The 54994-nt window shown below is 63.3% G+C and carries 54 protein-coding genes, 3 tRNA genes, 1 other RNA gene and 1 riboswitch; of the genes, 30 read left to right on the top strand and 28 right to left on the bottom strand.

The features are described from left to right. Positions 1 to 150: 150 nt before the first annotated feature. Positions 151 to 705 carry a GNAT family N-acetyltransferase gene (locus D0T21_RS13125; protein ID WP_116989430.1) on the bottom strand — a complete coding sequence of 185 codons (555 nt, stop codon included), beginning with the start codon at positions 703 to 705 and terminating at the stop codon, positions 151 to 153. A 44-nt stretch (positions 706 to 749) separates the two neighbouring features. After that, a complete protein-coding gene (locus tag D0T21_RS13120) occupies positions 750 to 2402 on the bottom strand; it encodes a methyl-accepting chemotaxis protein (RefSeq protein WP_116989431.1) in 1653 nt (550 codons plus the stop codon). Positions 2403 to 2604: 202 nt separating this feature from the next. On the opposite strand from D0T21_RS13120, the gene D0T21_RS13115 reads away from it, so the two are divergent. Next, positions 2605 to 3810: a DUF418 domain-containing protein gene (locus D0T21_RS13115; RefSeq protein ID WP_116989432.1), complete on the top strand. Its 1206-nt coding sequence runs from the start codon at positions 2605 to 2607 to the stop codon at positions 3808 to 3810. 32 nt (positions 3811 to 3842) lie between these two features. On the opposite strand, the gene D0T21_RS13110 is transcribed toward D0T21_RS13115, so the two are convergent. Together D0T21_RS13110 and D0T21_RS13105 are read right to left on the bottom strand one after the other, a co-directional pair. Then, a complete protein-coding gene (locus D0T21_RS13110; RefSeq protein WP_116989433.1) occupies positions 3843 to 4439 on the bottom strand; it encodes a YigZ family protein in 597 nt (198 codons plus the stop codon). A 75-nt stretch (positions 4440 to 4514) separates the two neighbouring features. Next, on the bottom strand, positions 4515 to 4829 hold the full coding sequence (locus D0T21_RS13105; protein WP_116989434.1) for a TM2 domain-containing protein: 315 nt from the start codon (positions 4827 to 4829) through the stop codon (positions 4515 to 4517). Between the two features lie 138 nt (positions 4830 to 4967). Here D0T21_RS13105 and D0T21_RS13100 point away from each other — a divergent pair, with 138 nt between their 5' ends. The 4 genes from D0T21_RS13100 (at position 4968) to D0T21_RS13085 (ending at position 9960) form a co-directional block, all read left to right on the top strand. After that, positions 4968 to 6950 carry a helicase-related protein gene (locus tag D0T21_RS13100; protein ID WP_116989435.1) on the top strand — a complete coding sequence of 661 codons (1983 nt, stop codon included), beginning with the start codon at positions 4968 to 4970 and terminating at the stop codon, positions 6948 to 6950. After that, the gene (locus D0T21_RS13095) at positions 6950 to 8068 is read left to right on the top strand and encodes a DUF418 domain-containing protein (protein WP_116989436.1); all 1119 of its coding nucleotides are present in this window, start codon (positions 6950 to 6952) and stop codon (positions 8066 to 8068) included. The genes D0T21_RS13100 and D0T21_RS13095 overlap by 1 nt, the downstream gene beginning before the upstream one ends. Before the next feature lie 54 nt (positions 8069 to 8122). Continuing rightward, a complete protein-coding gene (locus tag D0T21_RS13090) occupies positions 8123 to 8683 on the top strand; it encodes a hypothetical protein (protein ID WP_147328101.1) in 561 nt (186 codons plus the stop codon). Positions 8684 to 8835: 152 nt separating this feature from the next. Continuing rightward, positions 8836 to 9960 (top strand): acyltransferase, encoded by a 1125-nt coding sequence (locus tag D0T21_RS13085; RefSeq protein WP_116989438.1) that lies wholly within the window; start codon positions 8836 to 8838, stop codon positions 9958 to 9960. Between the two features lies 1 nt (position 9961). Here D0T21_RS13085 and D0T21_RS13080 read toward each other — a convergent pair whose 3' ends face one another. Then, positions 9962 to 10864, bottom strand: coding sequence for a winged helix-turn-helix domain-containing protein (locus D0T21_RS13080; protein ID WP_116989439.1), 903 nt, complete (start codon positions 10862 to 10864; stop codon positions 9962 to 9964). Between the two features lie 157 nt (positions 10865 to 11021). Between D0T21_RS13080 and D0T21_RS13075 the strand changes: the two genes are divergently transcribed. Further along, positions 11022 to 11585 (top strand): YceI family protein, encoded by a 564-nt coding sequence (locus tag D0T21_RS13075; RefSeq protein ID WP_116989440.1) that lies wholly within the window; start codon positions 11022 to 11024, stop codon positions 11583 to 11585. Between the two features lie 94 nt (positions 11586 to 11679). Here the strand turns inward: D0T21_RS13075 and D0T21_RS13070 are convergent, their stop codons facing one another. From D0T21_RS13070 to D0T21_RS13050, 5 genes are all read right to left on the bottom strand, one after another. Beyond that, a complete protein-coding gene (locus D0T21_RS13070; protein ID WP_116990032.1) occupies positions 11680 to 13782 on the bottom strand; it encodes a TonB-dependent siderophore receptor in 2103 nt (700 codons plus the stop codon). A 182-nt stretch (positions 13783 to 13964) separates the two neighbouring features. Next, positions 13965 to 14732 (bottom strand): ABC transporter substrate-binding protein, encoded by a 768-nt coding sequence (locus tag D0T21_RS13065; protein WP_116989441.1) that lies wholly within the window; start codon positions 14730 to 14732, stop codon positions 13965 to 13967. Between the two features lie 103 nt (positions 14733 to 14835). Next, on the bottom strand, positions 14836 to 15303 hold the full coding sequence (locus D0T21_RS13060; protein WP_229211461.1) for a RidA family protein: 468 nt from the start codon (positions 15301 to 15303) through the stop codon (positions 14836 to 14838). 103 nt (positions 15304 to 15406) lie between these two features. After that, a complete protein-coding gene (locus tag D0T21_RS32065; protein ID WP_158568006.1) occupies positions 15407 to 15688 on the bottom strand; it encodes a hypothetical protein in 282 nt (93 codons plus the stop codon). Between the two features lie 207 nt (positions 15689 to 15895). Then, a tRNA-Lys gene (locus D0T21_RS13050) sits at positions 15896 to 15971 on the bottom strand. Positions 15972 to 16115: 144 nt separating this feature from the next. Here D0T21_RS13050 and D0T21_RS13045 point away from each other — a divergent pair. Continuing rightward, positions 16116 to 16388, top strand: coding sequence for a DUF6447 family protein (locus tag D0T21_RS13045; protein WP_199538438.1), 273 nt, complete (start codon positions 16116 to 16118; stop codon positions 16386 to 16388). Positions 16389 to 16499: 111 nt separating this feature from the next. Here D0T21_RS13045 and D0T21_RS13040 read toward each other — a convergent pair. From D0T21_RS13040 to D0T21_RS12995, 10 genes are all read right to left on the bottom strand, one after another. Then, positions 16500 to 16575: transfer RNA gene (locus D0T21_RS13040), tRNA-Lys, on the bottom strand. Positions 16576 to 16604: 29 nt separating this feature from the next. After that, a tRNA-Lys gene (locus D0T21_RS13035) sits at positions 16605 to 16680 on the bottom strand. 57 nt (positions 16681 to 16737) lie between these two features. Beyond that, positions 16738 to 17493 (bottom strand): tol-pal system protein YbgF, encoded by a 756-nt coding sequence (ybgF, locus tag D0T21_RS13030; protein ID WP_116989442.1) that lies wholly within the window; start codon positions 17491 to 17493, stop codon positions 16738 to 16740. A gap of 106 nt (positions 17494 to 17599) precedes the next feature. Beyond that, complete coding sequence (gene pal / locus D0T21_RS13025) at positions 17600 to 18130, bottom strand: peptidoglycan-associated lipoprotein Pal (protein ID WP_116989443.1); 531 nt, start codon at positions 18128 to 18130, stop codon at positions 17600 to 17602. A gap of 30 nt (positions 18131 to 18160) precedes the next feature. Next, positions 18161 to 19435: a Tol-Pal system beta propeller repeat protein TolB gene (gene tolB, locus D0T21_RS13020; RefSeq protein WP_116989444.1), complete on the bottom strand. Its 1275-nt coding sequence runs from the start codon at positions 19433 to 19435 to the stop codon at positions 18161 to 18163. Continuing rightward, positions 19435 to 20352, bottom strand: a complete 918-nt coding sequence (gene tolA / locus D0T21_RS13015; RefSeq protein WP_116989445.1) for a cell envelope integrity protein TolA — start codon at positions 20350 to 20352, stop codon at positions 19435 to 19437. Before tolA ends, tolB begins: the two co-directional genes overlap by 1 nt. A gap of 15 nt (positions 20353 to 20367) precedes the next feature. Next, positions 20368 to 20805: an ExbD/TolR family protein gene (locus D0T21_RS13010; RefSeq protein WP_116989446.1), complete on the bottom strand. Its 438-nt coding sequence runs from the start codon at positions 20803 to 20805 to the stop codon at positions 20368 to 20370. 15 nt (positions 20806 to 20820) lie between these two features. Then, a complete protein-coding gene (tolQ, locus tag D0T21_RS13005) occupies positions 20821 to 21513 on the bottom strand; it encodes a protein TolQ (RefSeq protein ID WP_116989447.1) in 693 nt (230 codons plus the stop codon). An 8-nt stretch (positions 21514 to 21521) separates the two neighbouring features. Then, on the bottom strand, positions 21522 to 21935 hold the full coding sequence (gene ybgC, locus D0T21_RS13000; protein WP_116989448.1) for a tol-pal system-associated acyl-CoA thioesterase: 414 nt from the start codon (positions 21933 to 21935) through the stop codon (positions 21522 to 21524). 226 nt (positions 21936 to 22161) lie between these two features. Next, a complete protein-coding gene (locus D0T21_RS12995) occupies positions 22162 to 22911 on the bottom strand; it encodes an SDR family oxidoreductase (RefSeq protein WP_116989449.1) in 750 nt (249 codons plus the stop codon). A gap of 152 nt (positions 22912 to 23063) precedes the next feature. Further along, positions 23064 to 23189: riboswitch (ZMP/ZTP riboswitch) on the top strand. Between the two features lie 98 nt (positions 23190 to 23287). On the opposite strand from D0T21_RS12995, the gene glyA reads away from it, so the two are divergent. The 17 genes from glyA (at position 23288) to D0T21_RS12910 (ending at position 37461) form a co-directional block, all read left to right on the top strand. After that, a complete protein-coding gene (gene glyA, locus D0T21_RS12990) occupies positions 23288 to 24535 on the top strand; it encodes a serine hydroxymethyltransferase (RefSeq protein ID WP_116989450.1) in 1248 nt (415 codons plus the stop codon). Between the two features lie 56 nt (positions 24536 to 24591). Further along, positions 24592 to 25062, top strand: a complete 471-nt coding sequence (gene nrdR, locus D0T21_RS12985) for a transcriptional regulator NrdR (RefSeq protein ID WP_116989451.1) — start codon at positions 24592 to 24594, stop codon at positions 25060 to 25062. 116 nt (positions 25063 to 25178) lie between these two features. Next, complete coding sequence (gene pilV, locus D0T21_RS12980) at positions 25179 to 25733, top strand: type IV pilus modification protein PilV (RefSeq protein WP_229211460.1); 555 nt, start codon at positions 25179 to 25181, stop codon at positions 25731 to 25733. After that, positions 25730 to 26671 carry a PilW family protein gene (locus D0T21_RS12975; RefSeq protein ID WP_116989452.1) on the top strand — a complete coding sequence of 314 codons (942 nt, stop codon included), beginning with the start codon at positions 25730 to 25732 and terminating at the stop codon, positions 26669 to 26671. The genes pilV and D0T21_RS12975 overlap by 4 nt, the downstream gene beginning before the upstream one ends. A gap of 3 nt (positions 26672 to 26674) precedes the next feature. Continuing rightward, entirely contained in the window at positions 26675 to 27181 is a 507-nt protein-coding gene (locus D0T21_RS12970) for a PilX N-terminal domain-containing pilus assembly protein (protein ID WP_116989453.1), read from the top strand. A 9-nt stretch (positions 27182 to 27190) separates the two neighbouring features. Next, the gene (locus D0T21_RS12965; protein WP_116989454.1) at positions 27191 to 29359 is read left to right on the top strand and encodes a pilus assembly protein; all 2169 of its coding nucleotides are present in this window, start codon (positions 27191 to 27193) and stop codon (positions 29357 to 29359) included. Beyond that, on the top strand, positions 29356 to 29811 hold the full coding sequence (locus tag D0T21_RS12960) for a type IV pilin protein (protein ID WP_199538439.1): 456 nt from the start codon (positions 29356 to 29358) through the stop codon (positions 29809 to 29811). The genes D0T21_RS12965 and D0T21_RS12960 overlap by 4 nt, the downstream gene beginning before the upstream one ends. A gap of 10 nt (positions 29812 to 29821) precedes the next feature. Continuing rightward, a complete protein-coding gene (locus D0T21_RS12955; RefSeq protein WP_116989455.1) occupies positions 29822 to 30379 on the top strand; it encodes a GspH/FimT family pseudopilin in 558 nt (185 codons plus the stop codon). 7 nt (positions 30380 to 30386) lie between these two features. Then, complete coding sequence (gene ribD / locus D0T21_RS12950; RefSeq protein ID WP_116989456.1) at positions 30387 to 31484, top strand: bifunctional diaminohydroxyphosphoribosylaminopyrimidine deaminase/5-amino-6-(5-phosphoribosylamino)uracil reductase RibD; 1098 nt, start codon at positions 30387 to 30389, stop codon at positions 31482 to 31484. A 10-nt stretch (positions 31485 to 31494) separates the two neighbouring features. After that, complete coding sequence (locus D0T21_RS12945; RefSeq protein WP_116989457.1) at positions 31495 to 32130, top strand: riboflavin synthase; 636 nt, start codon at positions 31495 to 31497, stop codon at positions 32128 to 32130. Positions 32131 to 32217: 87 nt separating this feature from the next. After that, positions 32218 to 32895, top strand: a complete 678-nt coding sequence (locus D0T21_RS12940) for a cupin domain-containing protein (protein WP_116989458.1) — start codon at positions 32218 to 32220, stop codon at positions 32893 to 32895. Further along, a complete protein-coding gene (locus D0T21_RS12935) occupies positions 32896 to 33480 on the top strand; it encodes a TetR/AcrR family transcriptional regulator (protein ID WP_116989459.1) in 585 nt (194 codons plus the stop codon). It abuts the gene before it with no gap. Positions 33481 to 33568: 88 nt separating this feature from the next. Next, positions 33569 to 34339: an SDR family NAD(P)-dependent oxidoreductase gene (locus D0T21_RS12930; RefSeq protein WP_116989460.1), complete on the top strand. Its 771-nt coding sequence runs from the start codon at positions 33569 to 33571 to the stop codon at positions 34337 to 34339. A 148-nt stretch (positions 34340 to 34487) separates the two neighbouring features. Further along, a complete protein-coding gene (gene ribBA, locus D0T21_RS12925) occupies positions 34488 to 35597 on the top strand; it encodes a bifunctional 3,4-dihydroxy-2-butanone-4-phosphate synthase/GTP cyclohydrolase II (RefSeq protein WP_116989461.1) in 1110 nt (369 codons plus the stop codon). Between the two features lie 26 nt (positions 35598 to 35623). Continuing rightward, positions 35624 to 36112, top strand: a complete 489-nt coding sequence (gene ribH, locus D0T21_RS12920) for a 6,7-dimethyl-8-ribityllumazine synthase (RefSeq protein ID WP_116989462.1) — start codon at positions 35624 to 35626, stop codon at positions 36110 to 36112. Positions 36113 to 36196: 84 nt separating this feature from the next. Continuing rightward, entirely contained in the window at positions 36197 to 36667 is a 471-nt protein-coding gene (gene nusB, locus D0T21_RS12915) for a transcription antitermination factor NusB (RefSeq protein WP_116989463.1), read from the top strand. 200 nt (positions 36668 to 36867) lie between these two features. Next, positions 36868 to 37461 carry a hypothetical protein gene (locus tag D0T21_RS12910; protein WP_116989464.1) on the top strand — a complete coding sequence of 198 codons (594 nt, stop codon included), beginning with the start codon at positions 36868 to 36870 and terminating at the stop codon, positions 37459 to 37461. 59 nt (positions 37462 to 37520) lie between these two features. Here the strand turns inward: D0T21_RS12910 and D0T21_RS12905 are convergent, their stop codons facing one another. Next, positions 37521 to 38411: a lytic transglycosylase domain-containing protein gene (locus D0T21_RS12905; RefSeq protein WP_229211457.1), complete on the bottom strand. Its 891-nt coding sequence runs from the start codon at positions 38409 to 38411 to the stop codon at positions 37521 to 37523. Between the two features lie 493 nt (positions 38412 to 38904). Between D0T21_RS12905 and ubiD the strand changes: the two genes are divergently transcribed. Then, a complete protein-coding gene (gene ubiD, locus D0T21_RS12900) occupies positions 38905 to 40389 on the top strand; it encodes a 4-hydroxy-3-polyprenylbenzoate decarboxylase (RefSeq protein WP_116989465.1) in 1485 nt (494 codons plus the stop codon). 15 nt (positions 40390 to 40404) lie between these two features. Beyond that, positions 40405 to 40503: signal recognition particle sRNA small type (gene ffs, locus D0T21_RS12895), an RNA gene on the top strand. A gap of 53 nt (positions 40504 to 40556) precedes the next feature. Here ffs and D0T21_RS12890 read toward each other — a convergent pair. Further along, positions 40557 to 41210, bottom strand: a complete 654-nt coding sequence (locus D0T21_RS12890; protein ID WP_116989466.1) for a DUF2987 domain-containing protein — start codon at positions 41208 to 41210, stop codon at positions 40557 to 40559. A gap of 162 nt (positions 41211 to 41372) precedes the next feature. Between D0T21_RS12890 and dnaX the strand changes: the two genes are divergently transcribed. Genes dnaX through D0T21_RS12870 form a run of 4 tightly spaced genes read left to right on the top strand, consistent with a single transcriptional unit; the run spans position 41373 to position 46133 of the window. Next, positions 41373 to 43946 carry a DNA polymerase III subunit gamma/tau gene (gene dnaX, locus D0T21_RS12885; protein ID WP_116989467.1) on the top strand — a complete coding sequence of 858 codons (2574 nt, stop codon included), beginning with the start codon at positions 41373 to 41375 and terminating at the stop codon, positions 43944 to 43946. A gap of 37 nt (positions 43947 to 43983) precedes the next feature. After that, positions 43984 to 44310 (top strand): YbaB/EbfC family nucleoid-associated protein, encoded by a 327-nt coding sequence (locus D0T21_RS12880; protein ID WP_020705779.1) that lies wholly within the window; start codon positions 43984 to 43986, stop codon positions 44308 to 44310. A gap of 18 nt (positions 44311 to 44328) precedes the next feature. Next, positions 44329 to 44919, top strand: a complete 591-nt coding sequence (recR, locus tag D0T21_RS12875) for a recombination mediator RecR (protein WP_116989468.1) — start codon at positions 44329 to 44331, stop codon at positions 44917 to 44919. Further along, positions 44916 to 46133 carry a CaiB/BaiF CoA-transferase family protein gene (locus D0T21_RS12870; protein ID WP_116989469.1) on the top strand — a complete coding sequence of 406 codons (1218 nt, stop codon included), beginning with the start codon at positions 44916 to 44918 and terminating at the stop codon, positions 46131 to 46133. The genes recR and D0T21_RS12870 overlap by 4 nt, the downstream gene beginning before the upstream one ends. On the opposite strand, the gene D0T21_RS12865 is transcribed toward D0T21_RS12870, so the two are convergent. The 6 genes from D0T21_RS12865 to D0T21_RS12840 all read right to left on the bottom strand — a co-directional run bounded on the left by D0T21_RS12865 (position 46130) and on the right by D0T21_RS12840 (position 54951). After that, positions 46130 to 46801 carry an FkbM family methyltransferase gene (locus D0T21_RS12865; protein ID WP_116989470.1) on the bottom strand — a complete coding sequence of 224 codons (672 nt, stop codon included), beginning with the start codon at positions 46799 to 46801 and terminating at the stop codon, positions 46130 to 46132. The genes D0T21_RS12870 and D0T21_RS12865 overlap by 4 nt on opposite strands. Further along, positions 46798 to 47808 carry a hypothetical protein gene (locus D0T21_RS12860; protein ID WP_147328100.1) on the bottom strand — a complete coding sequence of 337 codons (1011 nt, stop codon included), beginning with the start codon at positions 47806 to 47808 and terminating at the stop codon, positions 46798 to 46800. Before D0T21_RS12860 ends, D0T21_RS12865 begins: the two co-directional genes overlap by 4 nt. An 11-nt stretch (positions 47809 to 47819) precedes the next feature. Then, positions 47820 to 48896 (bottom strand): radical SAM protein, encoded by a 1077-nt coding sequence (locus D0T21_RS12855; RefSeq protein ID WP_116990037.1) that lies wholly within the window; start codon positions 48894 to 48896, stop codon positions 47820 to 47822. Next, complete coding sequence (locus tag D0T21_RS32060; RefSeq protein WP_158568005.1) at positions 48883 to 49851, bottom strand: hypothetical protein; 969 nt, start codon at positions 49849 to 49851, stop codon at positions 48883 to 48885. Before D0T21_RS32060 ends, D0T21_RS12855 begins: the two co-directional genes overlap by 14 nt. A 62-nt stretch (positions 49852 to 49913) precedes the next feature. Beyond that, entirely contained in the window at positions 49914 to 52106 is a 2193-nt protein-coding gene (locus D0T21_RS12845; RefSeq protein ID WP_116989472.1) for a bifunctional diguanylate cyclase/phosphodiesterase, read from the bottom strand. 1 nt (position 52107) lies between these two features. After that, entirely contained in the window at positions 52108 to 54951 is a 2844-nt protein-coding gene (locus D0T21_RS12840; protein ID WP_116989473.1) for a response regulator, read from the bottom strand. Positions 54952 to 54994 lie beyond the last annotated feature (43 nt).

Below are 54994 nucleotides of genomic sequence, written 5' to 3'. Positions count from 1 at the left end.
ACATGCCGGGAATGGCGGCAAAGCCAGTCAAATCAAGGCTCTGGTGCACGGCCGCCGGCCAGGCCGGTAGCGTGCGCCTGCCCGTCTCCGTTCAACACCGTCCGGAAACGGACACCTGCCCGCTTTCGTGGGGATGAATGATAATCAATGTCATAGGCTGGTTTCAAGGCGTTTGCTCATGCCGGTGAAGGCGAAGCTGTTGCCGTCGATGCGGAACAGGTCGGTGATTTCGCCGGTTTGTTCGAAGCCCTTGCTTTGGTAGAGGCGGATGGCGGGGGCGTTCACGGACAGCACTTGCAGGTCGATCCATGCGAGTTGCGCCGATGCGCGCGCCCATTGCGCGGCGTGGTCGATCAGGCGGCCACCCAGTCCGAGTTGGCGAAAGGCGCGGTCCACGCCCATGCCCAGCACGCAGCGGTGGGTGGCGTAGCGTTCGGGATGGGCGCGCAGGTCGAGGTGGCCGGCGATGCGGCCGTCGGCGGTGCGCGCCAGCCAGAAGCGGCGCCAGCCGGGCGCATCCAGCGGCGTCTGCATGCAGGTGCGGAAAGCGTCGGCCTTGTCGGCTGAGAGACGCGAGTCCGCGCGCGGCAGCGGCTGGAAATACGCGGTGTCGCCCTGGCCGTTGTCGGACAGGTGATCGTTGAGGTAGAGGAGAAAATCGTCGAAGCCGGCAGGCTCCAGCAGGTCGATGTGTAATTGGCTCATCGACCGATTGTAGCTGGCGGCCCCCCGGTCCGCCAGTGGCCGGCTTAAGCGGCTTCGCGGTCGCGCAGGTTGTGCGGCGCGCCCAGCGCCAACTGCGATGGCTTGCGCTGGCCGAGGCTGCGGACCGCCGCGGCGCGGCGATCCGAGGCCAGCTTGAACACGCCCACCAGCTGCACCAGGTGATGCGCCTGGTCCTGCTGCGCCTCGGCGGCGGCTGCCGCTTCCTCGACCAGCGCGGCGTTCTGCTGCGTCACCGTGTCCATCTCGGCGATGGCCTGGTTGATCTGCTCGATGCCGGCTTCCTGCTCGTGGCTGGCGATGCTGATCTCGCCCATGATCGCCGTCACCGATTTAACGGCGGCGACGATGTCCTCCATCGTCGAACCGGCTTCGCCGACCAGCTCGGTGCCGGCGGCAACCTTGTTGACCGAATCGTCGATCAGTGTCTTGATCTCCTTGGCCGCGGCCGCCGAACGCTGCGCCAGCGTGCGCACTTCGGTGGCGACCACGGCGAAGCCGCGTCCCTGCTCGCCGGCGCGCGCCGCTTCCACCGCCGCATTCAAGGCCAGGATGTTGGTCTGGAAGGCGATGCCGTCGATGACCGAGATAATGTCGACGATCTTGCGCGCCGAGTCGTTGATCTCGTCCATGGTGCGCACCACCTTGGCCACCACCACGCCGCCTTCGACCGCGATCTGCGATGCGTTGGCGGCCAGCGTGTTGGCCTGGCGCGCGCTCTCGGTGTTTTGCTTGACGGTGGCGGTCAGCTCTTCCATCGACGAGGCGGTTTCTTCCAGCGAGCTGGCCTGCTGCTCGGTGCGCGCGGACAGGTCCAGGTTGCCGGCCGCGATTTCGGTGGCGGCCGTGACGATGGAATCGGCGCCGCCGCGCACCTGGCCGACGATGCCGGCCAGGCTGTCGCGCATGGCCTGGATCGCGAACAGCAGGCTGCGCTGGTCGCCGCTGCGGGTGTGGATGTCGACGGCCAGGTCGCCGGCGGCGATCCGGCTGGCGATGCCGGCCACGTGGTCCGGTTCGCCGCCCAGCTGGCGCAGCAGTTGGCGCGAAATCAGCACGGCCGCCGCCACGCCCATGGCCAGCGACAGCAGGCCCAGCACGATGGCGAAGTTGCGCGCTTCGATGTAGGTGGCGTCCGCTTTCAGGCGGCCTTTTTCCATCGCTTCGCTCTGGTGCGCGATCAGCGCGTCCAGGCTGTTCATATAGGCCAGTTGCAGATCGCGCATATGCGTCAGCATGGTGTCGACGGCGCCGTCGATGTCGTCGGCGCTGCGCTTGCGCATCACCTCGTCGAGCGCCGCCTCGTAGGGCGCGCGCGTGGCTTGCACCGCCGCGAACAGCTGGCGTCCGGTGGCGGACTTGACCATGGTGGACAGCGTTTGCGTGGCCGCATCGATCTCCTTGCGCTTGTCGGCGACGACCGCCAGCTCCTTGGCGGCCTTGGCGTCGTCACGGATCAGCAGGGCGTTGCGCAGCGAACGGGCGATCTTGTTGCTGTGGTTGAGGATGGCTTGCGCCTGCACCACCTTGGCGTAATTTTCCGTGACGATGGCGTCGGTGCCGTCGTTGAGTTTGCCAAGACTGGCGATGTTTTGCACGCTGGCGATGGTCAGCATCAGCAATATGGCACCGAAGCCCAGGCCCAGCCGGGTGCTTACTTTGAGATTTTTGAGGTTCATAGGTGATTCGTGGGGCGGTCGGCCGCGCTCTGGTTTGCGGGCCGTGAATATACATTAAGATTTGTTGCGTTGCAATAAATCGACTGTGTGCCGCATCTCGGCCGTATAGCTCGGCTGAAAATTTCCCGGGCGATGTTCCACTGGGAGCGATTCCACTCTACACTTGGCATTCTGTTCACTTTGCCAAGGTTGATGGAATCCCATGAACGCCAACTCTTCCCGTCTGGATGTGATCGATGCCTTGCGTGGCTTTGCCATCGTCTCGATCATGCTTCTGCACAATATCGAACACTTCGATTTCTACTTTTCCCCGTCCGGATTGCCGCCCTGGCTGATGGCGGTGGATAAAATGATCTGGGATAGCCTGTTTTTCCTGTTCGGCGGCAAGTCTTACGCGATCTTCGCGCTACTGTTTGGAATGACGTTCTACATCCAGGATCACAACCGCTTCTTGCGTGGACAGGACTTCCGCGCCCGTTTTGCCTGGCGCATGGTGTTGTTACTGGGTTTCGGCCTTTTCAATTCCATGTTTTACCACGGCGATATACTCAGTATTTACGCCGTGCTGGGATTGGCCCTGATCCCGGTGGCGCGTTGGCGCAATGGCGTGGTATTGGGCATTGCGGTGTTCTTATTGCTGTTGCCGCATGCATGGGTGGAATTCTTCCTGGCCTTGCCTAATCCCGACGAAAAACTCGCCGATCCCGCTTCCTGGGCATATTTCGGCCGCGCCGAAAAATATATGGCGCATGGTTCGGCATTTGACGTATGGCAGGGGAATTTAACCAACGGGAAAATCGGCGTCATCCGCTGGAGTTGGGAGAACGGCCGCGTATTCCAGATACCGGCGTTATTCATGTTGGGCATGTTGGCCGGCCGTTTATCACTGTTTATTCAATCCGAATCAAACCGGATATTCTGGCGTAAAACATTGCTGATTGCCGTGCTGGCATTTATCCCGTTGTATCTGTTGAAAACCTTCCCCGATGCCTGGCATATTGGCGCGGCGGTACGCCGACCGTTATTGGTAATGGTTACTTCATGGTCGAACGTCGCCTTCACGGTGGTGCTGGTGTCCGGCTTTACGCTGCTGTCTTATTCCGGCAAGTGGCTGGGAATATTCTCGCCGCTGGGCCGCATGAGTTTGACCAGTTATGTGGTGCAATCTATCGTCGGCACGTCGATTTATTATGGTTTTGGCTTGGGGATGTATCAATACACCGGCGCCAGTTTCGCGCTGGCGATAGGACTGTCGCTGGCGCTGCTGCAAAGGCAGTTCAGCGTGTGGTGGTTGGGCCGTCACAAGCAGGGGCCGCTTGAAACACTGTGGCACAAAGCCACTTGGATCGGCTCTCATAGTGAGGTCGTGCCAAATATTGGCGCGAATATACCAAAAAACAGCTTGTGAAGGACGACCTGCGGCGACGGCCATTCAAGGCCTTATTCGTCGTCGGGAGCGATCCATTGAATGCGGCCGTGCCCGGCCTCATTCAATCGGTAGATCAGTTGCGCGGCTGTGCTATCGGGAAGGCTGAATTCGAACTGCACGTGGTCGGAATGGGCGACATTATCGAGGGTGGCGCCGGCCAATTCAATTTCGCGCCTTACCATGCCCTCCATCGCATAGGGAGCGGTGCAGGTCAGATATTGCAGTTTGATAATCGCGATTTTCTCGGACTTTAATAATGCCTGGGCTACGCTGTCGGTATAAGCGCGCACCAGTCCGCCGGCGCCTAATTTAACGCCGCCGAAATAGCGGACCACGGTGGCTAATACCCCTTCGAGGTCCTGGTGGCGTAAAACATCGAGCATGGGGCGGCCGGCGGTGCCACTGGGTTCTCCATCATCGACTGCCGCTGATTGGCCGCCGGCTAATAATGCCCAGCAAACGTGAGCGGCGCCCGGATGTTGCGCCCATAATTCGGCCACCACTTTTTGCGCGGCGTTCCTATCCGTCATCGGCTGAACGCAGGCAATAAAGCGGCTTTTTTTAATCAGCAATTCGTGGTGAACGGCGGAGGCGAGGGAGAAGGGCATGGCGGGATTTCTGGCACGGCGGCGGTATAAACCGGCCTATGGTGCCAGAAATCCGGGGGAAAGACAAAAACGCGCTTAGCGGTTGCTGATTTTCAGGCCATCGCTATCGGTGAAATTGCCGAGGACGACCATAATAAAATCGATCAGGGCCCAGATACCAAAGCCGCCGAAGGTGAACAGCATTAAAATGCCGGTACCGATCTTGCCGACGTAGAAGCGATGCACGCCCAACACGCCGAGGAAGAAGCACAGCAGTACGGTGACGACGTAATCTTTTTCCGAACGCGAGCCGGACGCGGCTGCGGAATGTTGCGGCGCGCCGCAATGCGGACAGGTTGGTGCTGTTTCGTGAATTTCTTTACCGCAACCGCGGCAGAATACCATGCCCATGTTTTCCCTTTTGTTTAGTCTAATTGTTGTTGTAGGCTGATTGCCTAGGCGGAAGATTATAGGTGGGGAGCCGGCCTAGCTTTCTCACCAACTGTAACGATCTGCTAAAATTCCTGCCCACCTAGCCGAGTATCCCACATGAGCAATTCCTCCCCCGCGCCGCACCACAACGCCACCGACAGCGACCAGGGGGAAGACGACGACCTGATGCGCAAGCTCGGGCTGAGCGCCAAGGGCGTGTTGCTGGCGCGCCAGGAAGGTCGCGTGTTCCTGCGCCTGAGCGGGGTGGTCGATTATGCAGGATTGCGGGTCGCCTACGATCTGGTGCCGGCGCAGGGCGTGCTGGCCAAAGCGTCCAAATGGCGCAAGATGGACGTCGATGCCCGCTCCCAGCTGCTGCTGGAACGCGCCAGCGACGCCGTCGGCGCCGAGCTGCGCGGCTACGTCAGTGCCTTCGTGCAGGAAATGGCGGACGCCTGCGACGACTGCGGGCTGGACGCCCAACCCTTCCTCGGTGCGCTGGCGGACATGCAAATTTCCGAGCCGGCCGGCATCGTGTTCGACCGCATCCGGCAGCGCCTGGAGCACGCGGTCGAGCGCGACATGGAGGAACAGCACGCCGAACGCACGCGCCAGAGCATCAACCTGGCCGAATATCCGGCCTCGTTCGACGTGGCGCGGCGCATGAAGCGCCGTTTCATCGCGCTGCTGGGGCCGACCAATTCCGGCAAGACCCATCAGGCCATCGAAGCGCTGGCCAAGGCGCCCAGCGGCGTCTACCTGGCGCCGTTGCGTCTGCTGGCGCTGGAAAACTACGAGCGCCTGCAAGCCATGGAAGCGCACGGCAAGCCGCTGGCGGTCAGCCTGGTGACGGGCGAAGAGCGCCGCCTGGTGGCCGGCGCCACCCACGTGGCCAGCACCGTCGAGATGCTCGACACCCGCACGCCGGTCGACGTGGCCGTGATCGATGAAATCCAGATGCTGGCCGACCGCGACCGCGGCTCCGCCTGGACCGCCGCCGTCTGCGGCGCGCCGGCGCAAGTGGTCTACCTGGTGGGAGCGCCGGAAGCGCGGCGCGCCATCGAGGTGCTGGCGGCGCGGCTGGACTGCGAGCTGGAAGTCCATGTGCTCAAGCGCAAAGGGCCGTTGTCGGTGGAGCCGACTGCCGTGCGCAAGCTGAGCAACCTGCGGCGCGGCGACGCCGTGATCTGCTTCTCGCGCCGCGAAGTGCTGATGTGGCGCGACATGGTGACCGAGCTGGGCCTGTCGGTGGCCACCGTCTACGGCAATCTGTCGCCGGAGGTGCGGCGCGCGCAGGCGCAGCGTTTCCGCGACGGCGCCGCCGACGTGGTGGTGGGCACGGATGCGATCGCGATGGGCTTGAACATGCCGATCGCGCGCATCGTCATGACCACCTCGGTCAAGTACAACGGCTATGAAGAGGAAGAGATCCCGGCCGCGCTGGCGCGCCAGATCGCCGGCCGGGCAGGGCGCTTCGGCGTGCACGAGGAAGGCCTGGTGGCCGGCTACGACAACGAGACCCACAACGTGGTGCGCTCGCTGCTGAGGGAAAAACCGGTGCCGCTGAAGACCACCGGCTTTGCCGTGGCGCCGACGCTGGAGCATCTGCACCGGATTTCGTCGGTGACCAACGAGCATGGCCTGGCCAAGCTGTTGAAGCGCTTCGTGCACAACATCGATGTGCCGGATGGCTTCTTTTATCCGCGCATCACCGAAGACCAGTTCGAGCGCGCGGCCTGGCTCGATACGCTGGAGCTGACGGTGGCGGAGAAATTCGCGCTGTCGCTGGTGCCGATCTCGTCCAAGGTGCCGTCCCTGCAGCGCGCTTGGGAACACTGGGCGACGGCGCTGGCCGCCAAGAAAATCACGCCGATCAAGGCGGAGCAGAGTCCGCTGCACTATATGTCCCTGCAGGAGGTGGAGGATGCCTGCCGCTTGTATTCGGCCTACGCGTGGCTGGCCTACCGGCAGCCGGAATTCTTCCCCGATACGGAACGGGCGCAGCTGCTGTCGCGCCAGGCGTCCGAGCGCGTGGACGCGATGTTGCAGGACCAGAATTCCGCCCTGCGCAAGCGCCAGCCGAAGAAGTTCCGCCGCTAATGACGAACAAGAACATGACGGGCGAACGTATAGACGCCATCGATATCTTGCGTGGCATTGCGCTGTTCGGCGTGCTGTCGGTGAACCTGGTGTCGGAATTCCGGGTGTCGATATTCCAGCAGTTCCTGGGACCCGATCCTGGCTTGGGCGTGTTGGATAAACTGGTGGAAGGATTGGTCCGCGTCGGCTTCGAGATGAAGGCCTTCGCCGTGTTTTCCTTCCTGTTCGGCCTGGGGCTGGCGGTGCAGTTCGAACGCCTGTCCCGCACCGGGCGGCCGTTCTACTGGCTGGCGCGGCGGTTGGGCGTGCTGCTGGTGTTCGGCCTGGTGCACCTGCTGCTGATCTGGAACGGTGACATCCTGACCGAGTATGCGCTCGGCGGCCTGCTGGTGCTGCCCTTGCTTGCGGCGCCGACCTGGGCGCTGGCGGTGGCGGCGGCCGGCATGTTCGCGCTCTACCTGTTCATCGGCGTGGTGCCGGTCGGCATACCTTGGCCGGATCCGGCGTGGTTTGAGCAGCATGTCGCGCTGGCCGATCAGGTTTATGCGTCGGGCAGCTATGCCGAGATCTGCCGCTTTAGCATGAATGAGTTGCCTTATCTATTGCCGTTGCATCTCTATGTGATCCCGAGGACGCTAGCCTTGTTCCTGCTGGGCGCGCTCGCGTGGCGCACCGGCGTCATGCAACGGCCGGGCGAGCACCGGCGCTTGTGGACCGGCATCGCGGTGGTCGGCGTGGCAGGGGGCGCGGCGTTGTGCATCCAGGACGTGGCGACCGGCGTCGGCCAGTCGCTGCTGGCCGCCGGCTATGCCGCGACGGTGATCTTGCTGACGCAGCGCGGATGGCTGCGTAGCTTCGCGCCGCTGGGCCGGATGGCCTTCACCAACTACATCGCCCAATCCCTGATCTTCGGATGCATCTTCTTCGGCTACGGGCTGGGCCAGTTTGGCAAGCTCGGCGCCGCGCCGGTGTTCCTGCTCGGCATCGGCGTGTATGTGGCGCAGATGGTGCTGAGCGCCTGGTGGCTGCGGCATTTCCGTTTCGGCCCGCTGGAGTGGCTGTGGCGGACGCTGATGTACGGGAAAACTCAGCCCATGCGGCGAACGGCTAAAGTCTGACGCTCGGGCCGCGCGCGCGACTTTATTCAACACCAATTGCTGGAGCGGCAGGTCTTGCTGGTCGCAGCGCGCCCGGAGCAAGGCCAGTTGCAGCGTTTGCTTGCTGGCAAAGGCGTCTTTGATGGCGCTCTTGTACCAGTGCGCGTCCCACGATTCCGTGGAGTCCGCCTGGGATTTTTTATCGATTTCCTGCTGCAGGTTGGCGAGGCACGCATATGGATCGATCGCAACGCCAAAGTGTTGTTGCATCATGGTGCGCAACTTGACGATGTCTTGTTCGCTGTTCTTTTTGTCGTAGATGTAGGTGCCGATGAACGCGCCGATACCGAGCATCGCCACGGCTATACTGACCAGGCTGAAGTTGTCCGAGACCGGGTTGCGCGCAGCCAGCAAGGCGATGACGACCATGACCGGCAACCAGACCCGCAGATAACCGAACAGGACAGAGCGCCAGTTCAAACCGTTGAGTTCATAGCAGGCCTTGGTCTTGCTCTCGACGTAGTAGCTTGCCCTTGGGAACAACGGCAAGTACCAAAGATGGCCGAAGACGGTCTTGACCGAGATATTGCCCACGTTTTGTACCGAGCCGTAGCTCCGTTTGCCCCAGACGAATAACATTTTGCTCCCTTGGTGTAATAGATGGCCGGATAGTACAGTGTTGATGCTGTATAGAAATACACACTTTCTCACCAAACTGGCGCCATCAAGCTGCCAACCTCGGCTATCATGGCGGCCGGTCGGCATACGCTGGATGTTTAGGGACGGGGATGAATGTAGCAAGTGGAGGGGCTGGCGCGGAAGATGCGGTCCAGCCGCAGTTTGGTTTGATTAATCTGTTGAAAGCCGGTGCAGCGCAGTTAATTGTTTTGCATCATTTGGCATTTTATGGGCCGATGTCGGATCACGTGCGGCCGCTGTTGCCGGCATTGATCGATTGGCTGAGCGGCAGTGCGCGCATTGCCGTGCAAGTATTCCTCGTCATCAGCGGCTTCCTGGTGGCTAAATCGCTGTCGCCTGCCGGCCAGTCCGGGCTGTCCGATCCGCTGGGGGCGATCTGGCGTCGCTACACCAAGCTGGCGCCGCCGTTCATGGCCGCCACCTTGCTGGCCGCCGCCGCTTCCGCCTGGGCCGGCAACTGGATGATGCACAGTTCGGTTTCCGCACCGGCCACCCTGAGCCAGTTGAGCGCCCACGCGCTGCTGATGCATGGCGTGCTGGGTTACCCGTCCCTGTCCGCCGGCGCCTGGTATGTCGCCATCGATTTCCAATTGTATGCAGTCACGGCCCTGGCGCTGTGGCTGGCCGGCCGCGCGACCGGCAGCCGCCGGATGTTATGGCTGATGCCGGCCTTGACGGCCTTGGGCGTCACCTTGTCGCTGCTGCATTTCAACCTCGATGCCGACTGGGATAACTGGGCGCCGTATTTCTTCGGCAGCTATGGCTTGGGCATGCTGGCGTGGTGGGCCAGCGATCGTTGCCGCAAGCCTGGCGCCGTCGCGATGCTGCTGGCGATGGCGTTGTTGCCGGTGTCGGCCGCCTTGTTCCTGGACTTCCGCAGCCGCATCGCGCTGGCGCTGGTGGTCGCTTGCCTGCTGTACTTGTTCGGCCGCGCTGAAACGGTGGCGACCGGCCGCGCCTGGAGCATCGTCAACGGCCTGGGACGGATCTCGTATTCGGTGTTCCTGATCCACTTCCCGGTCTGCCTGCTGGTCAACGCGGCGTTCAGCCGTTTCGTCCCGGCCGGGCCGGCGTGGCAGGGGCTGGGCATGCTGCTGGCCTGGGCCTCCAGCCTGGCAGCCGGCGCGGCGTTCTTCCGCTGGGTGGAGGCGCCGTTGGGACGTGCAGTCCAGTTCGCTACCGGGAAGATCGGCCTGCGTCCATTGGCGGCGTAGCTCAGCCGCCTGCGCCCTGGCTGATGGTCGCCTTCAATGCTTTGGTGACGGCGTCGGCGATATCGTCCTGCACCATCAACAGGTCGTCGACCGGCTTGTCATAGGTTTCCGACCAGATGACGAAGCCGTTGTCGGCCTTCATCAAGCGCGCCGCGACCCGCAAGGTGTTGCCGGATTTGCGCACACTACCGTCCAGAATGTAGACGACGCCCAGCTTGCTGGCGATGTCGGCGACCGGCATCTGCTTATCCTTGTAAAAAAACGTGGCGCTGGGCGCCGGCACCTTCATGCCCGGTATCTTGCTGAACCTGCCGATGAGTTCTTCGGTCATGCCGTCGGCAAAGGTCTCGTTGCTCATGCCGTCCGTCAGATCCGCAAACGGCAGCACGGCGATGGATTGCTGCGCCGCCACCGCGTGAGCCGCCGGGTGCGGCTCGTTCGCCAGCGTGTTGTGCAGCCAGAAAACGATGCCGACCACGATGGGGATGCATGCCGTCAGCAGAAAAACCAGGCGACTGCGCGATGCGTTGGACGGCGGCGCAGGGCGGGGCGGAGTCGGGATGGCTGTCGGTTCGTTCCACGGACTCACTTCCGCCACCAGCCGGTAACCCTGGCGCGGCACGGTGACGATGTAGCCGGGCTGCTTGGGATCGTCGCCCAGCACGCGGCGCAGCGACGCAATCGCCTGGTACACCGAATCCGGCGTGACGATGACGCCCGGCCAGACTTCGCTCAGCAGGTCGTCGGCGCTGACGATCTGGCCCGGGCGTCCAGCCAGGCAGAGCAACAGGCGCATGGTGCGCTGATCGAGCCGAACGGTGTCGCCGTCCCGGCCGATCTCGCCCAAGGAGGGATCGACGCACCAGGCGCCGACGCGTAGCTTTGCGGCCGCTGAAGTTTCCATTGTGCTCCGATATTTTTGTATTTTTGACAGGATTGGATTATAGCGCGGCCGCCTGCGGGGCCTTTCAGGGAATTTCAGAACTGTTTCAGGCCAATTTCAGGACTTTTGGCCAGCCCGCTTGCATTGTGATGGCTCCCCACACATGAAGGAGTACACGATGAAATACCTGTTGCTGCCGCTGTTTTCGCTGTTCACCCTGCCGGCCTTCAGCGCCGAGACGCTGACGATCGACCCCGACCACAGCGCTGTTGTCTTTAGCTGGGATCATCATGGTTATACCAATCCGGTGGCCCGTTTCGAGAAAATCGAAGGCAAGCTGGTGCTGGACGAGGACTTGAGCAAGTCCTCGGTCATGGTGAAGCTGGCGGTGGATGGCATCCACACCGCCGTTCCTGCCCTCGACCGTCAACTGGTGAGCGCGGAATTCCTCGATGCCGCCGCCTTCCCCGACATCACGTTCCAGAGCACCAAGATCGTCAAGGGACCGATGGATAGCCTCAAAATTAGCGGCAACCTGTCGCTGCACGGCGTGACCAAGGCCGTGGTCCTCGACGGCAAGATCAACAAGATCAAGCGCGACCCGATGGGCAAGGAGAGCGAAGCCGGCTTCGAGGCGATGGTCAAGCTGAATCGTGCCGATTTCGGCGTCAACAAGTATTTCCCGAACACGGCGCGGGAGTTGACTGTTCACATCACCCTGGGGGCGAATTCGGAGGGGTAACAATAAAAAAAATGCCAGCCTGAACGCGCTCAAGATCGCGCTCAGTGCCGGCGGTTTTTTTGTCAGAACGGCGCGGCGCTCAGAAAAAAAACAGTTAAAGCTTGACGCTTAGCTGCACAGCCAGGGCGCGTGGCGATACCGGGATGTCGAACGGCAGCGCCAGCCCCGGCGCCAGGCTGGGTTCGCGCGCGTCGGCATTGAACAGGTTGCGCACGGTGGCGGAGACGATCCAGCCATGCGGCAGCGGATGGGTGAGGGCGGCGTCCACGGTGCGGTAGTCGGCAATCGGGGCGCGCGCGTCGCCGGCCGCGCGGCGCCGGCCCGCGACCCAGTTCAGCTGCGGACTGAGACGCCAGCCCGGACTGAAGTCCCAGTCCAGCCGGCTGTTGGCATGGTGGCGCGGCGCGTAGCCCGGATCGCGGCCGGTGGCCTGGTCGCGCGCGTTCTGCCGCGCATAGTTCGCTTGCCAGCGCAGGTTCGGATCCAGCTCCCATGTCAGTTCGACTTCACCGCCATTGCCGTTCACGCTGCCGCTGTTCTGGTAGGCGGCGCCCGGCGCGGGCGCCGGGTTCGGCACGGAGCGAATCAGGTCCTTCATCGTATAGCGGAACAGGCTGAGATTGATGGACAAGTCGGCGCGCGCCTGCCAGGCCAGCGCCGCTTCCGTGGTGGCGATGCTCTCCGGACGCACCTCCGGGTTGCCCATGTTGACCGGATTGATGCCGGTCTGCTCGTTGAAGCTGGGCGAGCGGAAGGCGCGGCCGTGCAGCAGCTTGACCGTGACGTTCAGGTCGGCATCCCACACCAGCGCCAGGCGCGGGTTGGTGGTGCCGCCGAAGTCGGAGTAATCGTCGTGCCGCACGCCCGCCGTCAGCGCCCAGTCGCGGGCGAACTGCCATTCGTCCTGTGCGTAGACATAGTTGATCTTGCGGCGCTGGGGCCGGATGTGCGGCTGGATGGCGCCGTAGTCGATCACCGCGCCGCTCGGTATCGGGATGCCCGCCGGATTGATCAGGAAGTTCTTCATCGTGCTGACCTGGTACAGATACAGGTCGTCGTGGCCCGCGCCCAGGCGCAGCGCATGCCGGTTCCAGCCGCTGTAGTTGGCAAAGGCGGAGCCGCGCAGATTGCGTTCCCAGCGGCCGGGGCCGCCTATCATGCCGTTCGGGAAAAAGCTGGGGCCGATGCGCGCGCCCGCCGGAAACAGGCCCAGTCCGTCGGGCGATTGCTCGGTGAAAAACATGTAGCTGAGCGAGCCGCCCACGCTCCAGTCATTGGCGAAGTCGGGCGCGGTCCAGGACAGTTCGCTGACCGCTTCGCCGCTGCGGGTCTTGTGGTCGGGATCGAGCGCCGAATTGACGCCGGCGCCGGTGCCGACGTCGCTGCGCCATTTCAGGTTGGTGCGCCAGCGCCAGCGTTGCCAGCTCAGGTCGAGACTGCCGTCGATGGCGTGGTAGCCCGCGTTCAGTTGGCCGGGGGCCTTGCTGACGTGGGTGCCGAAGCGGTGATCGTTGAGGGTTTGCGCGTCGGCCTCGATGGCGCCGGCGGGGCCGTCGGTGCGGGCCACTTGCAGATAGGTCGCGATGGCCAGCTGGCCTTGCTTGTTGCCATATTCAAGCCAGGCGTCGCGCGTGTTGAGCGAGCCGGCGCGCGCGCCCACGCGCAGTCCCGGCATTTGCTCCGCCGTCTTGGTGATGATGTTGATGACGCCGGCAAACGCATCGGCGCCATACAGGGCCGAGCCGGGGCCGCGGATGATTTCGATCCGCACCACGTTGGTCAGCGGCATGCTGGCCCACATATTTCCCTTGTCGCCATTGAAGTCCGTGCTCATACGCAGGCCGTTGAGCATGACCAACACCTGGGGATTGGTGACCCCGCCCGCGCCGATGCCGCGGATGATGTAGTTGGATGCGTATAGCGTCGCCGTGCGCGTGACATGGATGCCGGCCACGGTTTCCAGCACCTGGTCCAGATCGGCCGCGCCCATGGCGGCTATATCGTCGGCGGTGATCACGGAAGCGACGGCCGGCGCGCGGCGCAGCGGCTGGGCCGAGCCGGTGGCCAGGCTGATCGCGGAACGGTCCATACCGTACAGGGCGAGGTCTTCGTCCTCAGGCTGGGCTGCGGAAAGCGATGCGGGATGCCAGGCGGTCAGGGCCAGGGCGACCAGCCAGCCAGGGCTGCGGTCTGTCATGCGGGTGCGCAGGGTGGGGAACGGTTTCATCTCGGAAGTGGAACAGCAACAGAAACTCCACAATACACGGCGCTTTGTGCTTTAACAATTAAGTGTTGTCAAAGTGCATCAGCCAAGCGGCGCTGAAATGCCTGGGGAAAACTGTCGTTGACGACCTTCCGAGCTCGCACCTGCAAGCGTTTTCAGTGTCCCTTGAGTGCGAGTTGGCGCTCGGTGCGCGCCACGATCGCAGCCAGCGTACCGTCCTTGCGCATCCTGGATAATTCCAGGTTGAATTGGTCGATGATCTGCCTGGCGTTCGGTGTCTGCGGGTTCAGGGCCAGATAAAGCGGCAGCGTCATCATCGGTCCGGTCGCGAATTCGATCTTGGCGAGGGCGTCGTGGGCGCCGACATTGGCTTGTATCTGGTGTAGCGCTATCAGCTTGTCTTCCAGCACGCCGTCGACGCGGCCGAGGGTGAGCTTGAGCAGGTTGTGTATCGTGCGCCCGACCGGTTCGATCTGGAAATTTTTCTGCGACAGGAATGCATCGCTGTATTCATAGTCGCGGCCTATGCCGATGCGTGCGCCGTCCAGGTGTCTGAACTCGGTGGCGTCCTGCAATTGGCCCGGCATGTGCAGGATGAACAACTGGTTGGAGAGATAGCTGTCGCTGAATAGCAGCTTGCGGCGTCTTTCGTTGGTGGCCCAGATGGCCACCACGCCGTCGGTCTGGTGCTGGTAGAGCGTGGTCAGCACGCGCGACCACGGCATGATGGCGATATCGACCTGATAGCCGGCACGCTGCAACGCGGTGAGCACGATTTCGGACGCGAGCCCCTGCTGGGGTAAATTCGGGCCGGTGTAGGGTTCCCAGTAGTTCGCCACCAAATGCAAAGGCGGCGGAGGGGCCGGGCGGGCCGACAGCGCCAGCAACAGCAAAGCCAGCGGCAGCTTCGAGCGGATCTCCATGTGGGGTCCTTTTTTAGACTTACATAGTACTCCTGCCGACTCCCGTAGTGGCGATGAGCAGCGCTCGCTGAGCGTACTGCCTGCCTCGCATCCGCTTATTTCTTTATTTCGCCGCGATTGCCGAAATTTCTACTAGCGCGTCCTTGGGCAGACGCGCCACTTGTACCGTGGCGCGCGCCGGCGGCTTGTCCCTGAAATAGGTCGCGTAGACTGCGTTCAGTTTTGCGAAATCGTTTAGATCTTTTACATAGACGGTAGTCGCGACCACGTCATCCAAGCTCATGCCGCTCGCTGCCAGCACGGCTTTCAAATTCTCCAGGACTTGTTTTGTTTGTTCTTCAATCGCGCCCGGATTCAGTTGGTTGGTCCTCGGATCGATTGCAAGCTGGCCGGCCAAGTACACCGTTTGGCCAACCTTGATTGCTTGAGAGTAGGGGCCGATTGCGTCTGGCGCCCCCTTGCTTGCGATGACTTCCTTGCCCGTGCCGGTCTGGGCTGCCGAACTGGCCATGGCCAGCGCGACAAAGCCGCCGCACAGCACTTTTAACGAGGTAAGCATGGTGTGATGCATTTCGTTTCTCCCTTGATGGACAGGTGTGACGGAGCGATATCGAAGCGATAATATCAGTTATACCCAGATTGGCTGGAAAAAGCGAGGGGAAGTGCGACTTGATCTATCCGCCCCAGACGATACTCACTGAGCGGCTTGCAGGGTAGTAAAAAATCCACGTGATAATGTTCATCGCGCCTGATCCACGGTGTCGCCTGCGTGAACGGCACATTGCTGCGTAAATACCGGTGGAATACATTGCGCCGAGCACGGCCGCATCGACCAATGCCATATTGGCGTCGAACATATAAATCCGCAGCATGTCTTCAAAAGAGATGTCATCGGTGAAGAATGCGATGCGGTATCCTTGCCATTCCAGGGCCGCTTCCAGCACCGCTCCGGTCACGATAGGGCGACGCCAGCCGTGTCGCGAATTCTGTGGTCGAAAGTAGTCTCACAGCTTGCTCTCCCCGGCGATGGCTTGAGGCCGACGGTTGACCTGTTGGCGACCAAGGTTTAGTCGTCGCAACCGGGCCGCGTTTCTTTATCGTGCCCTACGTGTACATGAGGCAGATTTAGGGGGGCGGATCGAAGGTGGCTTTTTGATGAATCTTGGTAGGCCGTGCGGGATTCGAACCTGCGACCAACGGATTAAAAGTCCGCTGCTCTACCAGCTGAGCTAACGACCCAAGGGGCCAGCATCATAATGCGCGGAACGGAATCTGACAAGCTCCAAATGTCGCTGGAAGGCGCCCTTGGCGAGGCGTGCCGGTTAGACATACAATCATGGTCGACTGGGATTTCTGGCCCGGATACGATAATCAAGGAAGAAGATGACTTTACCGCAATACATTACGATCAATGGCACCTCCTACGCCTCCGCCAACCTGAACGAGGCTGCCAAGATTCAGGCCGCCAACATCCTGGCCGTCGACGCCGAACTGGCCCGGTTGCAGCAACAAACCGCCTTTACCCAGACCGCTCGCAACGCCTATGCCAGTGCCCTGATTGAAGCGGTCAAAGGCCGCGAGGCCGCTGCCCCTGCGGAGAAACCGAAGAAGCCGCGCGCGCCGCGCAAGCCGAAGGTCGATGCCGTAGCAGCGTAAGATTTTTTGTGCGGCGCGAGCGCGCTGCCGCTCGCGCCGCGCTCTGGTAAAATCGTGAGCAGAAACAAAAAAGCCCACGAACCGAAGTTGGTGGGCTTTCTTGATGAATCTTGGTAGGCCGTGCGGGATTCGAACCTGCGACCAACGGATTAAAAGTCCGCTGCTCTACCAGCTGAGCTAACGACCCAAAGGTGTGAAACCTTGGTTTTCTTCGAATGGTAGGCCGTGCGGGATTCGAACCTGCGACCAACGGATTAAAAGTCCGCTGCTCTACCAGCTGAGCTAACGACCCCCGAAGAAGCGAGATTATAGGGGGTAATGAGTCTTGCTGTCAAATACCCCCGGGTAATTATTTGCCGCCGAGGCGTTCTTTTGCCGTGACCGCTGCCGCCGAGTCAGGATAGGCCTTGATCAGGTCCTGCAAGGTTTTTTTGGCGGCCTTGTCTTTCAGCTCGGCCTGGCAGCTGGCGATGTTGAGCATGGCTTCCGGCGCCTTCGGGCTGTCGGCGTAGTTCTTCAGCACCAGCAGCTGGGCGGTGATCGCGCCCTTGCAGTCGCGCTGGGCGTAGTAGGAGCTGCCCAGGTAGTACTGCGCGTTGGCCGCGTAGCTCGAACCCGGATAGCGCGCCACGAACTCGCTGAACGCGGTGCCGGCCGCCTTGTAGTCGCCGGAGGTGAAGGTCTTCCATGCCGCTTCATAGGTGCGCTGCTCGTTCGGGTCGACCTGGGCGGTCTTGCCGTCGATGGTCACTTCGCGCGGCTCCAGCTTGCGCAGGCGGGCGTCTAGGTCGACGTAGAAATCTTTCTGGCGCTTTTGTGCGTTGGACAGCTCGTTGCTCAGCACTTCGATCTGGCCGCGCAGCTTGGCCACTTCCTGCAGGGTCATTTCGTTTTGCGAGACCAGGTCCAGCGTGCTGGACTTGTCGGATTTGGTGTCGATACGGGCGTTCAGCTCGGTGCGCATGGCTTCGACCTTGGCGCGCAGGTCGAGCAGGGCCTTACGGGCTTCGTCGTCGTCGAACAGCCCGGCATGGGCTTGCAGCGGCAGCCAGGTCAGCGCGGCCAGCAGGGCGGCGCTCAGGCCGGATTTGGAGAGTTTCATCATGTCGGGCGCTTTCACACAAATCAAAAAGGAAACGGGGCGGACGCAGTGTTACCCGCGCGCCGCCCCGTATTATGCCTGTGACCCGGCAAAAGGGTAGTGCTTTGTATTACTTGTAGACGATGTCTGCACGACGGTTTTGCGCCCATGCTTCTTCGTTCGAACCGGAGGCTTTAGGCTTTTCCTTGCCCAGCGAGACGGCTTCGACTTGCGACTCCGGTACGCCCAGCGTGGTCATCGCCTTGCGCACGGCTTCGGCGCGCTTCTGGCCCAGGGCCAGGTTGTACTCGGCGCCGCCGCGTTCATCGGTGTTACCTTGGATCAGGATCGAACGGGCCTTGTTCTTGGCCAGGTAAGCGGAGTGGTTTTCCACCACTGGCTTGCCGTCGTCGCGCACGACGTAGCTGTCGAAGTCGAAGTACACGCTGCGGTTGGCCAGCACGCCTTTAGGATCGTCCAGCGGATCCAGCGATTTGGTTTCGACCGGAGCGACGGTACGGGTGTCAGGCTGCGGCTGCGGTTTCTGTTCGACTTGACGCTCTTCCACTTTCGCTGGCTCAGCGATTTTGACCGGAGTCGAGCAAGCGGACAGGATGGCGGCGGTGGTGACGATAAAAGCTAAGCTGCTGAGTTTACGCATTTGATTCTCCTAGTGATGAAGGCTAAAAAATTACTGCATGAATGGACCCCAGGTGGGCTCCTTGATGTTGCCCGCCTGAGTGGTCAGGCGTTGTTTTACACGTCCATCCACCGAGACCACGGCCAGCGATTTGCGGCCTCCGGCTTGGGTGGCGTACATGATGTATTTGCCGTTCGGGGCAAAGCTTGGGTACTGGTCGTCGGTGCTGTCCGACAGGCGCTGCTCCTGGCCGCTGGCCAGGTCCATCACGTACAGCTGGTAGTTGCCGTCGCGGCGGGAGATGTAGGCCAGCGTCTTGCCGTCGGCCGATACGCGCGGGCTGATGTTGTAGTTGCCGGTGAAGGTGACGCGCTTGGCTTCGCCGCCGTCGCCGTTCATGCGGTAGATCTGCGGGCCGCCGCTGCGGTCGCTCATGAAGTAGATGCTGCCGTCCGGCGCGAAGTTGGCCTCCGAATCGATGCCGGCGCTGTTGGAGACGCGCTTGAGGTTGCCGCCGTCGGCGTTGACGGTGTAGATCTGCGTGTGGCCGTCCTTGGACAGCGACACCGCCAGCTTGTTGCCGGTCTGCGCCCACACCGGCGAGGAGTTGCTGCCTTTTTCGTTGGCGATGACGGTGCGCGCGCGGGTGATCAGGTTCTGCACGTAGACCACCGGCTTCTTCTGCTCGAACGACACGTAGGCCACCTTGGTGCCGTCCGGCGACCAGGACGGCGAGATGATGGGCTCGTTCGAACGCAGCGCCATCTGTTCGCCGTCGCCGTCGGCGTCGGCCACCAGCAGCTCGTAGTGGCGCTTGTCGTATTCCTTCACGTAGGCGATGCGGGTCGAGAAGGCGCCGCGGATGCCGGTCAGCTTCAGGTAGACGTCGTCGGCGATGTTGTGCGCGGTCAGGCGGGTGAACTGCGGCGCGCGCGACACGTTCAGCTGCGACAGCTCGCTCTGCTTGACGGTGTCGAACAGCTTGTAGCGCACTTCGTAGTCGCCGGCGGCCGACTTGGCCACTGTGCCCACCACCAATGCGTCGGCGCCCTTGGCTTTCCAGGTGCCGTAGTCGATGTTGCTCATGCTGGTGATCACGCCCGCGTCGATCAGCTTGAAGGCGCCGCTGCGTTCCAGGTCGGCCTTGATGATGGCGGAAATCTGTTGTGGGGCGATGTTCTCGTCGGCGAAGCCGGCCACGGCGACCGGGATCTGGTTGCTGCCGACGCCGGAGATCTCGATCCGCATCTGCGCCGAGGCGCCGCTGGCGGCCAGCGCCAGGGTGGCGGACAGGATCACTTGGTTCAGTTTATTCATGGTGGTCATCAGTGCATATCCTTCATGTTGAAATCGGCGACGAACTCGCGCTCTACCGTACCATCTTTTTTCTTGGGTAGTGGTGACGATTTGGCAATCGCGTTTTCAATCGCGCTATCGTAAGCGGCCGAGCCGCTGCTCTTCATCTTGCGCACGCCGATGATTTCACCGGTCGGCAGCTGGGTGATCTGGTAGGTCGCGCTGAGCGTATCGTCGACCGTGCCGTACACCAGGTTGCTCTTGATCTTGGCCCGGATCGCCGCCTGGTAGCCGCCGTCGACCTTGCCGCCGGTCGAGGTGGCGGCGGTGCCGGTGCTGCCCTTCGCAGCGTTGCCGGTGATGCGGCTCATCTCGGCGGCGTAGGCTTTGTCGCGGGCGGCCTTGTCGGCTTTCTCGGCTTTTTCCTTGGCGGCTTTGTCCGCCAGCGCGGCTTTCTTCTTGTCCTTCTCGGCCTGTTCCTTCTCGTCCTTCAGCTTTTGCTCGGCCTCCTTCTTGTCGGCCAGTTTCTTGGCGTCCAGCTTGGCCTGCTTCTCTTCGGCTTCCTTCTTCAGCTTGGCTTCCTTGGCCGCTTCGAGTTTTTCCTGCTCGAGCTTCTTCTTCGCCTTCAGGCGTTCCAGGGCGATGTCCGGTTCCTTCGGCGTCGGCGGTGCTTCCACCGGTTTCGGCGGGGCGGTCTTGACCACCGGGGTCGGCTCCGGTTCCGGTTCCGGCTCGGGCTTGACCTGCGGCGGCGTGGGCGCGGCTTCCTGCACCTTCATGTCCCAGATCTCGGCCTGCACCGTGGTCGGCTCGTTGTTCTGCCAGCTGACGCCTACCCACAGGAACAGCAACAGCACGGCGTGCATCGCCGCCGCCAGCGCGATCGAGCGCCAGCCTTCATTTTGTCGCGGTACTTTGTAAGGGCCGCCTGCCGTTGCGGGTTTCATCGTGTTCACTGTGATTTACTTGGTGGACAAGCCGACCCGGTTGATGCCCATCTTCTTCGCTTCCGAGATCAGCTGGATCACGTCGTCGTACTTGCTTTCCTTATCGCCGGCGATCAGCACCGGATAGTCGGGATGGTCGGTGTGGATGGTGCGCAGCTTCTTGACCAGCGCATCGCGGTTGGGCGCGGTTTCCGGCGCCTCTTCACCCTTGCCCTTGACGCCGATCGACAGCGCGCCGTTCGGCTTGATGATCACCTGCACGTAGTCGCTAGGCGGCTTGGTGGAGCGTTCCGCGCTCGGCAGGTCGACCACGCTCGGGTCATTGGCCGAAGGCATGACCATGAAAATAATCAGCAACACCAGCATCACGTCGATGTAGGGCACGACGTTGATCTCGGACTTGAACTTGCGGCCGCGGCCGCCGCGCATGCTGCTGGAAAAAGAGGAAGCCATGATTGCTCTGCCTTCTTAACGCGACTGACGTTGCAGGATATTGGAGAACTCTTCGACGAAGCTTTCGAAGCGGATCGCCAGGCGGTCGATGTCGTGGGCGAAACGGTTGTACGCGACCACGGCAGGGATCGCCGCGAACAGGCCGATGGCGGTGGCGATCAGCGCTTCGGCAATGCCGGGGGCGACCGCGGCCAGCGTGGCCTGCTGCACATTGGCCAGGCCGCGGAAGGCGTTCATGATGCCCCACACGGTGCCGAGCAGGCCGATGTACGGCGATACCGAACCGACCGAGGCCAGGAAGGCCAGGTGCGATTCCAGCACATCCATCTCGCGCTGGAAGGCGGCGCGCATGGCGCGGCGGGCGCCGTCCAGCACCGCGCCGGCGTCCATGCTTTCGCGCGCGGCGGTGTAGGCGGCCTTGCTCTTGATGAACTCACCCATGCCGGCTTCGAAGATGCGCGCCAGCGGACCGCTGTTGGCGCGGTCCTTGCCGGCGTTCTGGTGCAGCGCGTGCAGGTTGCCGCCGGCCCAGAAGGTTTTCTCGAATTCGATGGTCAGGCGGCGTGCCGAACGCACCGCGAACATCTTGCTGAAGATGTAGGTCCAGCTGGTCAGCGAGATGACGAACAGCAGCGCCATGATCAACTGCACGATCAGGTGGGCGTTGGTGATGAGGGACAGGAAAGAGAGGTCTTGGGTGACGTTCATGTATAGGTTCAGTCTGTTTTGATGGTACTACGCATTTTTTCTGCAACCGACGCCGGCACGGCGCGCGGACTGAGGTCCGAACCGACGCAGCCGACCTTGACTCGGGCGGTGTTCAGCAACTGCTCGCCGCACCAGGCTTGCTGCACGAACTGGATCGAGGCGCGGCCCAGTTTTTCGATACTAAGCGTTAATTTTAGTACGTCGTCCAACCTGGCAGGGGCATGATACTCCGCGCTGACGCTTTTGACGACGAACATGGCGTCATGTTCCTGCAGCAGGGCGTGTTGCTCGACGTGGATGGCGCGCAGCCATTCGGTGCGGGCGCGCTCAAAGAACTTGAGGTAGTTTGCGTAATAGACGATACCGCCGGCGTCGGTGTCTTCGTAATAGACCCGTACGTTCCAGATAAACTCTGCTGGCATGTTATTTTGACTACTAGTGAGAGTGAGCAACATTCTACGCGATTTTATTGTGATCGTTGAAGCTGCGACGGGGTGATTCACGTCAAATCCGCTTTTTATGCGGATTTTTCAACTGCGCGCAATAGATTGCACTACCGCTAGTAAAGCGTTTTCCCGGCAACTTGCCAAGGCTTGTAACAACCGCTTACGAATCGCTTCAGGGATGAAGCGATTCGTCACGCCCAATTTACAGGTTGCGCTTGATCGTCAGCGGGCCGTAGCCTTGGCACGTTGGCATCATCTCGATGCGGTTGATGTTGATGTGGGCGGGCAGGGTGGCGATCCAGTAGGCGGTGTTGGCGATGTCTTCCGGCGTCAGCGGTTCGGTGCCTTCGTAGACCTTGGCTGCGGCCGCGTCGTTGCCCTTCAGGCGGACGTTGGAGAACTCGGTGCCGCCGCACAGGCCGGGCGCCAGGTTGGTGGCGCGCACGCCGGTGCCGACCAGGTCGGCGCGCAGGTTGAGCGTGAACTGCTCGACGAAGGCCTTGGTGGCGCCGTACACATTGCCGCCCGGATAAGGCGTGTCGCCGGCCACCGAACCGAGGTTGATGACGGTGCCGCTGCCGCGCGCCACCATGCCCGGCAGGATGGCGCGGGTCATGGCGACCAGGCCGCTGCAATTGGTGGCGATCATGGTGTCCCAGTCGTCCAGCGACGATTCATGCGCCGGCGTGACGCCCAGCGCCAGGCCGGCATTGTTGACCAGCACGTCGATCTGCGCCCACTCGGCCGGCAAGCCGTCCAGCGCGCTCTTGATCGAGGCCTTGTCGGTCACATCCAGCACGACCGGGCGGGCGGCGGCGCCCAGTTCTGCCGACAGCGCCTCCAGCCGGTCGGCGCGGCGGCCGCTGATCAGCACCTTGTGGCCGTTCTGAACGAAGGTGCGGGCCATGGCGGCGCCGAAGCCGGCGGTGGCGCCGGTGATGAAGACGATCATGATCTATCCTTATGCGAGAGTGGAAACGATGGTCAAGTGTAGCCGAAATGGCAGTATGGCTTATCTCTCCTATCAAAATCGGCATAAGATTGCATTTTAAGCAATGATTTCCTTGCTCAAAGCTGGCGCATAAATTACAATCAGGCTTCCATTACGTCTCACGTAACTGGCGAAAAGCTCCGGTCATCACCATTTTGGTGCGTGGCGATCGGTTAGCGAAAGGTGGGCATCCACCGGGAAACGTGAGATTTCATCAGCCGTTCGCCTGGGCAGCCATCGATGGAAATGCACGAAGAGGCTGCCTGTCCGCTATCGGCTTCCCTCATTCGATCCAACCTGCCAGTAACAAGTTACTCAATTCATTTGGAGTTTTTACATGTTCGCAAAAGATCATACCCTCGCCAACGTTGACCCGGAATTGTTCGGCGCCATCCAGAAAGAAAACACCCGTCAGCACGATCACATTGAGCTGATCGCGTCGGAAAACTACACCTCGCCAGCCGTCATGGAAGCGCAAGGTTCGCAGCTGACCAACAAATACGCCGAAGGCTACCCAGGCAAGCGCTACTACGGCGGTTGCGAGTACGTCGACGTCGTCGAGCAACTGGCGATCGACCGCGTCAAGCAGCTGTTCGGCGCGGAAGCGGCCAACGTGCAGCCTAACTCGGGTTCGCAAGCCAACCAGGGCGTGTTCTTCGCCGTGCTGAAGCCAGGCGACACCATCATGGGCATGTCGCTGGCCGAAGGCGGCCACCTGACCCACGGCATGCCGCTGAATATGTCCGGCAAGTGGTTCAACGTGGTTTCCTACGGCCTGACCGCCGAAGAAGACATCGACTACGAAGCCATGGAAGTGCTGGCCAAGGAACACAAGCCTAAGCTGATCATCGCCGGTGCTTCGGCGTTCTCGAAAAAGATCGACTTCGAGCGTTTCGCTGCCGTCGCCAAAGCCGTTGGCGCTTACTTCATGGTCGACATGGCGCACTACGCCGGCCTGATCGCCGCCGGCCTGTATCCTAACCCGGTGCCGCACGCCGACTTCGTCACCTCGACCACGCACAAATCGCTGCGCGGCCCACGCGGCGGCATCATCCTGATGAAGGCCGAGCACGAGAAGATCATCAACTCGGCTATCTTCCCAGGCATCCAGGGCGGCCCGCTGATGCACGTCATCGCCGGCAAGGCTGTTGCGTTCAAAGAAGCGCTGACGCCTGAGTTCAAGGCTTACCAGCAACAAGTCGTCATCAACGCCGACGTGCTGGCCAAGACCCTGATCAAGCGCGGCCTGCGTATCGTCTCCGGCGGCACCGAGTCGCACGTGATGCTGGTGGACCTGCGTCCTAAGAACCTGACCGGCAAGGAAGCGGAAGCGATCCTGGGCGCCGCCCACATGACCTGCAACAAGAACGGCATCCCTAACGATCCGCAGAAGCCATTCGTGACTTCCGGCATCCGTCTGGGCTCGCCAGCGTTCACCACCCGCGGTTTCAAGGAAGCGGAAGCGGAACAAGTCGGCAACCTGATCGCCGACGTGCTGGACAACCCGCACGACGCAGCGACCATCGACCGCGTGAAAGCGGCCGTGAAGGTTCTGGCTGACAAGTTCCCTGTCTACGCCAAGTAATCTGCAGTACCGCGACGCCGGCGAGTGCCGGTGTCGCGTCACCGAATAGCGCCAATATGAAATGTCCGTTTTGCCAGCATGAAGATACCCAGGTTCTCGATACGCGTGTATCCGAGGAAGGGGATTCCATACGCCGGCGCCGGCGCTGCGGTAAATGCGATAAACGATTTACCACGTATGAGCGCATCGAACTGGTGATGCCGTATGTGGTCAAGAAGAACGGTAGCCGCACCGAGTACGCGGCCGCCAAGTTGCGCGGCAGCCTGACGCTGGCCTTGCGCAAACGTCCCGTGGCGGCGCCCGCCGTTGACGCGGCGATATTGTCGATCGAAGAAAAGCTGCTGACCAGCGGCCAGCGCGAAGTCGACACCGGCTACATCGGCGAGCTGGTGATGAAGGAACTGAAGCGCCTCGACAAGATCGCGTATATCCGGTTTGCATCGGTCTATAAAAACTTCGAAGACCTGGCCGAGTTCCAGGACGCGATTGCCGAAGTCGGGCAGGAACGCAAGCCGCGCAAGGCTTAGTTTCCGGTTCGTTGGCGTCCGGCCTACGGCTGACGCACCTTTGATACACCTCATATCCTCTACAGTCGTCGCTGCTAACTTCTAGCACTGTCCTTGTCGACTTGCGGAGGTGTGCCATGCGCACACGCGCCTTGATGCACGGCTTTACACTGCTGGAAATCCTGATCGCCGTGCTGTTGCTGGCGGTTGGCATTGTCGGCGGCGTGGCGATGCAGTTGACGGCCCTGCGCATGCGGCATCAGGCCGCGTTGCTGTCGCAGGCGACTTATGTGGCGGCCGGCCTGGCCGAACGCATGCGCGCCAACGCCGCGCAAATGCACCTGGCCGATGGCGCCAATCCCTATCTGATGCTGGACTACGACGCGCTGGCCGAACCCGATCCGCCGGCGCCGTCGGCCCTGTGCTACGGCGGCGCGTGCGACAGCGCGCAGTTGGCCATGTTCGATCTGTACGAAGTGAAAGTGCAAGTCAGCCAGTATTTGCCTGCGGGCCGCATACAGGTCTGTCGCGATGGCAGCGTCAAGCCGGGATGGACTTGCGGTGGCGCTGCGGGCGCGCCGGTGGTGGTCAAGGTGGGATGGCGCGGCAAGAATCCCGACGGCACGCCGCACAAAGATGTCAGCGGTGAATTCGCGCCCGCCGTCGCCGTGGCTGTTGGAGCGACGCGATGAACGCGCGCGGATGGACTGTGATCGAGTTCGCCATCGCGGTGGCGTTGGGCTTGATCGTGACCTTGTTGGCCAGCGGCTTGCTGCTGTCGGCCGGCAGCAATTACCGCAATCACAGCGAGAGCTCCGGGCTCAATGACGGCGGCCGCCATGCGCTCGACATCATGGCGCGGGCGATACGGCAGGGCGCTTATGTCAATTGGGACAGCAAGGCCGCTCCGGTGGAACTGGACGCCGATGCACCGGCGTCCATTGCAGGATTGGACGCAAGCAGCATCAGCCGGGGTGGCGCGGATATCTCGGCGATGTTGCCGGCGGTGGCGCACGGCAGCGATGTGCTGGCCCTGCGCTTTTCCGGTTCGGGCGTGGGCGGCAATGGCGACGGTTCCAGCCTCAATTGCGCTGGCTTCGGCGTCGCCGTTCCCGACGCGGCCGATGCGCGCGGCTGGAGCATCTTCTATGTCGCGGACGACGGGGCGGGCGAGGCCGAACTGCGCTGCAAATACCGCGGCGCCTCCGGTTGGGGCGCGGACGCCATCGTGCGCGGCGTCGAATCCTTTCAAGTGCTGTATGGGCTCGATACCGATACGCCGGCCGACGGTATCCCTAATTCCTATGTCAATGCCAGCAATATCAATGCGATGGATGCCGCGCTGGTGTTGTCCGGCGCCACGCCCGGCGAGCGCTTGCGCGATTTCCATCGCAAGACTTTCTGGAAGCGCGTTTGCAGCGTCCGGGTGGCGCTGCTGCTGCACGGCGAGAGCAATACGCGCGCGGATAAGGCGAGCACGCGGTTCGATCTGTTCGGCCCCGCCTATTCCGATGCGCATGGCGACGATGAAGGTGTGCGCATCGCGGAGGCGACGTTGCCGCCGTCGCAGCGCAGGCGGGCGCGCCGGGTGGTCGGCATGACGGTGGCCTTGCGCAATCGGAGCGGCTAGGTCATGGCGGCGCAACGGCAGCGAGGCGTGGTTGTGTTGATGTGCCTGATGATGTTGATCCTGGCGATGCTGCTGGGCGTGTCGGCGGCGCAAATGAGCTTGCAGGGTGAAAAGGCGGCGCGTGGCGAGCGCGATCGGGATGTGGCGTTTCAGGCGGCGGAGGATGCCTTGGCGGATGCGGAGCGCGATATCCAGAGCGGCACGGCGGAGGCCAGCGCATGCGATCGGGCGCCCGTCTGGCAGCGGGTGGATTTGTCCGGGACTGAGGACGGCGGCGCCTGCACGCTGGGCTATGGCGACCATACCGGAGCGGCGATGCTGACGGCCGAAGGCGTGCTGCCGTTCAAGCGGCCGCGCTATGTGATCGAGCGCATGGAGTGCCATCAGCCGGGCGAGGATGCGTCGGCCGGCGGCGCGGTCGCTTATTGCTATCGCGTGACGGTGATTGGTTTCGGCGCCAGGCCAGGTACGGAGCTGGTCTTGCAAACGGTGTTCGTCAAGCCGGAGTGAGGAGGGGATATGCGCATTGCAAACAGTGCATCGCTGCCTGGGCATGGCCGGCGATGGTGGTGGGCGTGGCTGGTGATCGTCGCGCTGTTGATGTTGCTGCCGATGCTGGCGGGTGGTGTGCGCGCAGCGCCGCCGGTGTTCGATATCGCCAGTGAGCCGTTGACGGCAGCTTGCCGTACAGCCCCCGGCGCGCGGATCGCTGGCCCTGCGCTGTTGCTGGCGGCCCCGGCCGGTCCTGGGGCGCCTCCCGTCGCTGCGTCGCCAGCCTCGCCGGTAGGCGATCTGTTCAGCGCCACGCTGGACGCGAGCGATTGGGGCGGACATTTTGAACGCATCGCCTCGCCGGTTTCCGCAGCGGCGTTGTGGGATGCAAGCGCCATCCTAACCGGCGAACCGGGGCGCGCGCCGAAGCCGGAACCTGCTGCACGCAGGCTCTACACGGCCATCGTGCAGACGGATGGCAAGCTGGTTGGCATTCCCTTTGCGTGGCCCGCCTTGTCCTCAGCACAGCAAGCATTGCTCGATCAAGCGCCGCCGCCCCATGCGGCGGCCGCCGACGGGCTCGGCGAGCGTCGCCTGGCCTACCTGCGCGGCGACCGCAGCGATGAAGGTACACTGTTCCGTCGCCGCACCAGCGTGCTCGGCGATTCGATTAACAGCACCCCCGTGCTGGTTGGCCCGCCGTCGGGCGCTGCGCGGGACGCGGGCTATCTGGCTTTCCGCGAGCGCCACAAGGCCCGCCGTGCCACGATCTACCTTGGCGCCAACGACGGCATGCTGCACGCCTTCGACGCCAACACGGGCGGCGAACTTTACGCTTATTTTCCCAACGCCTTAATGCCGGTGTTGAACCGCTTGCCCAGCGTCGATTACGTGCACCGTGCCTATGTCGACGGCCCTTCGTTCAGCGCAGACGCTCTGATCGGCGCCAATTGGCGCACGGTCCTGGTCGCGGCCATGGGCGGTGGCGCGCAAGGCGTCTTCGCGCTGGACATCAGCGATCCCGCCGCGCTGGATGAAAACGCCGCACTCTGGGAATTCACCGACCGCGACGATCCGATGATGGGCAACGTCACCACGCTGCCGCAGCTTGCCAAGGTGCGTACCAGCCGTGGCGCCGACGTGCCCACTTATCGCTACTTCGCCATCGTTTCCAGCGGCCTGAACAACTACGCCCGCGATGGTCATGCCAGCGGCGCGGGCAAGGGCGCCTTATTCCTGCTGGCGTTGGACAAGCCGCGCGATGCGCCGTGGACGCTCAATGTGAATTACTTCCGCCTCGTAACTCCCATCTCCGACCCATCGCTGGCCAACGGCCTGAGCGCGCCCGCGTTGCTTGCCGATCGTGATGGGGCGTTGAGTTACGCCTATGCTGGCGACCTGCAAGGCAATTTGTGGCGCTTCGATTTCAACACCTGGCCGGGAGCGGCCGCCAAGGCGCTATTCGTCGCCCGAGATGCCGACGGCAAGCGGCAACCGATTGCGCAACAACCCATGTTGGCCTATGCCTCCGGCGGCGGCTACCTGATACTGTTTGGCACGGGCGCGATGTTTGATCGGGCCGGCCTGGCTGCGGGAAGCTTTAGCACGCAATCGTTCTACGCCATCCTCGACAGCCTGTCCGTGCCGATGGATGTCGTTGCCGGCCGGCGCCAGTTGACCGAACGCGTGCTGGATCCCTTGGCCTCTGACCTGCTCAGTATTAGCGGCGCGGAGATGGCGCCCGGCAGCAAAGGCTGGTACGTCGACTTCCTGCACGCGGCGCGCACGGGAGAGCGCAGCATCAACAGCGGCAAGCTGATGGGCGGCGAGGTCGTGTTCAACACGCTGCTGCCGGGCGCGGATAAATGCGATGCGTCGCGCGGCCGCACCTACGTGCTGGATGCGCTGAGCGGGCTACCGGGCGGCCACAGCACGGCAGCCGTCATGCCGTCCGCGCCGATCGTCGGCGTGCTGCAATCGACCTATGCGGCCGTGCCGTCGTTGGTGCAGCTGTCGACCAGCAGTAGCCCGCCGGATCCAACGGGGCGGATCGTGGCCGATAAAAACTATGCCGTGGTCAATGCGTCGGCGCGTGAGACCACCGTGGTGGGCAGCGTCAAAGTGCGCTCGCGGTCTGGCCGCCTCAGTTGGCGCGAGGTGGCCAATTGGCGCGAACTGCACGAGGCGATCAAATGATGCCCGCGCGCCGACAGGCTTTCAGCATGATCGAATTGCTGATCGTGCTGGTCATACTGGCCGTGCTTGCCGCGCAGGTGATGCCGGGTTTTCAGCAGCACGTGATCCGTGCGCGGCGCTCCGAGGCGCAGGCTGCGCTGCTGCAACTGATGCAGCAGGAAGAGCGGTTTTTCACGCAGGCCAATACCTACATCGCCTTCTCGTCCAGCATCACTGACCCGGAGGCGCGTCAGTTCAAATGGTGGAGCAGCAACGGCGCGCCGACCAGCGCCTACGAAATCGAAGGCAAGGCCTGTGACGGCGAGTTGATCTCGCAATGCGTGCAGTTGATCGCCACGCCGGGCACCGCGCTGGTCGATGCCAGCTTTCGCGACGACGATTGCCGGCAACTCAAGCTGACCAGCAGCGGCCTGCGCCTGGCGACCGGACCGTCCGTCCACTGCTGGCCTTGAAGGAAACACGATGCGAGGCCATCCCTCCAGCGCCGGCGTCAGCCTGATCGAATTATTGATCGTGCTGTTGTTGGCTACGATCTTGCTTGGCGTCGCCGTGCCGAACTACCGGGCCGCGCTGGAACGCCAGCAATTGCGCATCGCCGTCAATGACCTGGTGGCAGCCATTAACCTGACCCGTTCGCACGCCATCGCGCGCGGTGGCCAGGTCTTGCTGGCGCCGCTGGAGCCTGCCGGCGCCGCCTGGCGCCTGGGCTGGACGGTGTTTGTCGATGACAATGGCAACCGCCGCCCCGATCCTGGTGAGTTGCTGCTGCTCCGGCATGGCCCGATCGCTGAGGGCGTTACCATCGCCACGGTCTTTTCGTCGAGCGCGGCGACTCAGTATCTTGCTTATAATAGTGCTGGGCGTGCTTGCAGCGCCAGCAACAGCCTGGCCGCGCGCTGGGGCACGCTGTCGCTGACGCATGGCGACAATACGCGCAACATCAAAATCAATATGCTGGGCCGGGTGCGCGTATGCGATCCGGCGGTGGACGGAGCAAGCTGCACCAGTGCCATAGACTAAGGACAACGTGAACATCAACAACGATCTCGAAGGCATGACGCTGGCGCTGGAGTGGGCCGCCAAAGGGCTGTACACCACCTCGCCGAATCCGCACATCGGCTGCGTGATCGTGCGCGACGGACAAGTGATCGGCGCCGGCGTGACCCAGCAGGCCGGCAGCGACCATGCGGAAATCCAGGCGCTGAAGGATGCGCAGGCGCGCGGCCACGACGTGCGCGGCGCCACCGCCTACGTGACGCTGGAACCGTGCAACCACCACGGCCGCACGCCGCCCTGCTCGGACGCGCTGGTGCGCGCCGGCCTGGGCCGCGTGGTGGCGGCGATGGAGGATCCGAATCCGCTGGTGGCCGGGCAGGGCATGGCCAAGCTGGCCGCCGCCGGCATCGAGGTCAGCGTCGGCCTGCTGGCCGGGCAGGCCTACGAACTGAATATCGGCTTCTTCTCGCGCATGACGCGCGGCCTGCCGTGGGTGCGCATGAAGACCGCCGCCAGCCTGGACGGCATGACGGCGCTGCACAACGGCGTCAGCCAATGGATCACCGGGCCGGAAGCGCGCGCCGACGGCCACGCCTGGCGCGCCCGCGCCTGCGCCATCCTGACCGGCATCGGCACCGTCAAGGCCGACGATCCGCAGCTCAATGTGCGCGCGGTGGAAACGCCGCGCCAGCCGCGCCGCATCGTGGTGGACAGCAAGCTCGACATCGATCCGTCCGCCAAGGTCTTGCAGGGCGGCGGCACCTGGATCGCGGCGGCGGTGGCCGATCCTGAAAAGGAGACGGCGCTGCGCGCGGTGGGCGCGGAAATCATCCTGCTGCCCAACGCCTCCGGCAAGGTCGACCTGCCCGAGCTGATGCGCGAGCTGGGCCGGCGCCAGATCAACGAGCTGCACGTCGAAGCCGGCGGCAAGCTCAACGGGTCCATGATCCGCGAAGGTTGCGTGGACGAGCTGCTGGTCTACCTGGCGCCGACGCTGCTGGGCGATGCGCAGGGCATGTTCGCCTTGCCGGCGTTGACCGACCTGTCGCTCAAGCAGCATCTGAAATTTCACGAGGTTAAGCAGATCGGCGAAGATTTGCGTATCCTTGCACGATTCACTCATCATTAAGAGCATTCACATGTTTACTGGAATTGTCGCCGTTATCGGCAAAATCGAATCCGTCACGCCGCTGGAAGGCGGCTCGTTCGCGGGCGTGCGCCTGAACATCAACGCCGGCGGCCTGCCGCTGGCCGACGTCGCGCTGGGCGACTCGATCGCCATCAACGGCGCCTGCATGACCGTGGTGGAGAAGGACGACAGCAGCTTCCGCGTCGACGTCTCGCGCGAAAGCCTGAACTGCACCGTCGGCCTCGACACGCTGACTGAAGTGAACCTGGAAAAGGCGCTGACGCTCAACGAGCGCCTGGGCGGCCATCTGGTGTCCGGTCACGTGGACGGCCTGGGCGTGGTGCGCAAGTTCGAAGGCGTGGGCGAATCGTGGGAGCTGGTGATCGAAGCACCGCACGAGCTGGCCAAGTTCCTGGCCTTCAAAGGCTCGATCGTGGTCAACGGCGTATCGCTGACCGTCAACCGCGTGACCGATATCGGCACCGGCAAGGACCTGGTCTGCCAGTTCTCGATCAACCTGATCCCACACACCATCGCCATGACCACGCTCAAGCATCTGGTCGTGGGCAAGCAGGTCAACCTGGAGATCGACCTGATCGCCCGCTACGTCGAGCGCATGGTCTCGGTCGGCGCCGCCGGCAAGTAAGGCCTTGCAACGCCCGGCACGCCGGGCGTTGACAACGTCCCAAGCCTCGACTAGTATACCTACCAACTAGTCGGTAAATTAAATCTCATGAACATACACTCGGATTACAGCCAGCGTGCCGTGGTGCAGTCGCAAGACTTGCCCTGGGTGGACTCGCCCGCGCAGGGCATACAGCGCAAGATGCTGGAGCGCGACGGCGGCGAGGTGGCGCGCGCCACGTCCATCGTGCGCTACGCGCCGGGCAGCAGCTTCCCCAGCCATCTGCACGAGCTGGGCGAGGAGATCCTGGTGCTGGAGGGCGATTTCTTTGATGAGTCCGGCAGCTACGGCGCGGGTGCCTATCTCAAGAATCCGCCGGGGTCATCGCATGCGCCGGGCTCGGTCGGCGGCTGCACGCTGCTGGTCAAGCTGCGCCACATGGACCCGCAGGATACGCAGGCTGTGCGCATCGATACCGGCTCCACGGCGTGGCTGCCGGGCCTGGTGCCGGGCTTGTCGGTGATGCCCTTGTCCGAGTTCGGCGCCAGCCATACGGCGTTGGTGCGCTGGGCGCCCGGCACGCGCTTCAATCCGCACCGTCACTACGGCGGCGAAGAGATCTACGTGCTGGAAGGCGTGTTCGAAGACGAGTTCGGCCGCTATCCGGCCGGCACCTGGCTGCGTAGCCCGCACCTGAGCGCGCATCAGCCGTTCAGCCGTGAAGGCTGTATCATCCTCGTCAAAGTCGGACACCTGCCGATTGCCGATCACAAAGAAAGCCAGTAAATGAAGCATTTTTCCGAGATGTCCGAGTCCGCGCTGCGCGTGGTGGATGCTGCCGAAGGCCTGATCCAGGAACGCGGCTACAACGGCTTTTCCTACGATGACGTGGCCAAGCTGGTCGGCATCAAGAAACCCAGCATCCACCATCACTTCGCGACCAAGGGTGATCTGGCGACGACGGTGGCGCAGCGCTACACGCATCGCTTTCGCGAGCAGTTGCTGCGTATCGAGGTCCAGCACGCCAAGGCGGAGGACCGGTTGACGGCCTACGCAACGCTGTTCGAAAACACCTTCGCCGCCGAGCAGCGCCTGTGCGTCTGCGGCATGCTGGGAGCGGAGGCCAACTCGCTGCCGGAAGGCGTGGCGCACGAGGTGGGGCGTTTCTTCGAGGCCAACACCGATTGGCTGGCAATGGTGATCGCTGAAGGCCAGCGCGCGCAGCAGTTGCGTGTGCAGCCGGAAGCGCGTGCGCTGGCGGAGGCTGTCCTCGCCACGCTGGAAGGGGCGATGATCGTGGCCCGCTCGGTGCGCGGCGCGCGTGGCCCGGCCGGCGTGGCGCAAACTTTTTTATCGACGTTGCTGGCCTGACTGGGCGACGGCGTTCCGTGCCGGCGGCTGTCGGCATTTTTTTTAGCTGTAAAAACCTACCAACTAGTTGGTATACTTAGGGGGATCCATGAATACATTGAATGGCAGGAAGTTATTGGTAGTCGGCGGCACCAGTGGCATGGGGCTGGAGACGGCGCGCATGGCGCTGGAGCAGGGCGCGAGTGTGGTAATTGTCGGCCATCGCCCGGAGAAAACGGAGGCGGCGCGCGCCGCGCTGTCGGAATCGGGCACGGTTGCCGCGCTGGTTGCTGACCTAAGCAGCGCGCAAGGCTTGCAGCAACTGCTGGACGCCATCGACGACGGACACAAGGATATCGACCTGCTGGTGAATGCCGCCGGTGTGTTCTTCCCCAAGCCTTTCCTCGAGCATGGCGAGGCGGACTACGACCAGTACCAGGCGCTGAACAAGGCCTTCTTCTTCGTCACCCAGAAGGTGGCGGCCAATCTGGCGGCGGCTGGTCGCCCGGGCGCCATCGTCAACATCGGTTCGATGTGGGGCAAGCAGGCGATCGCGGCGACGCCGTCGTCCGCCTATTCGATGGCCAAGGCTGGCCTGCATGCGTTGACCCAGCACCTGGCGATGGAGCTGGCTTCGCGCCGGATACGCGTCAACGCCGTGTCGCCGGCGGTGGTGGAGACGCCGATCTATGAGGGGTTCATCCCCAAGGCCGAGGTGCATGGCGCGCTGCAGGGTTTCAATAGTTTCCATCCTATCGGCCGCGTCGGCACGTCGCGTGACGTCGCGGAAGCGATCATGTTCCTGCTGTCGGACAAGGCGTCGTGGGTCACCGGGGCGGTGTGGGATGTGGATGGCGGCGTCATGGCCGGCCGGGGATAGCTGGATTTGTGCTGGAATATTGACAATTAATCCAGAAGGCACCTTCTAAAGCCGGCCATTTGGCGGATAAAAGCGGGCTTTTGCGGTGGGGCGGGCGTAAATCCTTTAAAATAGCGCCCTGTTCTAGCTCCGCTACAAAGGATTAAAAATGTCAATTTCCAGCACCGAAGAAATCGTCGCCGAATTGCGCGCTGGCCGCATGGTGATCCTGGTCGATGAAGAAGACCGGGAAAACGAAGGCGACCTGGTGCTCGCGGCGGACTTTGTGACGCCTGAAGCCATTAATTTCATGGTCAAGCATGCGCGCGGCCTGGTCTGCCTGACCCTGACCGAAGAGCGCTGCGACCAGCTGAACCTGTCGATGATGTCGGCCCGTAACGGCACCGCCTTCGGCACCAATTTCACCGTCTCGATCGAAGCGGCCGAGGGCGTGACCACCGGCATCTCGGCGGCCGACCGCGCCAAGACCATCCAGGTCGCCGTCGCCAAGGACACGCAGCCGTCGGACATCGTCCAGCCCGGCCACATCTTCCCGCTGAAGGCGCAACCGGGCGGCGTGCTGATGCGCGCTGGCCATACCGAAGCCGGCTGCGACCTGACCGCCATGGCCGGCCTGACCCCGGCTTCCGTGATCTGCGAGATCATGAAGGACGACGGCACCATGGCGCGCCTGCCGGACCTGCTGGAATTCGCCAAGGAACACGGCCTGAAGATCGGCACCATCGCCGACCTGATCCACTACCGCAGCCGCAACGAGTCGCTGGTCGAGAAGATCGGCGAGCGTCCGCTCAAGACCGCCCAGGGCGACTTCCGCATGATCGCCTTCCGCGACAAGCCGAGCGGCTCGGCCCACCTGGCGCTGGTGCACGGCGATATCGAGAAGAGCAAGGAAACCCTGGTGCGCGTGCATCAGCCGGTATCCATCCTGGACATCCTGGAATCGGAAGCGACCACCCACTCGTGGAACCTGTCGTCGTCGCTGGCGGCGGTCAAGGCGTCCGAGCGCGGCGTGATCGTGCTGCTCAACTGCGAAGAAACGGCGGAGCAGTTCTTCGCCCAGTTCGACGCGCTGGGCAAGCCGGAAACCAAACCGAAAGGCCGCGCGGCCAGCATGGACCTGCGCAGCTACGGCATCGGCGCGCAAATCCTGCGCGAAGTCGGCGTCTGCAAGATGCAGCTGCTGGCCAGCCCGCGCAAGATGCCGTCGATGACGGGCTTCGATCTGGAAGTGACCGGCTACATGGCCAAACCTAACTAATTCAACCAACACACAAGAGGCACTCCATGACTGTAGGAAGCTACGAAACCAATTTGTCCGGCGACGGTCTGCGCATCGGCATCGTTCAAGCCCGTTTTAACGAAGATGTCTGCCACGGCCTGCTGGCGTCCTGCCTGGCGGAACTGAAGCACTTGGGCGTGGCCGACGAAGACGTGCTGCACGTGGCCGTGCCGGGCGCGCTGGAAGTGCCGCTGGTGCTGCAGAAGATGGCCGAGTCGCAGCAATTCGACGCGCTGATCGCGCTGGGCGCGGTGATCCGTGGCGAAACCTACCACTTCGAGCTGGTCTCGAACGAATCGGGCGCCGGCATCACCCGCATCGGCCTGGATTATGGTATTCCTATCGCTAACGCGATCCTGACCACCGAGAACGACGAGCAGGCCGAAGCCCGCATGGCCGTCAAGGGCGCCGATGCGGCGCGCGTGGCGGTGGAGATGGCCAATCTGACCATCGCGTTGGAAGAGCTGAGCCAGGACCAGGGCGACGACGAGTAAGAACAGGTAGGAAACGGCGCAGTGTGCCGGTATGCGCCGGCGCACTGAGCCGGATTTTGTAAGTATTTAAGAACAGGTATAACCATGACAGATAAAATTTTGCACGCCAACCCTAGCAAGAACCGTACGCCGCGCCACCGCGCGCGTGAGTTTGCGTTGCAGGGTTTGTATCAGTGGCTGCTGAACAATGAAGACGCATCCACCGTGGTCAACAACATCCGCGCCGCGCACGGCTTCGACAAGGCCGACGGCGACCACTTCACGGTGCTGCTGTACGGCGCGATCAAGGATTCGGTAGCGCTGCGCGAAAGCTTCGCGCCGCTGGTCGACCGCGGCGTGGGCGAGCTGTCGCCGATCGAGCACGCAGTGCTGCTGATCGGTGCGTTCGAACTGAAGAACAACCTGGAAATCCCGTACCGCGTCGTCATCAACGAAGCGGTCGAGCTGACCAAGTCCTTCGGCGGTATCGACGGCCACAAATACGTCAACGGCGTGCTGGACAAGCTGGCCGCCAAGGTTCGCCCGGACGAAGTCGCCGCCGACAAAAAACGCTAAGCAGCGTCTGGTACTGTCAGAAGCCACCCAAGGTATCTTGTGGTGGCTTTTTTTTATTTGGGTTTGACGGGGAGGGGACTGCGCCGCAGAATCCGTTGACTTAAAATCAATGTCGAGGGCGCATCATCGAACTGCATACCCTGAACCGGGCGCCGGCCTGGCGTCGCCGTGGCTGGCTGGCGCTGATCGCCGGCGCGCATTTGCTGGCGTTTATCGGCTGGCGCACGCCTGAGCGGCCTCTGGCGGCATCTGTGGGCCGCCATGAGGCCATCACGTACATCCTGGCGCCGCTGAAGCCGCCGGCGCCCAAGGCTGCGGCACAGCCCAAACCCATCCGCGAGCCGGCCGCACCGCGCATGACGCTGCTGCCGTCCGCGCCGGAGCCGATTCAGCAGCCGATTCAGCAACCGCAAGCCCCGCAAGCCATCACGCAGGCCACACCGCCGCCGGATCCGTTCGCGCAGCCGCCTGACAAGCCGGCCGAGGATCTGCTGCAGCGTTCGCTCAAAAGCGCCGCCGCAGCCGACCGGCAGTTGCGCAAGGAAGCCTGGAATCCACACGACAAAAAGATCGCCAACAACACGACCGCGCTGGCAGCCAAGCTGGGCGGCGCCTATGCCGGCGACAACGGCACCACGCTCGAGAATTTCACCACGCCCGATGGCCGGCTGATGACGCGCGTACGCTCGGGCGGCGGCAGTTATTGCGCGGTGATGGAGTCCAATGCGCTGACCGGTGGGCGCGATCCATTCCGGGACGGCGTTAAAACCAAGGTCGGCACCTGCCCGCGCTGATTGTCCAGGCGTAAAAAAGCCACCTCGCGAGGTGGCTTAATCGTTTTGAGGCTATGAAATCAGAGGCCGGCGATCTGGGTGCCGCTGACCGATTTCTCTGCCGTTGCCACTGGCGGGGTAGGCTTGGCAGGCGCCGCAGCCATGGTCGGGGTAAAGGTAGGCACCTTCTTGCCTGCGGAAACCTGCTTCAGCAGACGCATTTCGTTCATCACCTTCGAACCGTAGCCGTCGTCATGCTCGAACGCCGCAGCGCCGACATAGATCTTCAGGCCGGCTTCGATGGAGCCGCCGCGGGTCACGTAATCCTTCAGGATCAGCGAGCCGACACGGATGTTGGCCACTGGATTGAGCGCCGCTTGCAGGCCGCCCATTTCCTGGAACTTGTCATGATGAATTTTCGACATCACCTGCATCAGGCCTTGCGCGCCGACCGGGCTTTCCGCGAACGGATTGAGCCCCGATTCAATCGCCATCACCGACAGGATCAGCAGCGGATCGAGCTTGATCTCGCGCGCGGTCAGGTAGGCGGTCGATACCAGCATGTTGGCGGCGTCGCCGGCGATACGGTAACGCTTGGACAGCCAGGAGGTGACCCATTGCTGCTGCTTCTGCGTGCCCAGCAGGGCTCGTTCTTCGGCGGTCAGCGGTGCGGTGCTGGCGGCCGGGGTGGAAGCCGGGGTTTCCATCAGGGCCGACAGCGGCGGCGCCACGACGGCAACGGCTTCGATTTCCGGTTCGTGGTTCAGGCTGTTGCTCAATGCCTTGGCCAGGTCGGGACGGACAAACAGTACTGCCATCACTACTAAAGCGGTCACACCCAGAATGGTCAGAGTGTGCTGGGCGGTGGTCAACACGCCCTTTGCCGAAACGCGAGTCGTGGAAATCCACGCTGCTGGCTGGCGAGCCATGGTGCGGGCAAACTGCGTTGCACCGATAAAACGATTGTTCATAGAATTCCCCTGGAATGTCCGTAAAAGCGGGTCCCCGCCAGCGTCGAACGCAGCTAACCGGGTGCTAATGCCGTGCATCAGAAATATCATCGTCCGTCGCCGCTGGGAGCGCGCGTTGGACGCCGTCATTGCTTGCTAGAGCTGATGTTTCCCTGTGGTATTCGATCAGTCGCAATACAACTTCTTTCGGGGGTAAGGCAGACGCCTTTTGAAAACACTCCTTAAAATGTCATGTGGAGCCCCGACTCCGTGAATGAATAAGCAACACATTTATGTGGTCCGCGTTTCCGGGATATCCCGTGCTGAACCGTGTTCTCTTCAAGTAGGGCAAATTGTAGAAGCCGTTTTATATCAAGTCAATACTAACGCCAAGCGAAGCTATAACTTTTAAATCTTACTTTTTTGCTTGTATTGCGGCTAAAACCAATAAAATCAACTACTTGACCTGTCTTTTTAAACAGTATGCTGCGTTGTAAGAAAAAATTAAAAAACGATGAAATATTCTGATTTGCGAGATTTTATTTCTCAACTGCAACGGATGGGCGAACTTAAGCCCATTTTGGTGCCCGTTTCACCATATTTGGAGATGACCGAGGTCTGCGACCGCACTTTGCGGGCCGCCGGCCCGGCTTTGCTGTTCCAAAATCCGACCGGACACAGCATGCCGGTGCTGGGCAATCTGTTCGGCACCGAGCGCCGCGTGGCGCTGGGCATGGGCGCCGACAGCGTCAGCGAGCTGCGCAAGATCGGCCACGTGCTGGCGCGCCTGAAGGAGCCGGAACCGCCGAAGGGCTTCAAGGACCTGATGGGCATGGGCTCGCTGGTGAAGGCCGTGTGGGACATGGCGCCCAAGGAGTTGCGCGGCGCGCCGTGCCAGGAGATCGTGTGGGAGGGCGCCGATGTCGACCTGTCGAAATTGCCGATCCAGCATTGCTGGCCGGGCGATGTCGCGCCTTTGATTACCTGGGGCCTGGTGATTACCAAGGGTCCTAATAAGAAGCGCCAGAATCTCGGCATTTATCGTCAGCAGGTGTTGGGGCCGAACAAGGTCATCATGCGCTGGTTGGCGCACCGCGGCGGCGCGCTGGACTTCCGCGAGCACGCCATACAGAGCAAGGGTCAGCCCTATCCGATCTGCGTGGCGCTGGGCGCCGATCCCGCCACTATATTAGGCGCGGTGACGCCGGTGCCGGACAGCCTGTCCGAATACCAGTTCGCCGGCCTGCTGCGTGGCAGCCGCACCGAGCTGGTCAAGGCCATCGGCAGCGAGCTGCGCGTGCCGGCGTCGGCGGAGATTGTGCTGGAAGGCCATATCTATCCTGACGAAAACCATCCGAGCGGCTACGAGCATGCGCTGGAAGGCCCGTACGGCGACCACACCGGCTACTATAACGAGCAGGACTCGTTCCCGGTGTTCACCATCGACCGCATCACGATGCGCCGCGATCCTATCTACCACTCCACCTATACCGGCAAGCCGCCCGACGAGCCGGCCATCCTGGGCCTGGCGCTGAACGAGGTGTTCGTGCCGCTGCTGCAAAAGCAGTTTTCGGAGATCACCGATTTCCACTTGCCGGCCGAGGGCTGCAGCTACCGCATGGCGGTGGTGCAGATCAAGAAGCAGTACGCCGGCCACGCCAAGCGCGTGATGTTCGGCGTGTGGAGCTTCCTGCGCCAGTTCATGTACACCAAGTTCATCGTGGTGGTGGACGAGGACGTGAACATCCGCGACTGGAACGAAGTGATCTGGGCCATCACGACCCGCGTCGATCCGACCCGTGACACCACGCTGGTCGATAACACGCCGATCGATTACCTGGACTTCGCCTCGCCGGTGAGTGGCCTGGGCAGCAAGATGGGCATCGACGCCACCAACAAGTGGCCGGGCGAAACTACGCGCGAGTGGGGCACCACGATCAGCATGACGCCCGAAGTGAAGGCACGGGTGGATCAGATTTGGCAGGAGTTGGGGCTGTAGGTTATAATTGATCCCGGCGGGCCCCTGCGCATTGTGGCATGGCTAACCTGGTCAGGTCGGGAACGAAGCAGCCACGGCTATTAACCATAAGTGCCGCAGATCAGGCTCGCCTCCTTCGGGATATTAAAAAAGCTGCCATTGGCAGCTTTTTTTATTGGTCCACTCAGTTATTCGTCATCCAGCGCCGCTTCCAGCGGCCGTTCCGACGCCACCATCAGCGGGTTCTCCTTCAGCAGCGCGGCGTCAGGCTTGAGCTTGATCAGGTTCTTCGCATCCGTGTTGTAGGCCGTGGCGCCCACCTTCAGCTGCGCCGGCTTGCTGAACTTGAACACCACCGTCTTAACGTTCGGCACGAACATGCTCATGGCCCCTGCGACCTTCTTGATGCCGGCGTTCATCTGGCCGATGCTGCCCATGACTTGCGCGTAGTTCCACTGCGTACCCTCCGGCAGCAGCGCCAGCACTTCCAGCGCGACCGCCGATTTTTCTTCTTTCGGCAGGCTGGTCATGATCTTGGTGTCGTCGGTCATCCACTTGGGATTCGGTACCAGGGCCATGCGGAAGTCGGTCGACAGCGGCGGCAGCTGTTGACGTTCGCTGCCATGGACCACCGTCAGCACGACATCGGATGGCTTGTAGTTCTTGTTTTTGGGCTTGATGGCCAGGAAAACGCTGAGCTTGTCGCGCTCCGCTGCGGGCAGGGCGTAGAAACGGTCGATGCGCGTATCCTCCACCAGCTTCTTATATGGCACCCATTCGCGTTCGTCGGCGTGGGCGGCGAGGGACAGCAACAGCAACGGCAGCAGGGCGAGTTTTTTCATATATTTTCATGTTAAAAGAAAAACACATTGTAGGGGAGCCCGCCCCGATTACCAAATCCGGCCACGCCTTGTTACAATTGCCGTTTTGGCGACCCTGCGCCGCATCTTATTAGCTGAGCAGGATAGGCCCTTTGCACCCGCTATCTACGGTAAAATCCCAGCATGTCCTATCAAGTCCTCGCCCGTAAATACCGCCCCAAGAATTTCGAAACGCTCGTCGGCCAGGAGCACGTCGTGCGCGCGCTCACGCATGCCTTGCACAGCGGTCGCCTGCACCACGCCTATCTGTTCACCGGAACGCGCGGGGTCGGCAAGACCACCTTGTCGCGCATCCTGGCCAAATCGCTCAATTGCATCGGCCCGGACGGCACCGGCGGCATCACGCCGACCCCGTGTGGCGTGTGCGAAGCGTGCACCGCGATCGATGCCGGCCGCTTTGTCGACTATATCGAGATGGATGCGGCGTCCAATCGCGGCGTCGACGAGATGGCGCAGCTGCTGGAGCAGGCGGTCTACGCGCCGAGCAATGCGCGCTTCAAGGTCTATATGATCGATGAGGTGCACATGCTGACCAACCACGCCTTCAACTCGATGCTGAAGACGCTGGAGGAGCCGCCGGAGCACGTCAAGTTCATCCTGGCCACCACCGATCCGCAGAAGATTCCGGTGACGGTGCTGTCGCGCTGCCTGCAGTTCAATCTGAAGCAGATGCCGCCAGGTCATATCATCGGCCATCTGGATAATATCCTGGGGCAGGAGGGCATCACCTTTGAGGCGCCGGCCCTGCGTCTGTTGGCAGCCGGTGCGCACGGTTCGATGCGCGATGCGCTGTCGCTGACCGATCAGGCGATCGCCTACGCCGCCGGCGCGGTGACGCTGGATGCGGTGCAGGGCATGCTGGGTGCGCTGGACCAGTCTTACCTGATCCGCCTGCTCGATGCGCTGGCCGCGCAGGATGGCGCGGATCTGCTGGCCGTGGCCGACGAGATGGCCACGCGCAGCCTGTCGTACAACGGCGCTTTGCAGGACCTGGGCACCTTGCTGCACCGGATCGCGCTGGCGCAGACGGTGCCGGCCGCCTTGCCGGAAGATTTGCCGGAGTACGCCGATATCGTGCGCCTGGCCGCCGCCTTCGATGCGGAAGAGGTGCAGCTGTATTATCAGATCGCCGTCCACGGACGCAATGAATTGGGCCTGGCGCCGGACGAATATGCGGGCTTCTCGATGACCTTGCTGCGCATGCTGGCCTTTCGGCCCGGCGTAGGCGGGGCTGAAGGACAACCGGCTGCGGCGCCGGCGATGTCGCGTCCGGCGGCGGTGGCTGCGGCACGCGCCGCAGCGGCGCCGCCTGCACGCGCGGCTGCGCACATGCAGGCCAGCCATGCCAGTGTGACGCCGGCTGCGGTGGTCGCCGGTGCTGCGGCCGCGATGGCGCGCGCCGAGGCGCCTGCTGCTGCGGCGTTTGCGGCTCCGGCCGCGCAGACCCCGTCTGCCAATGCGATGTCTTCTGCACCGATTGCACCACCAGCACCGGCGCCGGTTGTCGCGCCTGTCGCTGCGCCGGCCGCGAATGTGGCCCCCGCGCCTGCGCCGGTTGCTGCCGCGCCAGCGGCACCAACGGCACCAGCTGGGCCTATGAGTCCAGCGCGTGCGGCCATCAACGCCGCCCTCGAAGCAGCCCGTGCGGCCTCCAAGCCGGGTGGGCGCTCGTCGTCGGCAGGCGCTGCGCCGGCTGCGACCGCCCCAGCACCTGCTGCCGAGCCATCGCCGGCGCCATCGTTTGGCGCAGCACCGAGTGCAGCGCCATCCGCGCCACCGCAATCGCAGGCGCCGAGCGCTGCGTACACGCCGCCTGCCGCGCCGGTTGCGGTCGCGCCGTCGCGTCCCGCTCCTTGGGAAGACATGCCTCCGGAAACGACCATGGGCGGCGATGCGCAAGCGGCTGTGCTGGAAGCGCCGGTACGCCAGGTGGCGCCGCAGCAGGTCGCGCCGCAAGCCGCGCCCGCTGCCAAGCCTGCCCAGCAGCAGGCAGACGAAGAGGATGACCTACCACCCTGGGTCACTGAATTTTCCGACGATAGCGCGGTAGCACAGTCCGCGCCGGCCCAGGCCTACGCGCCTTCGCAGCCGCCATCGTATAGCCCGTCGCACAGCCCATCGCAGGCGGCGTCGCACACGTCGTCGCAGGCGCCATCGCACCACCAGGCGCCGCCGCCGTTGGCCTACGCCGACGAAGCGCAAGCCGTCGTCATGCCGGCCCGCGCCGCGCCTGCGCCGGCCAAGGCGCCGCACGCCTACGTCATCACACCGGTGCCGGAACTGAACTGGGACGGCAACTGGCCGGCCGTGGCCGCCGCCTTGCCGTTGCGCGGCGTGGCCCAGCAGCTGGCCATGCAGGCCGAACTCATCGAATGCCGCATGGACGGCAACGCCGTGGTCTTCAACGTCCGCGTGCCGATCGAAACCTGGCGCACGCCCGGCAACGTCGAGAAGCTCACGGTCGCATTGACCGAGCGCTTCGGTCGTCCGGTGCGCGTGGATACCGAACTGGGCGCCGTCTGGTACACCGCCAGCGCCGAAGCGCAGGCGCACCGCGAAGCCTGCCAGCGCGCCGCCGAGGATACCGTCGCCAATGATTCCTTTGTGAACAGCATGATCCGCGAGTTCGACGCCTGGGTCGTGCCCGGTTCCATCACGCCGCCGCCCGCCGCCTTGGCGTCCGCAGCGGCCAACTGATCACATCTTTCACTTTCAATCTACGGAGAACACCATCATGATGAAGAACCAACTGGCCGGCTTGATGAAGCAAGCACAAGCAATGCAGGACAACATGAAGAAGGCGCAGGACGCGCTGGCCCTGATCGAAGTCGAAGGCCAATCCGGCGCCGGCCTGGTCAAGATCGTCATGACCTGCAAGAACGACGTCAAGCGCGTATCGATCGACCCGTCGCTGCTGGCCGACGACAAGGACATGCTGGAAGACCTGGTCGCCGCCGCCTTTAACGACGCCGTGCGCAAAGCCGAAGCCACCTCCGCCGAAAAGCTGGGCGGCCTGACCTCCGGCATGAACCTGCCGGCCGGCTTCAAGATGCCTTTCTAAGGGCTGCCGCAAAGCTCCATGTCCAAATCGCTGGAATTTCTGACGGAAGCGTTGCGCCGTCTGCCCGGCGTCGGCCCCAAGTCGGCGCAACGGATGGCGTTTCACTTGCTCCAGCATGACCGCGAAGGTGCGGACATGCTGTCGCGCGCGTTGCACCAGGCGGTGAGCGCCGTGCATCACTGCGCGCTGTGCAATACTTTCACCGAGGAAGACGTCTGCGACACCTGCAACGACGAGCAGCGCGACCGCCGCCTGCTGTGCGTGGTGGAGACGCCGGCCGACCAGCTGATGATCGAGCAGACCCTGACCTACAAGGGCCTGTACTTCGTGCTGATGGGCCGCCTGTCGCCGCTGGACGGCATCGGCCCCAAGGACATCCATTTGGAGAAACTGGTGGCGCGCGCGGTCGACGGCCTGGTCACGGAAGTGGTGCTGGCCACTAATTTCACCAACGAAGGCGAAGCCACCGCGCACTACATCAGCGAGATGTTGAAGGCGCGCGGCCTGCGCGTGAGCCGGCTGGCGCGCGGCGTGCCGGTCGGTGGCGAGTTGGAGTACGTGGACGCGGGCACCATCGCCCGCGCCATGCTGGACCGAAGGGCGACATGACTGACAAGAACATCGCTGGCCCGCTGGCCGGCATCAAGGTACTGGAACTGGGCACGCTGATCGCGGGCCCTTTTTGTGCGCGCATGCTGGGCGAGTTCGGCGCCGAGGTCATCAAGATCGAGTCGCCCGATGGCGGCGATCCGATCCGTAAATGGCGGGTGCTGAAGGACGGCACGTCGCTGTGGTGGTCGGTGCAGTCGCGCAATAAGAAATCGCTGACGCTGAACCTGAAGGATGCGCGCGGCCGCGCCATCGCGCGTCAGCTGGCGCTGGAAGCGGACATCATCATCGAGAACTACCGCCCCGGCGTGCTGGAGAAGTGGGACATCGGCTACGAGCAGCTGAAGGCCGTCAATCCCGCCACCATCATGGTGCGGCTGTCGGGCTTTGGCCAGACCGGGCCGATGAAGGACCTGCCGGGCTTCGGCGCCATCGGCGAATCGATGGGCGGGCTGCGCTATGTGTCCGGCCATGCGGACCGTCCGCCGGTGCGCGTCGGCGTATCGATCGGTGATTCGGTGGCGGCCCTGCACGGGGTGATCGGCGCGATGATGGCGCTGCGCCACCGCGACGCCACCGGCGGCAAGCTCAAGGGCGAAGGCCAGATGGTCGACGTGGCCTTGTACGAATCCGTGTTCAACCTGATGGAATCGCTGGTGCCGGAGTTCGACCACGCGGGCGTGGTGCGTGAGCGTACCGGCGGCGCGTTGCCGGGCATCGTGCCATCGAACACCTACACGACCAGGGATGGCGAGAACATCGTCATCGCCGGCAATGGCGATGCGATCTTCAAGCGCCTGATGCTGGCCATGGGCCGCATCGACATGGCCGGCGATCCGCAGCTGGAACGCAACGACGGCCGTGTGCCGCGTACGCAGGAGATCGACGATGCGATCCAGGCCTGGTGCGATACCCAGGACATCGACAGCGCGCTGACCGTGCTGAAGGCGGCCGATGTGCCGGCCGGGAAAATCTACTCGGTGCGCGACATGATGGTCGATCCGCAGTTCGTCGCCCGCGAGATGTTCGAGCAGCACCACTTCGCCGACGGCACGCCGGTCAAGCTGCCGGCGATCTCGCCCAAGCTGTCGGCAACGCCAGGCCACACCAAGTGGATAGGCCCTGCGCTGGGTCAGCATAACGACGAGGTCTTGCAGTCGCTGGGCTACAGCGCCGAGGATATCGTCGCCTTGAAGCAGGGCGGCGTGCTCTAACGGCGGTGCAACGCCGAACTGCGCCAGGCGGCATATGGCTCGCTTGGCGGCAGGTGCGCATCGGGGCCGAGGTAGCAGTCGTCGATGCCGAAGTCGTGGATGTGGCGGAAACCGCGCGCTTCCAGGAATTGCCGGATGTCTTTCCGTACCGGCTGGCGGTTGTGCTCCACTGTGAGCACGCGCAGCCGGTAGTCGTCAAACGGAAAACTCTTCAGTATCGCCAGTTCCGATCCTTCGGTGTCCAGGCTCCAGTAATCGATCACCGGCGGCGCGCTGCATTCGTACAGCACCGAGGCGATGGTGCGTGTCGGCTTGCGCACGGAGGCCAGGTCGGGGCCGAACACGTGGTGCGTGTAGCGCAGCATGGCCGGCGTGTATTCTTGCAGTATCCCTCCCAGCATGTTCGCGCCTTCGAGGAATTCGACTTCACCTTCGTGGTCGTAGAGGCAGCCGTGTATGCATAAACATTGGCGGTTTTTTTGCAGCGCCTGGAAGTAGCGGTCGTTGGGTTCGATGCAGATGCCGCGCCAGCCATAAGCCGATTCCAGCAGCAGCGTGTTGCTGGAGCGGACGCCATCGGCGGCGCCGGAGTCGAGGAAGTAGCCGTTGCGCATGCCGTTCAACACCGCCAGCACAAAGTGATCTTGCCCCAGTTGTGAGCTCATCATGGCCTCCTGTTTGAACGGTGCAGTGCGGCGGAGCGCCAGTCTGCATAAGGCGTACTTTCTTTTTCTTGCGGTGGCGGGCGGCGGAAATCGTCCTCGTGGCGATGACCGTACAGCATGGTGACGTTGATGCGGCGGCTTTCGTAGTCGTCGCGGAAGGTGCAGGCGGCGGTGCCGTGGAACAGGTCCGAGTTGAAGATGATGGCGCGGTTCTGCTGGTAGGGAATGTAACGCGCTTGTGCGCCAACCTCGGCCAGATAGCGCCGTATCAGGTCCGGCCGCCGGTTATAGCTGGTGAAGTCCCAATCCTGCGGCGCTTCGACGTCGTAGATGTGTATGCCGCCGGTGGCCGGATCGAGATTGGCGTCGTCCGGCGTGATCCAGAAATTGACGTTGATGGCGGCGAAATCCGCATGCACGTCGTCTCCCGGCATGTGGGGCGGATATTTGTAGGCCCACAACTGCGTCAGCGGATGGCGGTTGCCGATCAGCCGGGGCAGGGCGTGGCGCAAATCGTGCGCCAGCTGGACCAGCAGCGGGCAGTTGAATCCGTCACGCTGCAAGGCACCCAGGCGGCCGTGCGAGTAGCGTAGCGAGTTCCAGACGGTCGATTCGAGGCAGAAGCGGCGCAAGCTGTCCAGCGCGGCCGGCGCCAGGAAGTCGTCGATGACGACGATGCCGGGCGGGTTGTTGCGATAGGCGAGTTCGACATCGGCGCCTTGCCAGCTGTCCGAGCAGGTCTGCGCCATGGCCGGCGTGGCGCGCCGATGGACGATGCGGTTGTAGATGTCGCCTATGCCGGCAAGCTCATCCGCTGTCGGGCGCTCGCGCTTGCTGATATGGTTGGCTGCCATCTGGTCGGCCAACTGGCGGTAGCGCTGCACGATGGGGCCGTACTCGGCGCCCAGCACGCCCAAGCGTTGCAAGTAGCTGAACTGCTCGGCATCGTGGCGCAGCTTGGCGACCGTTAATGGCGGCTGCGGCGGCGCTGCTGGGTTCATCAAGCTCATGGCGGAGGCTCTCAGGCGGGTTCGGCGTTCAGTCTGCCCAGCGTGTTGGGGATGTGCACGTCGTCCAGCCACGCCGCTTGCAGCACCTCGGCGATCATTTCCTGCCAGTGTTCCTCGATCACCTTGCGCACGGCGTCGTCGTGGTACAGGCGCTGGCACATCTGGCATTGATGGGCGTACAGGCCTTCCCATTTGATGTCGGGGTTGTGCGTGGCCGCCCAGGCGACCACCTTGGCCGGGCCCTGGTGGTGTATCCACAGCTTGAGGAAGTCCTCCTCGGATTCGACGATGGCGCGCCGCAGGAAGCCTGGCTGGCCGGTGTCGGCGACGTTGAGTTCGGGGATGACGCGCAAGCCCAGGCCGCAACAGGAGCCGACGCGGCCGTCCGCTTGCAAGGTGTAGGTCTTGAGCACGCTCGAGCAGCCGCCGCGTATCGCCGCCGCCTGGACGTCGCAGGCCACGCCGTCGGGATAGCGGTAGATGGTTTCGTGGTGCAGCGGCATCCAAGGGCTGCTGAGCACGGTCAACGCGGCGAACTGGTCGGGCGGCAGGGCGGCGATCAGCGGATGTTCGGTGAGCATTTCCGGCGTGATATGGCGGTCCTGCTTCAGCTCCATCATCACATGGGTGCGGAAGCGGCGCTCGCAGGCGGCCACGGTGGCCAGGACCACGCGTTCCAGCGGCACGAAGCGCACGTGCTCGTCGCCGGTGCTGTAGTTGATTTCCGAGAGGCCGGCATCGATCAGCGCGGCGATTTTTTCGCGTGCGGTCTCCAGGCTGGTGGCCCAGTGGGCGTTGGTGACCAGGCGCACCGGCAGCTTGTGGTCGGCCGCGCGGCGTATGCCTTGCAGCAGGGTTTTCCACTCCAGCGTGGCCTCGCCGCCGGTGAAGACGACGTTGCTGAACTTGAGCTGCTTGGCTTCGTCGATGGCAGCGAGGATGGGCGCCAGCTCCAGCCGGTTGCGCTCGCGTGGGCTGGAGAGGGTGCCGCAATCCGCGCATTCGGCCGGGCAGGTGAAGGTCGGCATGATGGACAGCGTGTGCGCGCGCCGACGCAGCAGCGGTGCCTCCGAGTCAGCGGGCGACATTGAATTCCGCCTCGGAGATGGCGAGGATGCCGCGCGACTCCAGGATCTGGGCGTACTGCACCAGCGCTTCGATCGTGACGCGCACGTACTCCTGGCCGCGATAGGGATCGTATTCGTTGCTGTCGGTACCGGTGTGGGTGCCTTCGTCGGTGCCGGTATCCGTGCCCGTGTTGGTGCCGCTGTCGGTGCCGGTATTGGTGCCGCTATCGGTGCCTGTGTTGGTGCCGCTGTCTGTACCGGTGTTGGTGCCGGTATCGGTCCCGGTATCGGTTCCCGTGTCGGTGCCGGTATTCGTTCCGGTGTCCGTGCCTGTATCGGTGCCGGTGTCGGTGCCCGTGTGGGTGCCGGTGTCCGTGCCCACTTCGGTGCCTTCGTCGGTGCCGGGGCCGGTGCCGATGGTGGCCGAACTGTGCTCGAAGTTCTGCGTGCTGTTGGAGTCGTTGATGGTGCGGTGGTCGGTCGGCACCAGGAAGCCGGTGGCGAAGATGGGGCTGCTCGTGAACAGCATCGCCTGCTCCATGCCGCCGAGGGCAAACGGCGATTCCTCTTCGATACTGGCGCGGACCAGGGCCAGCACGATGTGGTAGTCGCCATGCTTGATGACGGCGTTGCCGAACGCGGTCATGAACTCGGTGCGGCTGGGCGTGGTGTTCTGGTGATCGGCCGCGTAGTTGCGAAGCCAGCGCCGCATGTGGCGGTTGGCCAGGATCGAATACACCAGCTGGTTGCTGACCGAGGCGCGTTGCTCCGGCAGCTTTTCGCCTGCGGCAAAATCGGCCAGCACCTGGGCCGGATCGGTGATGAATTGCTCGCGCAGCAGGTAGTCGCGCGACATGGCCTTGAACAGCGCGTCGACCCGCCTGGATGCGGCGGCCGCGCGCAGCACCAGGGGATGGCGGTGGTGATGCCGCTCGGGTGTGAACACCAGGCGGAAGGAATGTTCTTGCTCGTCCATGTGGCCTCCTTAGCTCAGACTGACCATCTTAGGCAGCTGAGCAGACCGGGAGGCGAGGGACGTCAAAGCTGGGCGCGGAACTTTATCGCGTGTCCATCGTCGCCGGCCGCCAAACCGTTCAGTGTGAACTGGTTGCCGAGCATGAGGTCGATCGATTCGGGCGGCGACGGATGGCCGAGGTAGTAGCCCTGCGCCAGGTCGCAGCCGTATTGTTCCAGCAGCAGCAGCTGGGCGCCGGTCTCCACCCCTTCGGCCACGACCGCCATTTTCAGGCCGTGCGCCATGGCGATGATGGCGCGCGTGATGGCGGCGTTCTCCGAATCCTGCGGCAGGCCGCTGATGAAGCTCTTGTCGATCTTCAGCGCGCGCACGTCGAAGCGCTTGAGGTAGTTCATCGACGAGTAGCCGGTGCCGAAGTCGTCGATCGACAGGTAGACGCCGATACCGCGCAGCTGCTCCAGCGTGACCATGGTGGCGCGGGCGTCGTCCATCAGCGTGCCTTCGGTCAGCTCCAGCTCCAGCAGCTCGGCCGGCAGGCCGGTTTCATGCAGCGTGGACAGCACGATCTGGGTCAGGTTTTCATCCTTGAACTGCTTGGCTGACAGGTTGACCGCCACCCGCACCGGCTGCTTGCCGGCCGCCTGCCACGCCATCGCTTGCTGGCAGGCGGTGCGCAACACCCATTCGCCGATCGGCACGATCAGGCCGGTCTCCTCGGCCAGCGGGATGAACTCGGTTGGCGAGATGATGCCGCGCTCGGGGTGGCGCCAGCGCACCAGCGCCTCGACGCCGACGATCTGGGCGCTGGAGACGTCGATCTGCGGCTGGTACAGCAGATACAGCTCATTGTTCTGCAGCGCCTTGCGCAGGCCGACTTCCAGTTTGACGTGGCTCATGATCTGCATCGTCAGCGACGAGCTGTACAGCTTGGCGTTGTTCTTGCCGCAGTTCTTGGCGTGGTACATCGCGGTGTCGGCGTATTTGAGCAGCGAGTTGCAGTCCTCGCCGTCCTCCGGGTACAGCGAAATGCCGATGCTGGCGGTGACGAAGATTTCATTGGTGTCCAGCAGGAAGGGGCGGCGCATGGCTTCCTTGACGCGGTGCGCCACGTTGAGGGCGTTTTCCACCCGCTCCAGGTCGGGGATCAGGATGGTGAACTCGTCGCCGCCCAGGCGCGCCAGGTTGTTGCCGCCCAATTCGGTGCGCGAGACCAGGTCGCTGGGCCGCGTGGTTTCGCGCAGGCGCTCGGAGACCGCCTTGAGCAGGTGGTCGCCGACGTCGTGGCCCAGCGTGTCGTTGATGCGCTTGAAGGCGTCCAGGTCCATGAACAGCACGGCGAATTTCTTGTTGCCCTTGCGCGAGCGCACCAGCTCGGCCTCCAGCGTCTCCAGGAAGGCCTGGCGGTTGGGGATGCCGGTCAGGCTGTCGCAGTAGGCCAGGCGGCGGATCTGCTCCTCGGTGCGCTTGCGTTCGCTGATGTCGCGCACCAGGCCCAGCACTTCGTCGGGGCCGGTGGCCACCAGCCGCGCCTCGAAATGCCGCACCGGCGGCGCCACCGCGTGTTCGCCCTGGCGCGCGCGCGGGGCCGCGCCGGGGATGGCCAATTCGTAGTCGAGCGAGCGGATGTGCTGGGTGTCGAGCACGGTCTGCACCTGCTCCAGCATGTGCTTGGCGATGTCCTCCGGCAGCACCTGGTTCAGGTGGCGGCCCACGCACTGGTCTCTGTCGAACACGCCGCTGGCTTCGTGGCCCTGTTCGTAGTCGAGGTAGTAGCCTTCCTTGTTCATGCGGAAGAAGGTGTCGGGGATCGCCGCCAGCACCGCGCGGTGGTGGGCGTCGGCGATGCGCAGGCGGGTGATGGCGTCGCTGGCGCGCAGCACGTACAGCACGCGGTGGCCGAGGATGGGCCAGTTGATCGGCTTGGAGACGAAATCGGTGGCGCCGGCCTCGTAGGCCTGGGTCACCGATTCCAGCTCGTCGCCGCCGGTGACCATGATGATGGGCACGGTGGTCTGGGTTTCCAGCCGGCGGATTTCGCGGCACACGGCGAAGCCGTCCATGCCCGGCATGTCGACGTCGAGCAGCAGCAGGTCCGGCGCCATGCTCTGGAACAAGGCCACGGCCTGCAGGCCGTCTTCGGCCTCGACCGCGTCCAGGCCGACCTGGCCCAGCATTTCCAGCATCAGCAGGCGCATCACGGGATCGTCGTCGGCGACCAGCACCAGGCCGCGCTTGGGGGAGGAGGAGCTAGGCATGTCAGGTTTCCTTTTCCAGGATGGCTCCCAAGGCCTGCCGCACGGCCTGGAAAGAGCGTTCCATGTCGGCCAGCAGGACAGCGGCGCCGGCGGTAGTGTCGTTGCGTCCCAGCTGCTCCAGTTCCTTGCAGCGCTGCGCCAGCGCGTCGGCGCCGACGTTGGCGCTGCTGGACTTGAGGCTGTGGGCGGCCTTGCGCATCTGGCTGATGTTGCCAGTGCTGATAGCCTGGCGCAGCGTGTGCAAGTGCTTGGGCGTGTCGTCGAGATAGGCGTGCAGCACGCGGTCCAGCAGCGCGTCGCCCTTGGTGGCGCTCAGGGCGCGGATGTTTTCCAGCGCCTGCCGGTTGATCTGGTCGTTGGACTTGGGGGCGGCCGGGCGCACCTCGGGCGCTTCCGGCGCGGCCGGCTTGCGCGGCAGGCTGATCCAGCGGGAAATGGTCTGTCCCAATGCCTGCTGCGTGAAGGGCTTGCTCAGGTAATCGTCCATGCCGGCGGCCAGGCAGGATTCGCGGTCGCCCTGCAGGGCGTTGGCGGTGATGGCGACGATGGGCATGCTGCGCCCGCGCCCGCGCTGTTGTTCGCGGCGGCGGATTTCCGTGGTCGCGGCGAAGCCGTCCATGACCGGCATCTGGCAGTCCATCAGGACCAGGTCGAACTCGGTCGCCTGCACCGCGTGCAGCGCTTCCTCGCCGTTGCAGGCGCGGCTCACTTCCAGTCCCAGCCCTTCGAGCATGGCGCTGGCCACTTCGACGTTGACCGGGTTGTCTTCAGCCAGCAACACTTTGCGCCGCCTGCGTGCGCGCGGGGCCGGCGTCGGGCCGGGGCTGAGCGCGGCCAGCGGCGGCGCCACCGGCGCGGCGGCCGGCGGGGGCTCGGCTGGCGTCACTTCGGCCGGGCGTGCCGGCGGCGTGTTGCGGCCGGGCGCCAGCAGGCAATCGAACAGGTCGCAGGCGCGCGGCGGCTTGATCAGCTGGAAGGCGACGCCGGCTTCGCGCCGCTGGACGCCGTCGGCGGCGTTGCGTTCGGTGCTCAGCAGCAGCAGCCGGGTGGCGGCCAGCGCCGCTTCGGCGCGGATCGCGGCGGCCAGCGCCAGGCCGCTGGTGCGCGGCAATTCCATGTCCAGCAGCACCACATCGTAGGGGCGGCCGGCGGCGGCCGCCTCGCGCAGTTGCGGCAGGGCGTCGGTGGCGGTGGCGCTGGCGCTGGCGATGCGCCAGCTGCGCAGCAGCGTTTCCAGCTCGTCCCGGCTGGTGGGATTCTCATCGACAATCAAAGCGCGGCATTCCTGGGTGGCGTGGAAGGAGGGATCGTCGACATCGATACGACGTTTGTCAAAATTTACGGCAAACCAAAAGATCGACCCTTGAGTTAGCGCATGGTCGACTCCTATCGTGCCTCCCATCAGCTCGACTAGTTGTTTTGAGATCGCCAAGCCCAGGCCGGTACCGCCATGCTTGCGGGTGGTCGAGCCGTCCGCCTGCGAAAAGGAGTCGAAGATGCGCGCCCGCGCCTCGCTGGAGACGCCGATGCCGGTGTCGTGCACTTCGAAGCGCAGGCCGACGGTTTGCGCATCCTCGTGCGCGACGGCGACCTTGACGGTGATCTTGCCGCTCTCGGTGAACTTGATCGCGTTGCCCAGCAGATTGAAGATGACCTGGCGCAACCGGTTGGGATCGCCGCAGATGGCGATCGGGATGTCGTAGGCGATCGCCAGCTCCAGCCGGATGCCCTTGGCCTGCGCCTGCGGCGAGAAGACGTTGTCTATGTCGTCGAGCAATTCGCGGAAATTGAAATGGATGTATTCGACGGTCAGCTTGCCGGCCTCGATCTTGGAGAAATCCAGGATGTCGTTGATGATGACCAACAAGTGTTCGCCGGAGCGCTTGACCATGCTGGTGTAGTGGCGTTGCTGCTCGGACAGACGGGTGGCCAGCAGCAGCTCGGTCATGCCCAGCACGCCGTTCATCGGCGTGCGGATTTCGTGGCTCATGGTGGCGAGGAAGGCGCTCTTGGCCTGGCTGGCGGCCTCGGCGGCATTCTTGGCCTTTTCCAGCTGTTCGGTGCGCACGCCGACCTGGCGTTCCAGCTGGTCGCGGTATTGCGCCAGCGCGGCGTCGCGCGCCTCGACCTGGGCCAGCATGTCGTTGAAGCTGTCGGTCAGCGCGCCCAGCTCGTCGCTGCGCTGGTGGACGATGCGCGGGGTCGGCTGGCCGCGGCTGACCTGCTGGGCGGCGGCGATCAACTTGCCGACCGGCTCGGCGATGCTGCCCCTGAAGCGGGCCGCCGTCAGCAGCGCCATCATGAACGACAGCATGGCGGCCACGGCGGCCGCGGCCAGGTTCTTGAACAGGTCCAACCACATGCGGGTTTGCGCGCGCTCGATCATCACGGTGCCGATGAACTCGTTCTTGACGTGCACCGGCCGATACAGGCGCAAGGCCGGCGCCCACAACGGGCCGCTGTGGAAGGTGCGGACCTCGTCGCCGGCGTCTTCGATCGCCAATCGTTCCGGCGCGTCTTGTTCGGTGGGCAGGGCGGCGGATTTGTAGCGGGCCAGCAATTGACCTGTGCTGTCGTACAAGATGGCCTGCTGGATCTGGTCCTCGACCGCCAGCGTGGTCAGCGTCTGCTGGGCGCGTTTGGTGTCGGCCGACAGCAGCGCCGTCATGCTGTTGTTGCCGATCACGCCGGCCAGCGAGGACAACTGCCTGCGCTCGTCGTCGGTCCGGCTGAGGACGGAGGTGGCGGCAAAGGCGAAGAACACCAGCATCAGCGCGCTGCCGGTGGACAGCACTGAAATGATGGTCAGTTTCTGGCTCAGACCCGAACGTTCGAAATTGAACATTGCTGTAAGCGGTGGCAAACGGTGAGCGCCGAAATCGTCGGCG

It is taken from the genome of Duganella sp. BJB476 (genome assembly GCF_003416895.1).
Lineage (GTDB): Bacteria > Pseudomonadota > Gammaproteobacteria > Burkholderiales > Burkholderiaceae_D > Rugamonas.
The sequence above is the reverse complement of the archived record's forward strand: the minus strand, read 5'-3'. Positions and strand labels throughout refer to the sequence as shown.

What these genes read in the sequence shown, in the direction of transcription:
- D0T21_RS13125 (WP_116989430.1), bottom strand. Translation starts at nt 705, where the DNA reads ATGAGCCAATTACACATCGACCTGCTGGAGCCTGCCGGCTTCGACGAT.
- D0T21_RS13120 (WP_116989431.1), bottom strand. Translation starts at nt 2,402, where the DNA reads ATGAACCTCAAAAATCTCAAAGTAAGCACCCGGCTGGGCCTGGGCTTC.
- D0T21_RS13115 (WP_116989432.1), top strand. Translation starts at nt 2,605, where the DNA reads ATGAACGCCAACTCTTCCCGTCTGGATGTGATCGATGCCTTGCGTGGC.
- D0T21_RS13110 (WP_116989433.1), bottom strand. Translation starts at nt 4,439, where the DNA reads ATGCCCTTCTCCCTCGCCTCCGCCGTTCACCACGAATTGCTGATTAAA.
- D0T21_RS13105 (WP_116989434.1), bottom strand. Translation starts at nt 4,829, where the DNA reads ATGGGCATGGTATTCTGCCGCGGTTGCGGTAAAGAAATTCACGAAACA.
- D0T21_RS13100 (WP_116989435.1), top strand. Translation starts at nt 4,968, where the DNA reads ATGAGCAATTCCTCCCCCGCGCCGCACCACAACGCCACCGACAGCGAC.
- D0T21_RS13095 (WP_116989436.1), top strand. Translation starts at nt 6,950, where the DNA reads ATGACGAACAAGAACATGACGGGCGAACGTATAGACGCCATCGATATC.
- D0T21_RS13085 (WP_116989438.1), top strand. Translation starts at nt 8,836, where the DNA reads ATGAATGTAGCAAGTGGAGGGGCTGGCGCGGAAGATGCGGTCCAGCCG.
- D0T21_RS13080 (WP_116989439.1), bottom strand. Translation starts at nt 10,864, where the DNA reads ATGGAAACTTCAGCGGCCGCAAAGCTACGCGTCGGCGCCTGGTGCGTC.
- D0T21_RS13075 (WP_116989440.1), top strand. Translation starts at nt 11,022, where the DNA reads ATGAAATACCTGTTGCTGCCGCTGTTTTCGCTGTTCACCCTGCCGGCC.
- D0T21_RS13070 (WP_116990032.1), bottom strand. Translation starts at nt 13,782, where the DNA reads ATGACAGACCGCAGCCCTGGCTGGCTGGTCGCCCTGGCCCTGACCGCC.
- D0T21_RS13065 (WP_116989441.1), bottom strand. Translation starts at nt 14,732, where the DNA reads ATGGAGATCCGCTCGAAGCTGCCGCTGGCTTTGCTGTTGCTGGCGCTG.
- D0T21_RS13060 (WP_229211461.1), bottom strand. Translation starts at nt 15,303, where the DNA reads ATGCATCACACCATGCTTACCTCGTTAAAAGTGCTGTGCGGCGGCTTT.
- D0T21_RS13045 (WP_199538438.1), top strand. Translation starts at nt 16,116, where the DNA reads ATGACTTTACCGCAATACATTACGATCAATGGCACCTCCTACGCCTCC.
- ybgF (WP_116989442.1), bottom strand. Translation starts at nt 17,493, where the DNA reads ATGATGAAACTCTCCAAATCCGGCCTGAGCGCCGCCCTGCTGGCCGCG.
- pal (WP_116989443.1), bottom strand. Translation starts at nt 18,130, where the DNA reads ATGCGTAAACTCAGCAGCTTAGCTTTTATCGTCACCACCGCCGCCATC.
- tolB (WP_116989444.1), bottom strand. Translation starts at nt 19,435, where the DNA reads ATGACCACCATGAATAAACTGAACCAAGTGATCCTGTCCGCCACCCTG.
- tolA (WP_116989445.1), bottom strand. Translation starts at nt 20,352, where the DNA reads ATGAAACCCGCAACGGCAGGCGGCCCTTACAAAGTACCGCGACAAAAT.
- D0T21_RS13010 (WP_116989446.1), bottom strand. Translation starts at nt 20,805, where the DNA reads ATGGCTTCCTCTTTTTCCAGCAGCATGCGCGGCGGCCGCGGCCGCAAG.
- tolQ (WP_116989447.1), bottom strand. Translation starts at nt 21,513, where the DNA reads ATGAACGTCACCCAAGACCTCTCTTTCCTGTCCCTCATCACCAACGCC.
- ybgC (WP_116989448.1), bottom strand. Translation starts at nt 21,935, where the DNA reads ATGCCAGCAGAGTTTATCTGGAACGTACGGGTCTATTACGAAGACACC.
- D0T21_RS12995 (WP_116989449.1), bottom strand. Translation starts at nt 22,911, where the DNA reads ATGATCGTCTTCATCACCGGCGCCACCGCCGGCTTCGGCGCCGCCATG.
- glyA (WP_116989450.1), top strand. Translation starts at nt 23,288, where the DNA reads ATGTTCGCAAAAGATCATACCCTCGCCAACGTTGACCCGGAATTGTTC.
- nrdR (WP_116989451.1), top strand. Translation starts at nt 24,592, where the DNA reads ATGAAATGTCCGTTTTGCCAGCATGAAGATACCCAGGTTCTCGATACG.
- pilV (WP_229211460.1), top strand. Translation starts at nt 25,179, where the DNA reads ATGCGCACACGCGCCTTGATGCACGGCTTTACACTGCTGGAAATCCTG.
- D0T21_RS12975 (WP_116989452.1), top strand. Translation starts at nt 25,730, where the DNA reads ATGAACGCGCGCGGATGGACTGTGATCGAGTTCGCCATCGCGGTGGCG.
- D0T21_RS12970 (WP_116989453.1), top strand. Translation starts at nt 26,675, where the DNA reads ATGGCGGCGCAACGGCAGCGAGGCGTGGTTGTGTTGATGTGCCTGATG.
- D0T21_RS12965 (WP_116989454.1), top strand. Translation starts at nt 27,191, where the DNA reads ATGCGCATTGCAAACAGTGCATCGCTGCCTGGGCATGGCCGGCGATGG.
- D0T21_RS12960 (WP_199538439.1), top strand. Translation starts at nt 29,356, where the DNA reads ATGATGCCCGCGCGCCGACAGGCTTTCAGCATGATCGAATTGCTGATC.
- D0T21_RS12955 (WP_116989455.1), top strand. Translation starts at nt 29,822, where the DNA reads ATGCGAGGCCATCCCTCCAGCGCCGGCGTCAGCCTGATCGAATTATTG.
- D0T21_RS12945 (WP_116989457.1), top strand. Translation starts at nt 31,495, where the DNA reads ATGTTTACTGGAATTGTCGCCGTTATCGGCAAAATCGAATCCGTCACG.
- D0T21_RS12940 (WP_116989458.1), top strand. Translation starts at nt 32,218, where the DNA reads ATGAACATACACTCGGATTACAGCCAGCGTGCCGTGGTGCAGTCGCAA.
- D0T21_RS12935 (WP_116989459.1), top strand. Translation starts at nt 32,896, where the DNA reads ATGAAGCATTTTTCCGAGATGTCCGAGTCCGCGCTGCGCGTGGTGGAT.
- D0T21_RS12930 (WP_116989460.1), top strand. Translation starts at nt 33,569, where the DNA reads ATGAATACATTGAATGGCAGGAAGTTATTGGTAGTCGGCGGCACCAGT.
- ribBA (WP_116989461.1), top strand. Translation starts at nt 34,488, where the DNA reads ATGTCAATTTCCAGCACCGAAGAAATCGTCGCCGAATTGCGCGCTGGC.
- ribH (WP_116989462.1), top strand. Translation starts at nt 35,624, where the DNA reads ATGACTGTAGGAAGCTACGAAACCAATTTGTCCGGCGACGGTCTGCGC.
- nusB (WP_116989463.1), top strand. Translation starts at nt 36,197, where the DNA reads ATGACAGATAAAATTTTGCACGCCAACCCTAGCAAGAACCGTACGCCG.
- D0T21_RS12905 (WP_229211457.1), bottom strand. Translation starts at nt 38,411, where the DNA reads ATGAACAATCGTTTTATCGGTGCAACGCAGTTTGCCCGCACCATGGCT.
- ubiD (WP_116989465.1), top strand. Translation starts at nt 38,905, where the DNA reads ATGAAATATTCTGATTTGCGAGATTTTATTTCTCAACTGCAACGGATG.
- D0T21_RS12890 (WP_116989466.1), bottom strand. Translation starts at nt 41,210, where the DNA reads ATGAAAAAACTCGCCCTGCTGCCGTTGCTGTTGCTGTCCCTCGCCGCC.
- dnaX (WP_116989467.1), top strand. Translation starts at nt 41,373, where the DNA reads ATGTCCTATCAAGTCCTCGCCCGTAAATACCGCCCCAAGAATTTCGAA.
- D0T21_RS12880 (WP_020705779.1), top strand. Translation starts at nt 43,984, where the DNA reads ATGATGAAGAACCAACTGGCCGGCTTGATGAAGCAAGCACAAGCAATG.
- recR (WP_116989468.1), top strand. Translation starts at nt 44,329, where the DNA reads ATGTCCAAATCGCTGGAATTTCTGACGGAAGCGTTGCGCCGTCTGCCC.
- D0T21_RS12870 (WP_116989469.1), top strand. Translation starts at nt 44,916, where the DNA reads ATGACTGACAAGAACATCGCTGGCCCGCTGGCCGGCATCAAGGTACTG.
- D0T21_RS12865 (WP_116989470.1), bottom strand. Translation starts at nt 46,801, where the DNA reads ATGATGAGCTCACAACTGGGGCAAGATCACTTTGTGCTGGCGGTGTTG.
- D0T21_RS12860 (WP_147328100.1), bottom strand. Translation starts at nt 47,808, where the DNA reads ATGAGCTTGATGAACCCAGCAGCGCCGCCGCAGCCGCCATTAACGGTC.
- D0T21_RS12855 (WP_116990037.1), bottom strand. Translation starts at nt 48,896, where the DNA reads ATGTCGCCCGCTGACTCGGAGGCACCGCTGCTGCGTCGGCGCGCGCAC.
- D0T21_RS32060 (WP_158568005.1), bottom strand. Translation starts at nt 49,851, where the DNA reads ATGGACGAGCAAGAACATTCCTTCCGCCTGGTGTTCACACCCGAGCGG.
- D0T21_RS12845 (WP_116989472.1), bottom strand. Translation starts at nt 52,106, where the DNA reads ATGCCTAGCTCCTCCTCCCCCAAGCGCGGCCTGGTGCTGGTCGCCGAC.
- D0T21_RS12840 (WP_116989473.1), bottom strand. Translation starts at nt 54,951, where the DNA reads ATGTTCAATTTCGAACGTTCGGGTCTGAGCCAGAAACTGACCATCATT.